This window comes from Streptomyces sp. SID13726, assembly GCF_010548375.1.
Lineage (GTDB): Bacteria > Actinomycetota > Actinomycetes > Streptomycetales > Streptomycetaceae > Streptomyces.
On the sequence record NZ_JAAGLY010000003.1, the window covers coordinates 856248 to 897077 of the forward strand.

The 40830-nt window shown below is 71.0% G+C and carries 34 protein-coding genes, 1 tRNA gene and 2 pseudogenes (1 of these 37 cut by a window edge); 11 read left to right on the forward strand and 26 right to left on the reverse strand.

The features are described 5' to 3' along the window. The 3 genes in view from G3I78_RS11110 to G3I78_RS11120 are tightly spaced (each overlapping or abutting the next) and all read right to left on the reverse strand, a layout consistent with a single transcriptional unit that may run on beyond the window. Window positions 1-427, reverse strand: partial view of a class I SAM-dependent methyltransferase gene (locus G3I78_RS11110; RefSeq protein WP_164422967.1) — the 5' portion only. Its footprint begins 383 nt before the window's first position; 427 of the gene's 810 nt are visible here — the first part of the coding sequence; it begins with the start codon at window positions 425-427; its stop codon lies beyond the left edge, outside the window. Then, window positions 424-1089 (reverse strand): DUF2064 domain-containing protein, encoded by a 666-nt coding sequence (locus G3I78_RS11115; protein ID WP_164422969.1) that lies wholly within the window; start codon window positions 1087-1089, stop codon window positions 424-426. Before G3I78_RS11115 ends, G3I78_RS11110 begins: the two co-directional genes overlap by 4 nt. Further along, window positions 1086-1805, reverse strand: a complete 720-nt coding sequence (locus tag G3I78_RS11120; protein WP_343243716.1) for a glycosyltransferase family 2 protein — start codon at window positions 1803-1805, stop codon at window positions 1086-1088. The genes G3I78_RS11115 and G3I78_RS11120 overlap by 4 nt, the downstream gene beginning before the upstream one ends. A gap of 154 nt (window positions 1806-1959) precedes the next feature. On the opposite strand from G3I78_RS11120, the gene G3I78_RS11125 reads away from it, so the two are divergent. Beyond that, window positions 1960-2685: a response regulator transcription factor gene (locus G3I78_RS11125; protein ID WP_164422971.1), complete on the forward strand. Its 726-nt coding sequence runs from the start codon at window positions 1960-1962 to the stop codon at window positions 2683-2685. Continuing rightward, window positions 2675-3787, forward strand: a complete 1113-nt coding sequence (locus G3I78_RS11130) for a HAMP domain-containing sensor histidine kinase (protein ID WP_164422973.1) — start codon at window positions 2675-2677, stop codon at window positions 3785-3787. Before G3I78_RS11125 ends, G3I78_RS11130 begins: the two co-directional genes overlap by 11 nt. 114 nt (window positions 3788-3901) lie before the next feature. Here the strand turns inward: G3I78_RS11130 and G3I78_RS11135 are convergent, their stop codons facing one another. The 6 genes from G3I78_RS11135 to G3I78_RS11160 form a co-directional block, all read right to left on the reverse strand. Then, a complete protein-coding gene (locus G3I78_RS11135) occupies window positions 3902-4954 on the reverse strand; it encodes an NAD-dependent epimerase/dehydratase family protein (RefSeq protein WP_164422975.1) in 1053 nt (350 codons plus the stop codon). 53 nt (window positions 4955-5007) lie between these two features. Continuing rightward, window positions 5008-5610, reverse strand: a complete 603-nt coding sequence (locus G3I78_RS11140) for a hypothetical protein (protein ID WP_164422977.1) — start codon at window positions 5608-5610, stop codon at window positions 5008-5010. An 82-nt stretch (window positions 5611-5692) separates the two neighbouring features. Then, window positions 5693-6097, reverse strand: coding sequence for a hypothetical protein (locus tag G3I78_RS11145; RefSeq protein WP_164422979.1), 405 nt, complete (start codon window positions 6095-6097; stop codon window positions 5693-5695). Then, window positions 6094-7230: a molybdopterin-dependent oxidoreductase gene (locus G3I78_RS11150; protein WP_164422981.1), complete on the reverse strand. Its 1137-nt coding sequence runs from the start codon at window positions 7228-7230 to the stop codon at window positions 6094-6096. The genes G3I78_RS11145 and G3I78_RS11150 overlap by 4 nt, the downstream gene beginning before the upstream one ends. Before the next feature lie 123 nt (window positions 7231-7353). Continuing rightward, window positions 7354-8550: a beta-propeller fold lactonase family protein gene (locus tag G3I78_RS11155; RefSeq protein WP_239157722.1), complete on the reverse strand. Its 1197-nt coding sequence runs from the start codon at window positions 8548-8550 to the stop codon at window positions 7354-7356. A gap of 441 nt (window positions 8551-8991) precedes the next feature. After that, window positions 8992-10101: an extracellular solute-binding protein gene (locus G3I78_RS11160; RefSeq protein WP_164422983.1), complete on the reverse strand. Its 1110-nt coding sequence runs from the start codon at window positions 10099-10101 to the stop codon at window positions 8992-8994. Between the two features lie 147 nt (window positions 10102-10248). Between G3I78_RS11160 and G3I78_RS11165 the strand changes: the two genes are divergently transcribed. The 3 genes from G3I78_RS11165 to G3I78_RS11175 all read left to right on the forward strand — a co-directional run bounded on the left by G3I78_RS11165 (window position 10249) and on the right by G3I78_RS11175 (window position 13679). Next, window positions 10249-10725: a MarR family transcriptional regulator gene (locus G3I78_RS11165; RefSeq protein WP_164422985.1), complete on the forward strand. Its 477-nt coding sequence runs from the start codon at window positions 10249-10251 to the stop codon at window positions 10723-10725. Window positions 10726-11248: 523 nt separating this feature from the next. Continuing rightward, complete coding sequence (locus G3I78_RS11170; protein ID WP_164422987.1) at window positions 11249-11824, forward strand: PadR family transcriptional regulator; 576 nt, start codon at window positions 11249-11251, stop codon at window positions 11822-11824. Window positions 11825-11954: 130 nt separating this feature from the next. Beyond that, entirely contained in the window at window positions 11955-13679 is a 1725-nt protein-coding gene (locus G3I78_RS11175) for an acyl-CoA dehydrogenase family protein (RefSeq protein WP_164422989.1), read from the forward strand. Between the two features lie 92 nt (window positions 13680-13771). On the opposite strand, the pseudogene G3I78_RS11180 reads toward G3I78_RS11175, so the two are convergent. Further along, a pseudogene (locus G3I78_RS11180) lies at window positions 13772-13930 on the reverse strand (ANTAR domain-containing protein); the annotation flags it as partial. 44 nt (window positions 13931-13974) lie between these two features. Then, entirely contained in the window at window positions 13975-14544 is a 570-nt protein-coding gene (locus G3I78_RS11185) for a TetR/AcrR family transcriptional regulator (protein WP_164422991.1), read from the reverse strand. Between the two features lie 132 nt (window positions 14545-14676). Here G3I78_RS11185 and G3I78_RS11190 point away from each other — a divergent pair, with 132 nt between their 5' ends. Further along, entirely contained in the window at window positions 14677-15384 is a 708-nt protein-coding gene (locus tag G3I78_RS11190; protein WP_164422993.1) for an alpha/beta hydrolase, read from the forward strand. A 74-nt stretch (window positions 15385-15458) separates the two neighbouring features. Here the strand turns inward: G3I78_RS11190 and G3I78_RS11195 are convergent. From G3I78_RS11195 to sucC, 4 genes are all read right to left on the reverse strand, one after another. Next, window positions 15459-15543: transfer RNA gene (locus G3I78_RS11195), tRNA-Leu, on the reverse strand. Between the two features lie 248 nt (window positions 15544-15791). Continuing rightward, complete coding sequence (locus G3I78_RS11200; RefSeq protein WP_164422995.1) at window positions 15792-17354, reverse strand: aldehyde dehydrogenase family protein; 1563 nt, start codon at window positions 17352-17354, stop codon at window positions 15792-15794. Between the two features lie 124 nt (window positions 17355-17478). Further along, window positions 17479-18375, reverse strand: a complete 897-nt coding sequence (gene sucD / locus G3I78_RS11205) for a succinate--CoA ligase subunit alpha (protein ID WP_164422997.1) — start codon at window positions 18373-18375, stop codon at window positions 17479-17481. 13 nt (window positions 18376-18388) lie between these two features. Next, the gene (gene sucC / locus G3I78_RS11210) at window positions 18389-19519 is read right to left on the reverse strand and encodes an ADP-forming succinate--CoA ligase subunit beta (protein WP_164422999.1); all 1131 of its coding nucleotides are present in this window, start codon (window positions 19517-19519) and stop codon (window positions 18389-18391) included. 144 nt (window positions 19520-19663) lie between these two features. Between sucC and G3I78_RS11215 the strand changes: the two genes are divergently transcribed. The 5 genes from G3I78_RS11215 (at window position 19664) to G3I78_RS11235 (ending at window position 27648) form a co-directional block, all read left to right on the forward strand. Next, a complete protein-coding gene (locus G3I78_RS11215; protein ID WP_164423001.1) occupies window positions 19664-21346 on the forward strand; it encodes a thiamine pyrophosphate-binding protein in 1683 nt (560 codons plus the stop codon). 11 nt (window positions 21347-21357) lie between these two features. Further along, on the forward strand, window positions 21358-22590 hold the full coding sequence (gene frc, locus G3I78_RS11220) for a formyl-CoA transferase (RefSeq protein WP_164423003.1): 1233 nt from the start codon (window positions 21358-21360) through the stop codon (window positions 22588-22590). A 4-nt stretch (window positions 22591-22594) separates the two neighbouring features. Further along, window positions 22595-24739 (forward strand): acetate--CoA ligase family protein, encoded by a 2145-nt coding sequence (locus G3I78_RS11225; protein WP_164423121.1) that lies wholly within the window; start codon window positions 22595-22597, stop codon window positions 24737-24739. Between the two features lie 121 nt (window positions 24740-24860). Continuing rightward, entirely contained in the window at window positions 24861-26249 is a 1389-nt protein-coding gene (locus G3I78_RS11230) for an OFA family MFS transporter (RefSeq protein ID WP_164423005.1), read from the forward strand. Between the two features lies 1 nt (window position 26250). Further along, a complete protein-coding gene (locus G3I78_RS11235) occupies window positions 26251-27648 on the forward strand; it encodes an OFA family MFS transporter (protein ID WP_164423007.1) in 1398 nt (465 codons plus the stop codon). An 84-nt stretch (window positions 27649-27732) separates the two neighbouring features. Here the strand turns inward: G3I78_RS11235 and G3I78_RS11240 are convergent, their stop codons facing one another. From G3I78_RS11240 to G3I78_RS11290, 11 genes and pseudogenes are all read right to left on the reverse strand, one after another. Next, window positions 27733-28761 (reverse strand): sugar phosphate isomerase/epimerase, encoded by a 1029-nt coding sequence (locus G3I78_RS11240; protein WP_164423009.1) that lies wholly within the window; start codon window positions 28759-28761, stop codon window positions 27733-27735. 60 nt (window positions 28762-28821) lie between these two features. Beyond that, window positions 28822-30219 carry a nucleotide pyrophosphatase/phosphodiesterase family protein gene (locus tag G3I78_RS11245; protein ID WP_164423012.1) on the reverse strand — a complete coding sequence of 466 codons (1398 nt, stop codon included), beginning with the start codon at window positions 30217-30219 and terminating at the stop codon, window positions 28822-28824. After that, complete coding sequence (eboE, locus tag G3I78_RS11250) at window positions 30216-31385, reverse strand: metabolite traffic protein EboE (RefSeq protein WP_164423014.1); 1170 nt, start codon at window positions 31383-31385, stop codon at window positions 30216-30218. The genes G3I78_RS11245 and eboE overlap by 4 nt, the downstream gene beginning before the upstream one ends. 3 nt (window positions 31386-31388) lie before the next feature. Further along, complete coding sequence (locus tag G3I78_RS11255) at window positions 31389-32249, reverse strand: TatD family hydrolase (RefSeq protein WP_164423016.1); 861 nt, start codon at window positions 32247-32249, stop codon at window positions 31389-31391. Further along, window positions 32249-32992, reverse strand: coding sequence for an EboA domain-containing protein (locus tag G3I78_RS11260; RefSeq protein ID WP_164423018.1), 744 nt, complete (start codon window positions 32990-32992; stop codon window positions 32249-32251). The genes G3I78_RS11255 and G3I78_RS11260 overlap by 1 nt, the downstream gene beginning before the upstream one ends. Next, window positions 32989-33993, reverse strand: coding sequence for a sugar phosphate isomerase/epimerase family protein (locus tag G3I78_RS11265; protein ID WP_164423020.1), 1005 nt, complete (start codon window positions 33991-33993; stop codon window positions 32989-32991). The genes G3I78_RS11260 and G3I78_RS11265 overlap by 4 nt, the downstream gene beginning before the upstream one ends. Beyond that, window positions 33990-35279 carry an SCO3242 family prenyltransferase gene (locus G3I78_RS11270; RefSeq protein WP_343243717.1) on the reverse strand — a complete coding sequence of 430 codons (1290 nt, stop codon included), beginning with the start codon at window positions 35277-35279 and terminating at the stop codon, window positions 33990-33992. Before G3I78_RS11270 ends, G3I78_RS11265 begins: the two co-directional genes overlap by 4 nt. Then, window positions 35276-36553: an inositol-3-phosphate synthase gene (locus G3I78_RS11275; RefSeq protein ID WP_164423022.1), complete on the reverse strand. Its 1278-nt coding sequence runs from the start codon at window positions 36551-36553 to the stop codon at window positions 35276-35278. Before G3I78_RS11275 ends, G3I78_RS11270 begins: the two co-directional genes overlap by 4 nt. Window positions 36554-36695: 142 nt before the next feature. Next, window positions 36696-38081: a ThuA domain-containing protein gene (locus tag G3I78_RS11280; RefSeq protein WP_164423024.1), complete on the reverse strand. Its 1386-nt coding sequence runs from the start codon at window positions 38079-38081 to the stop codon at window positions 36696-36698. 14 nt (window positions 38082-38095) lie between these two features. Then, window positions 38096-40606 (reverse strand): PQQ-dependent sugar dehydrogenase, encoded by a 2511-nt coding sequence (locus G3I78_RS11285; RefSeq protein ID WP_164423026.1) that lies wholly within the window; start codon window positions 40604-40606, stop codon window positions 38096-38098. 81 nt (window positions 40607-40687) lie between these two features. Next, a pseudogene (locus G3I78_RS11290) lies at window positions 40688-40830 on the reverse strand (sugar phosphate isomerase/epimerase); the annotation flags it as partial.

Consider the following 40830-nt stretch of genomic DNA (forward strand, 5'->3'; position numbering starts at 1 on the left):
GGGCCGTGGTCCAGCGGCCCTCCCTGGGCAGCCGGTCGAAGACGGACCGGCGCAGAGCGGTTCCGCCGTGCCGGCGGGTGCGCGCGACGGCGGCCGGGCTGACGTCCACGCCGAGTGCCGGTACGCCCACGGCGGCGAGCGCGGCCACCAGGCGTCCCGGGCCGCAGCCGACGTCCAGGACGGGTCCCCGGCAGCGGTGCAGTACGGCCATGTCGGCGGCGTCGGGTGCGGCGCAGAAGCGCTCCACGTCCAGGGGCAGCAGTGCGGTCGCCGCGTCGGGACCCGGTGTGACGCGGCGCAGGAACAGCGGGCCACGGCCGGTGTGCAGTGCGCGACCGTAGAGGTCGTCCGACCAGGGCTCCCCTGGTTCGGCGTGCCCCAGAGGGTACGGACCGGCCACGGCCGTCCCCGCAGCCGTAGCGCTCATCGGACCGTCTCCGCCGGCAGGGCGAGGGAAGCGAGTGCGGCGGCGAAGCGGGAGCCGGGCGCACAGGAGGTGACGACCGAGGCCGCGTCGGCGGCGGTGTCCACGTCACGGAGCGTCGGCAGGTCACCGACGGTCAGTCCCGCCGCCACGAGCCTGCGGCGCTGAACGGCTCCGGTGCGCTCGGTGGACATCGGGACGCCCCGGACGAGGGCGCCGCCGCGGACCGGGTCGGCGAAGCCCAGGGCCCAGAACCCGCCGTCGGCCGCCGGGCCGAACCACGCGTCGTGCCCGTCGCGGCCGACGCCGGCCAGCAGGTCCGGGCTGAGCTGCGGGGTGTCCATGCCGACCAGGAGCGCCGGGCCGCTGTCGCACTGTTCGAAGGCGGCGGCGAGGCGTTCGTCGAGGCCGCCGTCCGTCTGAGGCACGACCTCGAATCCGGGCGGGAGCCAGTGGCCGGGCGCTCCGTCGAGGACGAGAACCCGGCGCCGCGCGGGGACTTGGAGGATCGTGTGGAGCGTGTCGGTCAGCGCGGCCTCGGCCAGGACGGCCGCCTCCTCGGGGCTGTAGGGAGGGGTGAGACGGGTCTTGACCCGTCCCGGCACCGGCTCCTTCGCGATGACCAGCAAGGTGGCCGAACCTCCGGCCCTCGAAAGGGAGTTCATCGGACGGCTCCCGTAACTCGCGTGCCCGACGCCGGAGTCGGGGTGGCGGCCGGCCGCTCGGCGAGAACCGCCCGCATGTCGCGTACGGCCTGCCAGGTGCCGCGCCAGGTGCCGGTGACCTTCGAGCGGCCCGTACGCGGGTGGTAGGGCGTGTCGGTCTCCGTCACCCGCCAGCCGGCGTCGGCGGCGCGGACGACCATCTGGAGCGGGTAGCCGGAGCGCCGGTCGGTCAGCCCGAGGCCCAGCAGCGCCTCCCTGCGGGCCGCGCGCATCGGGCCCAGGTCGTGCAGGCGCAGTCCGGTGCGGCGGCGGACCAGTCGGGCGAGTTCCAGGTTGGCCAGGCGGGCATGCAGGGGCCAGGCGCCCAGGGCTGTGGGCCTGCGGCGGCCGAGGACCAGGTCGGCGGTTCCGTCGAGGACGGGGGCGGCGACGGCGGGCAGCAGGGCGGGGTCAAGGGAGGCGTCGCAGTCGCAGAAGCAGACCGTGTCGGCGGTGGCGGCGGCCAGGCCCGCGTGGCAGGCGGCGCCGAAGCCGCGCCGGGGTTCGTGGACGACGTACGCGCCCAACTGCCGTGCGATGTCGGGCGATCCGTCGGTGGAACCGTTGTCGACGACGATGGCCCGCCAGCCGGGCGGGATGCGTTCCAGTACCCAGGGCAGGGCCTCGGCCTCGTCGAGGCAGGGCAGCACGACGTCCACGGAAAAAGGGGGCGTCACGAGGGAAGGGGGAGTTTCGAGGGAAGGGGAAGTCTCGATCACGCAACTCACCCTACGGACGCAAAATGGGCATAAGGGATTCAGCGTCCTTACGGAACTCTGACGTCGACCCCGGCCTCCGCCTGCGGCGCTCTCCCGGTGTGAGACTCGTGGGGTGAAACACGTACTCGTCGTGGACGACGACCCCACGGTCTCCGAGGTCGTCGCCGGATATCTGGGCCGGGCGGGATTCGCCGTCGACGTGGCCGACGACGGCCCCGCCGCCGTGGCCCGGGCCGCGGTCCGGACGCCGGATCTCGTGGTGCTGGATCTGATGCTGCCCGGTATGGACGGGCTGGAGGTCTGCCGTCGTATCCGCGCGACCGGACCCGTGCCGGTGATCATGCTGACCGCGCGCGGCGACGAGGAGGACCGTGTCCTCGGCCTGGAGGTCGGCGCGGACGACTACGTCACCAAGCCGTTCAGCCCCCGGGAGCTGGTGTTGCGCGTGGAGTCCGTGCTCCGCCGGGCCGGTGCGCCGCCGACTCCTCGCCCCGGGGCGTCGGAGCCCTGGTTGCGGGCCGGCCCGCTCGCGCTGGACCCCACCGCCCGGCGCGCCACCCGGTACGGCGTCGAACTGGCCCTCACCATCAGGGAGTTCGACCTGCTGGAGTACTTCCTGCGGCACCCGGGACAGGCCACCAGCAGGGAGCAGCTGATGCAGCGGGTCTGGGGCTGGGAGTTCGGCGATCTGTCGACTGTCACCGTGCATGTGCGGCGACTGCGCGAGAAGATCGAGGAGGACCCGGCAGGCCCCCTGCTGATCAGCACGGTGTGGGGGATCGGCTACCGGTTCGACGCTCCCCGCGCGCAGGAGGACGAGGTGGGTCGTGCTCGGTGACACGCTGCTCATAGCGCTCTACGCGGCGATCGGCGCGGCAGGTGCCGGACTCGTCGGAGTGGCCGCCCTGCGGGTGCTGCGGCACCGGTCCGTGGCCGCGTCGCTGGCCGTGGTCGCCGCCGTCACCGTGGCGGCGATGCTCGCCGGGACCATGCTCGTGTCGTGGGCGATGTTCCTGTCCGACCACGACCTGTGGGTGGTGACCATGGTGTGCGCCATGGCCACGGTCGTCTCGCTCGTCGTGGCCCTCCTGCTGGGGCGCAGTGTGGTGCGCGGCAGCCGGGAGCTGACCGAGGCCACCCGCGCCCTGGGCGACGACGGCAGTTTCACCCCGCCCGTCGCCGCACCCACCGCCGAACTCGCCGATCTGAGCCGCCAGTTGGCCGCCACCAGCGCCAGACTCGCCGCGTCCAGGGAACGCGAGCGGACCCTGGAGGCATCCCGGCGCGAGCTGGTCGCCTGGATCTCCCACGATCTGCGCACTCCGCTGGCGGGCCTCCAGGCGATGACGGAGGCCCTGGAGGACGGCATGGTCGACGACCCGCGCGTCTACCACACCCGTATCCGCACGGAGGTGGGCCGCATGACCTCCATGGTCAGCGACCTGTTCGAACTCTCCCGCATCCAGGCGGGCGTGCTCACCCTCACCCCGGCCCGGATGTCGGTCTACGACCTGGTCGGCGACGCCATCGCCGGCGTCGACGCGCTGGCCAGGGAGCACGGGGTACGGCTCGTGGGCCACGGCGTCGAACCCGTACCGGTGGAGGTCGACGGCCGTGAGATGTCCCGCGTCCTCGCCAACCTGCTGGTCAACGCGATCCGCCGGACTCCGGCCGACGGCACGGTCGCGGTCGCGGCCCACCGGGAGGCGGACCGGGTGGTGCTCTCGGTGACCGACGGCTGCGGCGGCATCCGCCCCGAGGATCTCCCCCGCGTCTTCGACACCGGCTGGCGCGGAACCGACGCCCGCACCCCGCCGGCCGGGGCGGGGCTCGGGCTGGCCATCGTGCGGGGCATCGTGGAGGCCCATCAGGGACGGGCGGCCGTGAGCAATGTGCCGGGCGGGTGCCGGTTCGAGGTGCATCTGCCGGCGGCGGGGTGAGGTGGGGGTGCTCTGAGGTGGGGGTGCTGTGAGGTGGGGGTCAGGAGGAGTGCGAGGCGCTGCGGGGCGAGACAGGGCGGGCCGAGGATGAGCCCCCTGCGGAACCCCTCCGCCTCACCCGGCCCGCAGCTCCGCCGTAGCGAACTCCCCCATGCCGTCCTCGAATTCGACCCGCGGCTTCCAGCCGAGTTCGTCGCGCAGCCGTTGCGAGGAGGCGGTGATGTGGCGGACGTCGCCGAGCCGGTACTCCCCCGTCACGACCGGTTCGGGGCCGCCGTACGCCAGGGCCAGCGCGGCTGCCATCTCGCCCACGGTGTGGGGTAGTCCGCTGCCCGCGTTGTAGGCCCGCAGCGCGCCCTCGGGAAGTCCGCGGGTTCCGTCCAGCGCCGCGAGGTTGGCGCCCGCGATGTCCCGTACGTGGACGAAGTCCCGCCGCTGCCCGCCGTCCTCGAAGACGCGCGGTGCCGCACCGCGGGCGAGCGCGGACCGGAACAGGGAGGCGACACCGGCGTAGGGGGTGTCGCGCGGCATGCCCGGGCCGTACACGTTGTGGTAGCGAAGGGCGGCGACCCGGCCGCCGGTGGCCCGCGCCCACGCGGCGGCGAGGTGCTCCTGGGCCAGCTTGGTGGCCGCGTACACGTTGCGCGGATCGGCCGGGGCGTCCTCCCCCACCAGGCCGGAGGCCAGCGCCTCACCGCAGTGCGGGCACGGCGGCTCGAAGTCGCCGGCCTCCAGAGCGGCGGGCCGGCGCGGACCGGGCCGTACGACTCCGTGCCGCACGCAGACGTAGCGCCCCTCGCCGTAGACCACCATCGAACTCGCCAGCACCAGACGCCGTACGCCGGCCCCGGCCATGCCCGCCAGGAGCACGGCGGTACCGAGGTCGTTGCAGCTCACGTAGTCGGGCGCGTCGGCGAAGTCCTTGCCGAGACCGACCATGGCGGCCTGGTGGCAGACGGCGTCCACGCCTCGCAGGGCGTCGGCAACCGCCCCCTTGTCCCGGACGTCGGCGTGCCGCCAGTCCACCTCTTCGGGGATCGCCGGGGGCGTGCGGTGGGCGGTGGGCAGGAGGGCGTCGAGGACCCTCACCTCGTGCCCGGCGTCGACAAGAGCGGTGACGATGTGCGAGCCGATGAAGCCCGCACCTCCGGTGACCAGGATCAACATGGCTACGACGGTAGGACCTTACAGCCAGTCGCGGACCGTACGAGCCGGGAACGTCAGGGGTTCGTAAGGCTTATGGTCGGCCGGAAAGCGACCGTCGTCAGCAGAGCGAACGCCACGGCGAAGCCGATCATCGTCATCACTCCCCTGGGCCAGAAGATGTGGCTGTCCACGAACGACCAGCACGCGACGGCCAGAACGGAGGCGCCCGGCAACACCCGCGCACCGTGCCGTCGCCACAGCACCACACACGTGGCGAGCGAGGCGACAGCCAGTCCGTACACCCCGGCCCGCCCCAACTGGTCCCCCATGGCGAAGAGTTGACCTGCGGCCCCATGGACACCGTGATCCACGACGGCGCCCGCGGAGATGCCCGCCACCGCGTCCAGGCCGGAGTAGTAGGCGGCGAAGAAGAGACATCCCGCCCAGGACACCACCGTCAACGCCCCGTCGACGTCGCGGCGCGGCCTGCCCCACACGGGGACCAGCAGTCCGAGGACGAGGAGCGGGAAGACCGGGAGCAGGACGACGTGCAGCCCGGCCCACCGGCCCGCCGTGGTCGTCGTCAGATGCAGTGGATGCACTACACCGGCGGCGGCCAGGAGGAGCGGTGGGGCGGTCACGAGAAGCAGCACACACACGGTGCGGAAGGGGCGCATGTCGTGACGCTAGGCCGCGGCCCGCCGCCCCGACCCGGCTTGCCCCCGCGCCGTAAGGCACCCGTAAGACGCCCGGCCGGGATCAGCCATCAGGGCGGCCACGCCCCCGCGCGAGCCTCCGCCCCAGCCTCCACAGGGCGGTCACCGCAGCCACCACCCCCAGCGCGATCAGCCAGTTGCGCGGATAGTCCAGCGGCAGCACCGACGGGTTCGCCGGCCGCCCCGGCCGCAGCAGCACCGGCAGGGCCACCGCCGTCAGCGCGCCCGCGACCAGCAGGCTGCCGCGGACCGGCCCTCGCGCGCCTCCGCGCACCAGCAGCAGCCCGGCCAGCAGCACCAAGGGGGCGATCACCGCGTCGTGGAGGAGTACCGCCCCGGCCAGCCACACGAGTACGTCCGGGACGTCACCGGCCTCGACCAGCAGGAGCGCCCCGACTCCCATGAGCGCCACGCCCACCGCGCCCACGGCCACGCGCGGCGCGCTCATGCCACCACCTCCAGGCGGCCGACCCACTTGGTCTGGAGCACACCCGGCCGGTCGGGCGCGATGAGCCGCGCGGGATAGCCGTGGTCGGGGTCGAGTTCCTCGCCGTTCAGCCGCAGCGCGAGCAGCGTCAGCGGGTCCCGAGCATGCCGGTGCCCCATCTCCGACACCCGGTAGCCACCCCTCAGCTGCAACGACACCACCCGTACCCGCGCCTGTTCGGGTACGCCCGCGCGCTCCAGGAGATCCGCGACGCGTACGCCGGTCCAGCGCGCCGACCTGCTCCAGCCCTCCACGCAGGCGATCGGCAGCTCCACCTCGTGCTGGGGCAGCGCGCGCAGTTCGTCCAGCGTCAGGGTGTACGGCCGCGGGCCGGCCACCGTCAGGCGGTACTCCTCGTGGGCGATCCGGCCGACTCCGGCCGCGGCGGCGGTGCGGTTGACGGGCAGGGTCTGTGGACCTTTGTCCGGGTGCCGGGGAGCGAAGAGGATGAAGCCCTTCAGAGGCGTGAACGACTGGCCGACGGTCGTGAGCGTGACGGCTCCGACCGCCGCGGTCAGCGCGGCCAGCAGCGAGCGCCGGTCGGGTTCGTCCACGGCCGGCAGGGCGAGGGTGCCCGGTGAACGGCGGGTCCAATGGGCCCTGATTTCCGGGGACTTCACCGCGATGTGCAGCAGCAGCGCCCCGACGACCAGCCACCCCACCGCGTAGTGCACCGGCACGAACGAGAACGGCCACGGGTACCACTGCGCCGTGTTGAGCAGCCCGGTCGCGAGCTCGAAGACGGCACCGGCGACGAGTACGGCGACCGACAGTCGCTCCAGGGCGTGCCGGACCGAGCGCAGCGCGGGCCACTCGAACAACCGCGGGTACACGGTCCACAACTTCGCGAGCAGCAGCGGGATCGCCGCGATGCCGGAGGCGACGTGCAGGCCCTGAGTGAGCCGGTATCCCCAGACGGGTCGGCTCGGGAGGTCGTCGGCGAGCCATCCTGGCGGGTGCTGCATGAAGTGGCTGACGAGACCGGTGAGGAAGCAGACGGCGAAGGCCGGGCCCAGCCATCGGCCGATCACCGTCGCGGTCCGGGCGTCGTGCAGTCCGCCCTTGAACACCGGTGGAGTGACGCGTGGTTTCATGCCTCCCATCCCACCGGCCGCACGGCCTTTCCGGAACAAAGGAACTCTTACGGAACAAGGACGCATAACGGCGCCCCGGAGGAAGTCCCCTCCGGGGCGCCGTGTGTCGCGGCGGCCGCTTTCTTACACCGCGACGATGCCCTCCATGCCGGACTCGGCGAAGGGGGGCAGTCCTGTGAGGGTGGTGACCTTGGTGAGCGAGCCGTTCCTGCCGACCCTGAACCCGTCGACCGTGCCCGAGGTGGCGTTCTGCACGTACAGGAACCTCTCGTCCCGTGTCACCGCCAGGTCGATGACACCCTGCGACTTCCCGGAGGGCGGCGTGGCGATGCCGACGCGGTCGGTGAGGGCCAGCTTCCCGTGCCGGTCGGTGCGGTAGCCAGTGACCGTGGAGTTGCCGGTGTTCCCGCCGAAGAAGAAGTCACCCGCGCGCTCCAGCCAGCAGAGCGTCTCCTGGCCGTTGGGCAGGGGCTTCTGGAGGACCTTGAGGGTGCCGTCGCGGCGCACGGCGTACGTGGTCACGGTGGACTTCTCCGCCTCGGCCACCAGCATGCGGCCCGACTTGTCGAAGGTGATCGCGAACGGCACACCGCCGGCCGACTTGTTGACCACAGCGCGGGGTGCGGGCCGCCCGTCGCGCCCTATCGGGAAGACCTCGACGGTGTTGGCGGACTTGGTGGTGACCACCAGGTCCCGCCCGTCCGGCGTGAACGCGACCTGACCGGGCGAACTGCTGAACAACGGGACCTTCTTGTTGTGCAGCCCCAGCGAACGGTACGAGCCGCCGAGCGGCTTCAGTCCCCCGGCAGTGACACGGAACCCCTGGACGCTTCCGCTGCCGCCCGCGTTCATCACGTACGCGAGGTCGCCGGACACGGCGATCGACGACGGGAAGTCCCCGCCGGAGCGCACCACTTGACGGTCCGTCAACTCACTTCCCCGCACCCGGAACGAAGTCACCGTGCCACTGCCCGCGTTGACCGCCAGGAGCCGCTGGGACCGGTCGTCGTAGACGAGCGAACCCTGTGAGGCGAGGGAGTCGGTGGGCGCGTCCACCTGGTCACCGCCCTTGCCTCCGGTCGCGTAGGTGCCCGCGGCGGACAGTACGCCGTCGTCGCCCCGCGCGAAGACGTGGACGGTGTTGCCGGCCAGCTCGTTGCCCTGCACGAACACGGCGTGGTCGGCGCCGTTCCGGTGTGCGGGCTCGTTCGCCGAGGCGATGGTCACCGCCCCCACCACGGCGGCCGCCCCGAGGATCCCGGCTCCGGCGACGCCCAACCGGACCTTCATCGGCGACCTGCGCCTGGTGTGCCTGCTCATGCGGTAGTCCTCCTGTACTCACCAGCCACCCGCTGCGGCTGACCGACGGAGCCAGAGTGGTCCGTGGGACGGGAAGACATCAGGGGTTCGGCCGCCACGTCACCGTCTCGTAAGAACCTCCCGCTCCCCGTCGCCGCGCCTACTGCGCCCGCAGTAGGCGCGAGGGACTGCGACCGCCCGACGACGAGAGATCGGCCTCGGCGCCGGGGTCGGCGCGGCCGACAGCGCCTTCAGCAACAGCTCGACCTCACAGGACACCGACTCCACGAAGACGACGGCCCTGTTCCAGGGGGCACCGCGGGCGCGACCGGCGCGGTGGTGCGCTTCTCGGCACCCACTCACCTCGCACCCACTCACCCCGCACGTCGCACCCCGCACCCCGCACCCCGCACGTCGCACGCCGCACGCCGCACCGAGCCTGCCGACGAACCGCCGCCTCGCCTAACGACCTCCGGGATGCAGCCCCAGCCACCCCGGAGACGGCGCCCCCGCGACCTCTCCGACGTACAGCGTCAGCTGCTGCCGGAAGCGCTCGGCCAGGGCCCGGTCATCCATGAACTCGGCGAAGCCGTTCAGGTGGGCGTTGGGGTAGTCCCAGATGGGCCGGTAGCCGGAGTGCGGGGCGACGTCGGTGCGGACGGACCACATGTAGAAGTCGGACTGGGTCTGCTTCGACAGCCACCAGTTCAGGTAGAGCTTGGCGGCGGCCGGGTGCCGTGCGTCCTTGAAGATGGCGGCGCGCTGGGCCCAGGCCATGAAGGGATCGTGCTTCGGGACGACGAAGCGGGTCTTCACCCCGGCGACCGGGGTGAGCATGCCGTCCGTACCGAGGGCGACGGCCGCGGTGCCCGCCTCGACCCGGTCAGCCGGTTCCTGCGTACCCCGTACCCATGCCACGTCCTGGGCGACGAACCGCCGCAGCCAGTCCCAGCCGTACTTGTCGACGAGGGTCTTGTAGAGGTACAGGACCGCGTCGTCGTCGTTCGGATACGTCGAGACGATCCTCCCCTTCCAACGCGGGTCGAGCAGGTCCTGTGCGCCGCGGGGCGGGGTGGAGCCGGCCTTGTCGACGTTGTAGATGGTGGAGAAGGCGTCGACGAAGATGCCGGTCCAGGCGCCGTCGGGGTCCTTGAAGGCGGGGTGCACACGGGAGAAGCCGGCCGGCTTGTAGCGCAGCAGCGCACCTTCGCGCTTCCACCGGGGGAAGTCCTGAAGGGTCTGCAACTGCACCACGTCCGGCACCAGGGTGCCCGTGGCCAGCTGGTTGTCGATGCGGGCGTCGTGGAACTTGCTGTAGTCCACGACGATGTTCAGCGTGATCCCGGGGAAGGCCTTCTCGAACGCGGCCTTGTTGCCGTCCTGCTGGTTCGCGGTGTCACCCCCCGCGTACACGGTGAGGGTGCCGCCCTCCGCCTTCGCCTCGCGGTACAGCTGCCGCAGGCTCTTCGTCTCCTCTCCGCGCGTCACGGCGTGTCCCGTTCCGGTGCCCAGCGCGGCTCCGGCGGCCGTGAGCGAACCCGCGACGAGGACCTGACGTCGTCCCACAGGCATGGGCCATCCCTTCGGTTCGGTGCGATGTCTGCCGTCAAAACTAGCTTCCACAGAAGCTTTATTTCAAACTTCAAGCTAACCAACAGGCTTGACATCAGGCACCCAGCCAATCGAAAGGCCGATGAACATTGCTGTAGCGTCAGCTTTATGAGTGATCTGCTGAACGATGAGGCGGTCGTCCTCTACGGCGACGTCCTGCGCCTGACGGACGCGATCGGAGGCCGCGCCGACCGCACGATCCGCGAGGCCTCCGGACTCGGCGGCTCCGAGTTCGAGGTCCTCCTGCGCCTGGCCCGGCACCCCGAGCGCCGGACCACCGGCGCCCGCCTCGCCGAGGACCTCTCGTTCACCTCGGGCGGACTCACCCGCCTGATCACGCGGATGGAGGAGGCCGGACTGATCACCCGCCGACCTCACCCGGAAGACCGCAGAGCCACACTCCTCGAAGCAACGCCCCAGGGCTACGAAGCCCTGGAGCGCGCCCTCGCGGCCCATGTCCCGCAGATGACAGCCGACCTCATGGAGCCGCTCACCCCGGTCGAGCGACTGATCCTGCGCGAACTGGTGACCAAGCTGCTCGTCCACTCCGCGCGGGGCCCGGTACGCGTACCGGTCGAGCCGTGACGCGCCCGCCTGACCGGCCCCTCAGCCGGGCGTCGCAGTCCTGGTACCGGCCTCCCGTGCAGACGATGGCCTGCACGGTCCGTCCGGTACGGGCATCCCTGACCAGGAGACCCGGGAACCACTGACGGTTGCCGATGGTGTGCCAGTTCGGCCACTGCTGCATGTCGTGCGGCGCAGGCTGCTCGTTGGCCTGACTTCCCGACACGGTCGACGGCGGGTCGTTGTTGATCGGATTGGGACCGACGGCGGGATGAGCTGAGCCATGGCCACGCCCGAGCTACCTGAGCAGGCAAATCGACATGACACCGATCAATCGCCGTATGCCTTGCGGTACGGGGCGTGGCCCATTGCGGGCGTGTGGAAGGACTCGTTGGCCACAGTCTCCGCGACCAGCGGGGGGCAGGCTCAGGGAAACACCGTGCAGCTCTCCCTCACCACCAAGAGGCCGGTACCCGCGTGAGCCACGTCGCACAGCCCTGGATCAGACTTGCTATGCAACGAGTTGCATAGCACGATCGCCGTCATGGCGCTCGAACACGCGATCCTGGTGTCGCTCTTGGAGAAGCCGGGCTCCGGCTATGAGCTGGCCCGGCGTTTCGAACGGTCCATCGGCTACTTCTGGACCGCGACCCACCAGCAGATCTATCGCGTGCTCAAGCGCATGGAGAACGACGGCTGGGTGGCCGCCCAGGACATCCCGCAGCAAGGGCGTCCGGACAAGAAGGAGTACTCCGTCGCCGACCTCGGCCGGGCCGCGCTGTCCTCCTGGTTGCATGATCCGATCGAGCCGGACAGCGTCCGCCACGACCTGGCGGTGAAGATCCGGGGTGCCGCCTTCGACGACCCGACCGCCCTGATCCGCGAGGTGGAACGACACCGGCAGGCGCACCGGGACCGACTCGCGCACTATCTGGCGGGCGAGGAAAGGGACTTCACCGGGCCCGAAGAGGGGGATGACACCCCGCTACAAGAGCCCCTGGACGCGGAGCGCGAGCTCCAGCACGCCGTCCTGCGCGGCGGCATCGCGTACGAGCGGATGATGATCGGCTGGCTGGACGACGTACTCGCCACGCTGGCCCGGTTCGGCCCGCGCACCTGACCGCACTCCACCGCACTCCACCGCACCGCCCACGACCACTGCGCCCGTCCGACCGCCACACCTCCCGAATCCCGATTCCCGAATCCCGATTCCCACCCCTTCCGTCGACCAGCCGAAAGAGGCCCTCACCATGGCTGACCAGCTCCTCTTCAACCCGCGCACCTACGACCCCGCACACTTCGACCCCGAGACGCGCCGCCTGCTGCGCGCCACCGTCGACTGGTTCGAGGCGCGCGGAAAGCGGCAGCTGATCGAGGACTACCGGACCCGCGCCTGGCTCAGTGACTTCCTCGCCTTCGCCGCGAAGGAGGGCCTGTTCGCCACCTTCCTGACGCCGTCGTCCAGTGCGGGGGAAGACGAGCCGGACAAGCGGTGGGACACCGCCCGTATCGCCGCGCTCAACGAGATCCTCGGCTTCTACGGCCTGGACTACTGGTACGCCTGGCAGGTCACCATCCTCGGCCTCGGCCCGGTCTGGCAGAGCGACAACGCCGCCGCCCGCGCCCGCGCCGCCGAACTCCTCGCCCAGGGTGAGGTGTTCGCGTTCGGCCTGTCCGAGAAGGCCCACGGCGCCGACATCTACTCCACCGACATGCTGCTCGAACCCGACGGCGACGGCGGCTTCCGCGCCACCGGCTCCAAGTACTACATCGGCAACGGCAACGCGGCCGGACTCGTCTCCGTCTTCGGCCGCCGTACCGACGTCGAAGGCCCCGACGGCTACGTGTTCTTCGCCGCCGACAGCCGCCACCCGGCCTACCACCTGGTCAAGAACGTCGTCGACTCCTCCAAGTTCGTCAGCGAGTTCCGCCTGGACGACTATCCCGTCACGTCCGACGACGTCCTGCACACCGGCCGCGCCGCCTTCGACGCCGCCCTCAACACGGTCAACGTCGGCAAGTTCAACCTGTGCACCGCCTCGATCGGCATCTGCGAGCACGCGATGTACGAGGCCGTCACCCACGCCCACAACCGCGTCCTCTACGGCCGTCCCGTCACCGCCTTCCCGCATGTGCGGCGGGAGTTGACCGACGCGTACGTCCGGCTCGTCGGCATGAAGCTGTTCAGTGACCGCGCCGTCGACTACTTCCGCTCCGCCGGCCCGGACGACCGCCGCTACCTGCTCTTCAACCCGATGACGAAGATGAAGGTGACCACGGAGGGCGAGAAGGTCATCGACCTGATGTGGGACGTCGTCGCCGCCAAGGGCTTCGAGAAGGACAACTACTTCAGCCAGGCGGCCGTCGAGATCCGCGGCCTGCCGAAGCTGGAGGGCACGGTCCACGTCAACCTCGCGCTGATCCTCAAGTTCATGCGCAACCACCTCCTCGACCCGGCCGAGTACCCGAGCGTGCCGACCCGTCTCGACGCGGCCGACGACGACTTCCTGTTCCGGCAGGGACCGGCCCGGGGCCTGGGCTCGGTGCGCTTCCACGACTGGCGCCCGGCTTTCGAGTCGTACGCCCATCTGCCCAACGTCGCCCGTCTGCGCGAACAGGCCGACGCGCTCTGCGAGTTCGTCACCACGTCCGCCCCCGACGCGGAACAGAGCCGCGATCTCGACCTCGTCCTCTCGATCGGCCAGCTCTTCGCCCTCGTCGTGCACGGACAGCTCGTCCTGGAGCAGGCCGCTCTGACCGGCCTCGACGAGGACGTGCTCGACGAGCTCTTCGCCGTCCTCGTAAGGGACTTCTCCGGCCACGCCGTCGAACTCCACGGCAAGGACTCGGCGACCGAGCGGCAGCAGGAGTGGGCACTGTCCTCGGTCCGGCGTCCGGTCGTGGACGAGACGCGCACGGAGCGAGTCTGGCAGCGGGTCGAGGCGCTGTCCGGCACGTACGAGATGGCCCAGTAGCCGCTCAGCGCCCGCCACCGGTGGCCGAGCCTCGCGGGGCCAGGCCACCGGTCGACCGAGTGCTCGCCCTGGGCGAGCGCCAGGACGTGCTCGGCGACGGTGTGGACCTTGGTGTCGGTGCGCTGTGAGACGTCCCGCAGGACCCGCCACGCCTCCTCCGGAGGGATCCGCCCCAGGACGACGACCGCGCCGATCGCCTGGTCGATGGTGGCGTGCGAGGTGACGGCGCGCTGGAGCTGGCCGCACTCCACTCACACACGCTCGTGACAGACCCCGCTCACGCGTGGGCGCTCCGTCAGTCGCCCTCCGCGGGGAACACTTGGTCGACCGCCCGGCGGAGCGTTTCGCGGACGGCCGTAGCGTCGTCGAGTTCCGCGGACTGGAACGCGCCGTCGTGGAGCATGACGAGGACGCGGGCGGCGTGATCGGGCTCGGGGTGCCCGATGGCGGCGGAGAGGTCGCGCAGCACGCCGAACAGCCAGGTGCGCTGGTCGTCGATGACGGCGCGCACCGGGTGGGTGCGGTCGGGGTATTCGGCGGCGGCGTTGAGGAACTGGCAGCCGCGGAAGCCGTCTTCGAGGGTCGCGTCACCGAGTACGGCCATGACCGCGCGGACCGCCTCGCGCGGCGGCTTGCCTTCCCGTGCCTGAGCCACAGCGGCACGGATGTCCTCGGCGGTGGCGGTGAGGTAGGCCGAGACGAGGTCGTCCTTGCTGGGGTAGTGCCGGTAGAAGGTGGCACGCGTGACCTTCGCCTCGGTGACCAGGCGGTCGATGCCCACGGCCTGGATGCCCTCCGCGTAGAAGAGGCGGGACGCGGTGCGAAGGAGCCGGTCCTTGGGGTGCGGCTCAGAGGCAGTCGTCATTCCCCCATCGTAAAGAAAGACCAGTCGTTCTGCTGACCGCCCCCGATTGCACCACCAAGGGAGAACGACTAGTCTCTCTCGCAGAAAGACCGATCGTTCTTCCTAACACTCACCCCGAGAGGCAAGAACCCCATGAGCACCACCCCCACCGTCATCCTCGTCCACGGCGCCTTCGGCGACTCCGGCATGTGGAAGGGGGCCGTCGCCAAGCTCCAGGCCCAGGGCTACACCACCCTCGCCGTGGCGAACCCGCTGCGCGGCCTGGAGTCCGACGCCCGCTACGTCGCCACCGTCGCCCAGGCCGTGGACGGCCCGGTCGTCCTGGTCGGCCACTCCTACGCGGGCGCGATCATCACCCGGGCCGCCCGCGACGCGTCCAACGTCCAGGCCCTGGTCTACGTGGCCGCCTTCCAGCCCGACGAGGGCGAGAGCGCCCTGGAGAACGCCTCGCGCTTCCCCGGCGCCAAGATGGGCCCGGACACCACCGTCGCCACCGAGTACGACGGTGAACCGGAACTGCGCATCCTGCCCGAGCACTACCAGGACGTCATCGCCGGCGACCTCCCCACCGAGACCGCCGACGCCCTCGCGGTCACCCAGCGCCCGGTACGCGTACAGGCACTCACCGCCGAACTCTCCGGCACCCCCGCCTGGCGCACGCTCCCTTCCTGGGCCGTGATCGCCACCCAGGACAACGCCATCCCCGCCCAGGCCCAGCAGTTCATGGCCGAACGCGCCGGATCACACATCACACGCGTGGACGCCTCCCACGCGGTGGCAATCTCCCAGCCCGACGTGGTGGCCGACGTGATCGTCGAAGCCGCGGAGTCGACCCGCTGAACTCTCGTTCACCCAAGGCACGAAACAGGAAAAGTGCTGACCGGGTGGCCAGCACTTTCCGTGGATAACTTCTGTGTCCGAGGGGGGACTTGAACCCCCACGCCCGATAAAGGGCACTAGCACCTCAAGCTAGCGCGTCTGCCATTCCGCCACCCGGACCAGGTGTCTGCCGCCTTGCCGGGGGTATTCCCCGCGGCGACATGGACAACAATACCAAGCTTTCGGAGCGCCCTTCACCTGCATATCCGTCCCTTGGGAGGCGGTGCGGGGGCGGTGTCTCCGCGGGCCTGGGAGGCTCACCCGGAGTGACCGGGAAGGTACGTGCCGGGTACGAAGGGCGGGGCGGGGTGATCGCCGGGTGGTCCCCGCCGTCGTGGCACGGCATGGGGCCACCCGGCGATCGGGCGTCACGGCATCAGCTGGTACTCCGGGAAGTTGCCCGGCAGCCGCTCCCCCACCGGCCCCAGCGTCACGGCACGGACGAGGAGTTCCCCTCCGACGAACGCGCCGCGCCAGGACGCGCCGAAGCCGCCGAAGAGTTCGTCCCGGTCGCCCCTGGAGCGAGGCTTTCCGTGGCCGACCTTGAACGCGCGGATCTGCGGGGCGAGCCGGCCGAAGGTCGCCTCGTCGTCCGTGGACAGGGTGGCCACCAGGGCGCCGTTGGACGCGTTCATCGCGGCCAGCAGCTCCGCCTCCGTGTCGACCAGGACGATGGTGTCGACCGGGCCGAAAGGCTCCGCGTGGTGGAGCGGTGAGGACGGCGGCGGGCCGAGGAGCGTGACGGGTTGGACGTACGCCGAGGTGTCCTGGCCGGGCAGGAAGCGGGCGTCGGCCTCCTTGCCGCGGTGCAGCGGCACGGCGCCGCGGTCGACGGCCTCGGCGATCTGGTCGTGGAGTTCCTTCGCCTTGGCCGCGTTGATCACCGGGCCGAAGTCCAGCGACGGATACGGGTCGCCGCAGGCGTCGACGGCGAGCGGGTGCCCGACGCGCAGGGTGCGCACCGCCGGGAGGTAGGCCGCCAGGAAGTCGTCGAACAGCTCGCGTTGGACGACGAAGCGCGGGTACGCCGTGCAGCGCTGCTTGCCGTAGTCGAAGAGCTTGGGGACGACGGCCGTGAGTGTGTCCCAGTCCGAGTAGTTCCAGATGCCCCAGGTGTTGAGCCCCTCCTGTTCCAGTACGTGTCGCTTGCCGAGGTCGGCGACGGCCGTGGCGACGGCGGCGCCGGTGTCGCGGCCGCCGACGAAGGAGACGCAGCCGATCTCGGGCGCCCGCACCAGCGCCTGGGACAGCTCGCGTCCGCTGCCGCTGACGAGGGTGACGGGAATCCCCTCGCGGGCGGCGAGCGCCGAGGCCAGGGTCAGACAGGCGACGCCGCCGTCGGTCGGGGTCTTGGCGATGACCGCGTTCCCTGCCAGTGCCTGGACCAGCATTGCGTGAACGAGCACGCTCATCGGATAGTTCCAGCTCGCGATGTTGGAGACCGGGCCGTCCAGCGGGGCCCGGCCGGCGAGCATCGGCTCGATGCCGTCGACGTACCAGCGCACACCGTCGATGGCCCGGTCGACGTCCGCCTGCGCGAGCCGCCAGGGTTTGCCGATCTCCCAGACGAGGAGCAGAGCGAGGAGTTCACGGTGCTGGGTGAGCGCGTCGAGGGTGGCCGCGACGCGGGCCCGGCGCTCGTCGAGCGGGACGTGCCGCCAGGCGCGGTGCTGGTCGAGCGACGCGCGGACGGCCTGGTGGGCGGTGGCCCGGTCCAGGCGGGGCGGGCCGGCGATCGGGCTGCCGTCGACGGGGCTGGTGGCGGGCAGGGCCCGGCCGTCCGCCTGCCAGGTGGAGTCCCAGAGGTTGAGGACACGGTCGTCCCGGAACGCCTCCGGCGCCACGGCGAGGCAGCGCCGCCAGGCGTCCGTCCAGGTCGTACCGGATTTCAGGGTGAGGGTTCGGCTGCTCGGAGTGAGGGTGGTTGCCATCGGGTCGCTCCGCTCTCGGTGCACAGTCGGGGGCGGGATTGCATGGCTCGGGGGGGGAGTTGTTCAGGTCGATACGGCAACTTCCCGCACGCACACGGGAGTTGCGCGGCTCGCATCCGAAGGACTACGGCGTCCCTGCCCGCAGCGCTTCGAGCCGGGCCAGCACCAGCCTCGCCGTCTCCGTCGGCGTGCTCCCCACGCTCACGCCCACCGCCTCCAGCGCCTGCTTCTTCGCCTGGGCGGTGCCGGAGGAGCCGGAGACGATGGCGCCCGCGTGCCCCATGGTCTTGCCCTCGGGCGCGGTGAACCCGGCGATGTAGCCGACGACCGGCTTGGTGACGTTCTCCTTGATGTACGCGGCCGCCCGCTCCTCGGCGTCGCCGCCGATCTCCCCTATGAGGACGACGAGTTCGGTGTCGGGGTCGTCCTCGAACGCGGCGAGGCAGTCGATGTGGGTCGTCCCGATCACCGGGTCGCCGCCGATGCCCACGCAGGTGGAGAAGCCGATGTCGCGGAGTTCGTACATGAGTTGGTAGGTGAGCGTGCCGGACTTGGACACCAGGCCGATCCGGCCCGGCTTGGTGATGTCGGCGGGGATGATGCCCGCGTTGGCCTGCCCGGGTGTGATCAGGCCCGGGCAGTTGGGGCCGATGACGCGGGTGCCACGGGACGTGGCGTATGTCGTGAAGGCGACGGAGTCGTGCACCGGGATGCCCTCGGTGATGACGACCGCGAGGCCGATCCCGGCGTCGGCGGCCTCGGTGACGGCCGCCTCGGCGAAGGCGGGCGGCACGAAGACGACACTGACGTCGGCGCCGGTGGCCGCGATGCCCTCACGCACCGAGCCGAAGACGGGGACGGCCCGGTCGTCGAAGTCGACGCTCTGGCCGGCCTTGCGCGGGTTGACGCCGCCGACGACGTTCGTGCCGGCGGCGAGCATCCGCCGGGTGTGCTTCATGCCCTCGCCGCCGGTCATGCCCTGGACGAGGACCTTGCTCTCCTTGGTCACGTAGATGGCCATGTCGTCCCTCTTCTCAGGCTGTGGTGGCGAGTTGGGCGGCACGGCGGGCGGCGCCGTCCATGGTGGTGGCCTGCTGGACGAGTGGATGGGCGCGTTCGTCGAGGATGGCGCGGCCGCGGACGGCGTTGTTGCCGTCGAGCCGGACGACCAGCGGCCTGGTCAACTGCACGGTGTCCAGGGCCTGCACGATGCCGTCGGCGACCGCGTCGCAGGCGGTGATCCCGCCGAAGACGTTGACGAAGACGGACTTGACGGCCGGGTCGGAGAGGATGACGGACAGGCCGTCGGCCATGATCTGGGCGGAGGCCCCGCCGCCGATGTCGAGGAAGTTGGCGGGGCGGGCGCCGCAGCCGGCGACCACGTCGAGGGTCGACATGACCAGTCCCGCGCCGTTGCCGATGATGCCGACCTCGCCGTCGAGCTTGACGTAGTTGAGCCCCTTGGCGGCGGCCGCGGCCTCCAGCGGGTCGTCGTGAGCGGCGCCGTCGGCTCCCCAACGCTCCTGGCGGAAGCGGGCGTTGTCGTCGAGGGTGACCTTGCCGTCGAGGGCGAGGATCTGGCCCTGTTCGGTGCGCACGAGGGGGTTGACCTCGACGAGGACGGCGTCCTCGCGGACCAGGACCTCCCACAGCCGTACGAGCGCGTCGACGGTCTGCGGCGGGAGTCCGGCCGCCTCGGCGATCTCGCTCGCCTTCGCCGAGGTGACGCCCTCCACGGGGTCGATGTGGATACGGGCGACGGCTTCCGGCCGACTCGCGGCGACCTCCTCGATGTCCATGCCGCCCTCGGCGGAGGCGATTGCGAGGAAGCGGCCCGCCGCCCGGTCGAGGACGTAGGAGACGTAGAACTCGCTCTGAATGTCGACTGGTTGGGCCAGCATGACCTTGCCGACGGTGTGTCCCTTGATGTCCATGCCCAGGATCTGGCGGGCGGTGATCTCGGCGGCGGCCGGGTCGGCGGCAAGCCTCACTCCGCCCGCCTTGCCACGGCCACCTGTCTTGACCTGGGCCTTCACCACCACTCGCCCGCCGAGCCGACGGGCGATCTCGCGTGCCTCCTTGGACGAGTCGGTGACCTCGGCCCTCGGCACCAACATGCCGTGTTCCTCGAAGAGTTCCCTTGCCTGGTGTTCGTACAGGTCCATTCCGGCTCCTGACTCAAAAGTGCCGCACGCCCCCTGGACACCACCCACCGGATGCGGGATAACAAGGTTCATACAGTATTCGTCGACTGTATGCAATGTACCGCGAGAGCGTTCCAACCCCCTACGAAGGGACAGGACTTCGCCATGCCCGACGACACCCAGGACGTGATTTCCGGTGGCCACCTCGTTGCCAAGGCGCTGAAGGCCGAAGGGGTCGACCGCATCTACACGTTGTGTGGCGGCCACATCATCGACATCTACGACGGCTGCGTGGACGAGGGCATCGAGGTCGTCGACGTACGCCACGAACAGGTCGCCGCCCACGCCGCCGACGGCTACGCGCGCATCACCGGCAAGCCGGGCTGCGCGGTCGTGACCGCCGGTCCCGGCACGACCGACGCCGTCACCGGGGTCGCCAACGCCTTCCGCGCGGAGTCCCCGATGCTGCTGATCGGCGGCCAGGGGGCGCTCACCCAGCACAAGATGGGGTCACTCCAGGACCTGCCGCACGTCGACATGATGACGCCGATCACCAAGTTCGCGGCGGCCGTGCCGGACACGGCGCGCGCTGCGGACATGGTCTCCATGGCGTTCCGCGAGTGCTACCACGGCGCCCCCGGGCCCTCCTTCCTGGAGATCCCCCGGGACGTCCTCGACGCCAAGGTGCCGGTGGCCAAGGCGCGGGTGCCCAAGGAGGGCGCCTACCGTGCCTCCACCCGCTCGGCCGGCGACCCCGAGGCGATCGAGAAGCTCGCCGACCTCCTCGTGCACGCCGAGAAGCCGGCCATCCTGCTGGGCAGCCAGGTGTGGACGACCCGGGGCACCGAGGCGGCCGTCGAGCTCGTACGGACCCTCAACATCCCGGCGTACATGAACGGCGCCGGGCGCGGCACCCTCCCCCCGGGCGACCCGCACCACTACCAGCTGTCCCGCCGCTACGCCTTCTCCAACGCCGACGTCATCGTCATCGTCGGCACACCCTTCGACTTCCGCATGGGCTACGGCAAGCGGCTCTCGCCGGACGCGACCGTCGTCCAGATCGACCTCGACTACCGGACCGTCGGCAAGAACCGCGACATCGACCTCGGGATCGTCGGCGACGCCGGGCTGGTCCTCAAGTCGGTGACCGAGGCGGCCTCCGGGCGCCTCAACGGAGGCGCGTCGAAGCGCAAGGAGTGGCTCGACGAGCTGCGCGCCGCCGAGCAGACCGCGCTCGAGAAGCGGCTGCCCAGCCTGAGGTCGGACGCATCGCCGATCCACCCGTACCGACTGGTCAGCGAGATCAACGACTTCCTCACCGAGGACTCGATCTACATCGGCGACGGCGGCGACATCGTCACCTTCTCCGGGCAGGTCGTGCAGCCCAAGTCGCCGGGGCACTGGATGGACCCGGGCCCGCTCGGCACGCTCGGCGTCGGCGTCCCGTTCGTGCTCGCGGCCAAGCAGGCCCGGCCCGACAAGGAGGTCGTCGCGCTCTTCGGGGACGGCGCGTTCTCCCTCACCGGCTGGGACTTCGAGACCCTGGTCCGCTACGACCTCCCCTTCGTCGGCATCGTCGGCAACAACTCCTCCATGAACCAGATCCGTTACGGCCAGAAGGCCAAGTACGGCGAGGAGCGCGAGCGGATCGGCAACACCCTCGGCGACGTCCACTACGACAAGTTCGCCCAGATGCTGGGCGGTCACGGCGAGGAGGTCCGCGACCCCGCCGACATCGGTCCGGCGCTGCGGCGCGCCCGCGAGTCGGGCAAGCCGTCACTCATCAACGTCTGGGTCGACCCGGACGCGTACGCCCCCGGAACCATGAACCAGACGATGTACAAGTGAGGTGAACGCCCATGACCGCCAGGGCACTTGAGGGCATCCGTGTCCTCGACATGACTCACGTCCAGTCGGGTCCGTCCGCCACCCAGCTGCTCGCCTGGCTCGGCGCCGACGTCGTCAAACTGGAGGCGCCGACCGGTGACATCACGCGCAAGCAGCTGCGCGACCTCCCGGACGTCGACTCCCTCTACTTCACGATGCTCAACTGCAACAAGCGGAGCATCACCCTCAACACCAAGACCGAGCGCGGCAAGGAGATCCTCACCGAGCTGATCCGGCGCTCGGACGTCATGGTCGAGAACTTCGGGCCGGGCGCGGTGGACCGGATGGGATTCACCTGGGACCGCATCCAGGAGATCAATCCGGGGATCATCTATGCCTCCATCAAGGGGTTCGGGGACGGGCCGTACACCAACTTCAAGGCGTACGAGGTCGTCGCTCAGGCCATGGGCGGGTCGATGTCGACCACCGGCTTCGAGGACGGGCCGCCGCTGGCGACGGGGGCCCAGATCGGGGACTCGGGCACGGGAGTCCACGCCGTGGCCGGCATCCTCGCGGCGCTGTTCCAGCGCGAGCGGACCGGGCGCGGCCAGCGGGTCAACGTGGCCATGCAGCACGCTGTCCTCAACCTCTGCCGGGTGAAGCTGAGGGACCAGCAGCGCCTGGCCCATGGCCCGCTCCGTGAATATCCCAACGACGACTTCGGCACCGAAGTTCCCCGCTCCGGAAACGCGTCCGGCGGCGGCCAGCCCGGCTGGGCGGTCAAGTGCGCGCCGGGCGGCCCCAACGACTACGTGTACGTGATCGTGCAGCCCGTCGGCTGGCAGCCGATCAGCGAGCTCGTCGGCCGGCCCGAACTGGCGGAGGACCCCGAGTGGGCCACCCCGGAGGCCCGGCTGCCCAAGCTCAACAAGATGTTCCAGCTGATCGAGGAGTGGTCCTCGACCCTGCCCAAGTGGGAGGTGCTGGAGAAGCTCAACGCCCACAACATCCCGTGCGGGCCGATCCTGTCGACCCGGGAGATCATCGAGGACTCCTCGCTGGTCGCCAACGAGATGGTCGTCACCGTGCCGCACCCTCAGCGGGGTGACTTCGTGACCGTGGGCAGTCCGCTGAAGCTGTCCGACTCCCCCGTCGAGGTGACCAGTTCACCGCTGCTCGGCGAGCACAACGAAGAGGTCTACGTCGGCGAGCTCGGCCTCGGCGACGAGGAGCTGCGCCTGCTCAAGTCGAACGGAGTGATCTGACGTGATGGCGGAAGACCGGGTGCTGAGGGTGCGTGCGCTCCTCGACTCCGTGCGGGCCGGGGGACGCACCGCGCTGACCGCGCCCGAGGGCAAGGTGATCGCCGACGCGTACGGGATCGCCGTACCGGGCGAGGAGCTGGCGACCGACGTCGAGGAGGCCGTGGCGTACGCGGCACGCTTCGGCGGGCCCGTGGTGATGAAGATCGTCTCCCCGGACATCCTGCACAAGACCGACGCCGGCGGAGTGATCGTCGGCGTCGAGGGCGCGGCGGACGTACGGGCCGCGTTCCACGAGATCGTCGACAACGCGCGCGCGTACAGCGCGCAAGCGCGTATCGAGGGCGTACAGGTGCAGGAACTGCTTCCCAAGGGGCAGGAGGTCATCGTCGGCGCGGTGACCGATCCGACGTTCGGGAAGGTCGTGGCGTTCGGGCTCGGCGGGGTGCTCGTCGAGGTCCTCAAGGACGTCACGTTCCGGCTGGCGCCGGTCGACGCGGACGAGGCGCTGTCCATGCTGGACTCGATCCGCGCGGCGGAGATCCTGCGCGGGGTGCGCGGCCAGGCGGCCGTGGACCGGTGGGCGATCGCCGAGCAGATCCGGCGGGTGTCCCAACTGGTCGCGGACTTCCCGGACATCGCGGAGGTGGACCTCAACCCGGTGATCGCGACCCCGGAGGGCGCGGTCGCCGCCGACATCCGCGTCATCCTGTCGGACGCGCCCGTGAAGGAGCGCCGCCGCTACTCGCGCGAGGAGATCCTCACCTCGATGCGCCGGCTGATGCAGCCCTCCTCGGTCGCCGTGATCGGCGCCTCCAACGAGCAGGGCAAGATCGGCAACTCGGTGATGCGCAACCTCGTCGACGGCGGCTTCGCCGGGGAGATCCATCCGGTGAACCCCAGGGCCGATGACATTCTGGGCCGCAAGGCGTACAAGAGTGTCACGGACGTTCCCGGTGAGGTGGATGTGGCGATCTTCGCGATCCCCGCCAAGTTCGTGGCCTCGGCCCTGGAGGAGGTGGGGCGCAAGAACATCCCCAACGCCGTGCTGATCCCCTCCGGGTTCGCGGAGACCGGCGAGCACGAACTCCAGGAGGAGATCGTCGCCATCGCCGAACGGCACGGCGTCCGGCTGCTCGGACCGAACATCTACGGCTACTACTCGACGTGGCAGGACCTGTGCGCCACGTTCTGCACGCCGTACGACGTCAAGGGCGGCGTGGCGCTGACCTCGCAGTCCGGCGGCATCGGGATGGCCATCCTGGGCTTCGCGCGAACCACGAAGACGGGCGTGTCGGCGATCGTGGGCCTGGGCAACAAGTCGGACCTCGACGAGGACGACCTGCTGTCCTGGTTCGGCGAGGACCCGCACACCGAGTGCATCGCGATGCACCTGGAGGACCTCAAGGACGGGCGGGCCTTCGTCGAGGCCGCGCGGGCGACCGTACCGAAGAAGCCTGTCGTCGTCCTCAAGGCGGGGCGTACGGCCGCCGGTGCCAAGGCGGCCGGTTCGCACACGGGGGCTCTCGCGGGCGACGACGCCGTGTACGACGACATCCTGAAGCAGGCCGGGGTCATCCGGGCTCCCGGGCTGAACGAGATGCTGGAGTACGCGCGCGCGTTGCCGGTGCTTCCCGCTCCCCAGGGCGACAACATCGTGATCATCACCGGGGCCGGCGGCAGCGGTGTGCTGCTCTCGGACGCGGTGACCGACAACGGCCTGTCGCTGATGGAGATACCGGCGGACCTGGACGAGGCCTTCCGGAAGTTCATCCCGCCCTTCGGGGCCGCGGGCAACCCGGTGGACATCACCGGGGGCGAGCCGCCGTCGACGTACGAGGCGACGATCCGGCTCGGCATGGAGGACCCGCGCATCCACGCGCTGGTCCTCGGCTACTGGCACACGATCGTCACTCCCCCGATGGTCTTCGCGGAGCTCACCGCGCGCGTGGTGGCCGAGTTCCGGGAGCGCGGCATAAAGAAGCCCGTCGTCGCGTCGCTCGCGGGGGACGTCGAGGTCGAGGAGGCCTGCCAGTACCTGTACGAGCGAGGGGTCGTGGCGTACCCGTACACGACTGAGGAGCCGGTGGCCGTGCTCGGCGCGAAGTACCGCTGGGCGCGCGCGGCGGGGCTGTTGGGGGGCGGTTCATGAGGTGAGTGAGCACGGGGTCGGCCGACGGTGCGCGTCGGCCGACCCCGGGACCCGTGCGCACACGAAAGGCATTGGACAGGGGGCGCTGGCCAGAACTTTCGACGCAAGGGGTGCAGACAACGTGACCACTACCGACGTTTCACAGGTCGCCGCCTACCGGGAGGTGACCGACCGGAACGGACGCGTCTATCGCGTCGGCGAGTCCGACATCGACATCATGGGGCGCAAACGCAAGTGGATGGTGATCCTGCCCTGGATCGGCATGATGGGCATCTCCTCCGCCGAGTACGCGTTCGCGTCCGCCGAGGACACCCTGCACACGGCGCATCACTGGAACAGCATGCACATCTTCTGGATGATGACCGTCTGGGTCTTCTTCCAGGCCGCGGTGGCCTTCCCCGCGGGCAAGTTGCGTGAGAGCGGAAAGCTGCCGGCCCGCTGGGCGATGATGTGCGGCGCGGCCGGCACCCTGCTCGGCTATCTGTCGCTGGCGTTCGCACCGCATGTCGTCTTCGCCTACATCGGCTTCAGCATGTTCAGCGGTATGGGCGCGGGCATGGTGTACGCGACCTGCGTCAACATGGTGGGCAAGTGGTATCCGGAGCGCAAGGGCGGCAAGACCGGGTTCGTCAACGGCGGTTTCGCCTACGGCTCGGTGCCCTTCGTCTTCCTCTTCAACGGCTACATGGACCTGACCAACTTCCGCTGGGTGCTGGTCTCGGCGGGTGTGTTCCTGGCCGGGATCGTCGCGTGCTCCGGCATCTTCTTCAAGGACCCGCCGAAGAACTGGTGGCCCGCCGCGATCGACCCGCTCAACCCGCCCGCCGACCCGCGCGCGGCCCGTTCGCTGCGCATGAACCCGCCGGCGGTCCGCCAGTACTCCCCCAAGGAGGCGTGGAAGACGGGCCGGGTGGCCCTGATGTGGTTCTGTCTCGCTTGCACGTCCGGAGTGAACATCTTCGGCATCGCCTTCCAGGTGGACATCGGTGAGGAAGCCGGTTTCGCGGGCGGGATCGTGGCCACGGCCATGTCCCTGAAGGCGGTCGTCAACGGCACCGGCCGCGGGGTCATCGGCTGGCTCTCCGACCTCTACGGCCGCAAGCGGTGCCTGCTCTTCGTCTGCCTCATCCTGGGGCTCGCCCAGTACGGCATCCTCTGGGCGGCCGAGAGCAAGAACCTGACGATGTTCCTGGTCTTCTCCGCGATCTCCGGATTCGGCGGCGGCGCCATCTTCCCGATGTTCGCGGCGCTCACCGCCGACTACTTCGGCGAGAACAACAACGCGTCCAACTACGGCATGGTCTACAGCGCCAAGCTCGTCTCCGGTCTGGGAGCGGGCATGGGCGCCGTGGTCGTCGGCGCCTGGGGGCACTCCGGTGCCTTCGTCCTGGCCGGCTCCATCTCGCTCTTCGCCGGCTGCGTGGCGCTCTTCCTGAGCCCACCGGGACGCGACAAGGAAACGCGCCGTATCGCCCCCAACCCGCAACCGCTCGGCGAGGACATGGTCTGAGATGACGGCAGATCCGTACGCAGCAAGCAGCTCGTCCACACAATCCGACGCCGCACACCGTCCCTACCGCGAGGCGACCGACGCGCACGGCCGCGTCTACCGCATCGGCGAGACCGATCGCGACATCCTCGGTCACTCCCGCAAGCTCATGGTGTATCTCCCGTGGATCGCCATGATGGCCATCAGCGTCTTCGAATACGCGTACGGCTCGGCGGAGGACACCCTGTCCCACGCCCACGGCTGGACGCAGAGCAACACCTTCTGGATCCTCAGCGTCTGGGTGTTCTTCCAGGCCGGCGTCGCCTTCCCGGCGGGCTGGCTGCGCGAGAAGGGCGTCCTGACCGCCCGTACGGCGATGTACGCCGGCTCGGTCATGTGCCTCGCCGGGTTCCTCGCCCTGTCCCACCTGGGCAACGTATGGCTGGCGATCCTCGGATTCGGCGTCGTCGGCGGCCTCGGCGCCGGCCTGGTCTACGCGACCTGCATCAACATGGTCGGCAAGTGGTTCCCCGAACGCCGGGGCGCCCGGACGGGGTTCGTCAACGGCGGCTTCGCGTACGGGTCGCTGCCGTTCATCTTCATCTTCAACTACGGCTTCGACACCGCGAACTACCACCGGGTCCTCGACCTCATCGGCTGCTACATCGTGATCGTGGTCTTCGGGTGCGCGTTCTTCTTCAAGGACCCGCCGAAGAACTGGTGGCCCTCGGAGGTCGATCCGCTGACCTTCTCCGGCAGCGGGAAGAACGCGGCGAGCCTCGCCAAGAACCCTCCGGCGGTACGGCAGTTCACGCCGAAGGAGGCCATCAGGACCGGCATGCTGCCGCTGATGTGGCTGTCGATCGTCCTGACCGCCGGGGTGTCGATCTTCGGGATCTCCTTCCAGGTGGACTACGCCAAGGACGTCGGCTTCGGACCGCTCGTCGCGGCCTCGTCCATGGGCGTCATGGCGGTCATCAACGGCATCGGCCGCGGGGTCGTGGGCTGGCTGTCCGACAAGTGGGGCCGCAAGTCCACCCTGGTGTTCGTCATCGTCGTCCTGGGTCTCGCCCAGTTCGGCGTGATCTGGGCCGGTGACGTGAAGAGCGAGTGGCTGTTCCTGTTCTTCGCGTTCCTCTCCGGCTTCGGCGGCGGCGCGTTCTACCCGCTGTTCGCGGCGCTGACCCCGGACTACTTCGGGGAGAACTACAACGCCTCCAACTACGGGCTGGTGTACAGCGGCAAGCTGGTCAGCGGCCTGTTCGGGGGCGGCCTCGGCTCCATGGTGGTCGCGTCCTGGGGCTACGACGGGGCGTACGCCCTCGCGGGCGGCGTCTCGATGGTGGCGGCGGCGATCGCGCTGCTGCTGCGCCGGCCCGGGCATCCCGCGGGGGTGACCGAGCCGCAGCCCGCGAGCTGAACCCGCTCGCATGTGAGGAGGCCCTCCCCGGTCCGGTTCGCTCCCGGCATCGGAGAGGGCCTCCTCACGTGCGCCTGCCTGCCGTCAGCACTTCTCCTTCAGCGAGTGCAGGTACGCGCTCGAACGGCGGGCGAAGGTGAAGGACTCGGTGGGCTGGTCGTGCTCCACCTGCCAGTGGTGGGCGAGCCGCTCGCCCTTGAGCCGGGTGACGGCAGAGATGAACCGCTGGTAGTCGATGTCGCCGTCGCCGACGTCGACCATGCGGTAGCCGAACTCGTTCCCGGGGTCGCTGACACCGTCCTTGACGTGGAAGAGCGGGTAGCGGTCGGGCTGCCTGAGCACGTAGCGCAGCGGGTCGAAGGGCGCGGGCGTGCCGTCGGGCCGCCTGGAGAAGCGGAACTGGCCCGCGTACGCCCAGAAGATGTCCATCTCCAGGAACACCAGGTCGGGGTCGGTCTCGGCGAGCAGGACGTCGTAGAGCCGGACCTTGGGGTTGTCCTCGGCGAAGGCGAACTCGTCGGAGTGGTTGTGCTGGTAGAACTTCATGCCGCGTGCCCTGGCCGCCGCACCGTAGGTGTTGAACTCCTCGGCGGCGCGCTTCCACGCGTCGACGGTGGAGCCGTAGCGGAACGGCCCCGACGCGGTGCCGATGTGCTTGAGGCCGAGGGCCTGGGCGTCGTCGAGGACCTTGGTGAGGTTCTGGGCGAAGGTGTAGGCGTTCGGGTCGCCGGCGTAGTAACCGACGTGGCTGCCTATCGGGTTGAGGCCGTGGTCGCGCGCCAGCCGCTTGAGCTGGGCGAGGGTGATCGGACCGGCCGAACCCTGGGTGTAGCCGGCGAACTCGACCTCGTCGTAGCCGTACTTCTCCAGCTCGGCGAAGACGGGGGCGAAGCCGAGGGTGGAGACCTTGTCACGGAGGCTGTAGAGCTGGATGCCGAGGCGGCCGGGGGGAAGGACGGGACGGCCGCGGCCGTGGCCGGTCGCGGGGGCGGCCGTCGCCGGGGCGGCGGCGCCCAGCAGGCCCTCGGCGGTGGCGCCCGCCGCCACGCCGAGCATGCCGCGTCTGCTGAGCCGGTGGGTGAGTTCGGGGTCGGGCTGGGACATGCGGCTCATAGCTGGAACTCCTCGTGATCTCGGGCCGTTGTCAGTGGTGAGTGCTTCACTGGGAACCAGTCAGGAAAGACCGGCCAGTCGGAGCAGCAGTGCTTTCACGTCGGTGGCCGCGACGCGGTCTCCGACAGCGCGGGGGGTGGAGCAGATGAGGAGCGGACCGTCGTCGTCGCTCGCCGGAAGGCGGCCGTGGCTGCCGCGAATAGGTGACGGGTCGAGGGGCACGACCGCCATGCGATAGCGCAGGCCGAGTTTCTTGCGGGCCAGCGCGGTGGCCGCCTTGACCTTGACGTAGGGGTCGAGCGGATCCATGAACAGTTCGACCGGGTCGTAGCCGGGTTTGCGGTGGATCTCGACCAGCTGCGCGAAGTCGGGCGCGCGGTCGTCGTCGAGCCAGTAGTAGTACGTGAACCAGGCGTCCGGCTCCGCCACGGCGACGAGTTCGCCGGAGCGCGGATGGTCGAGGTGGTGGGCCTTCTTGCCCTCGTCGTCGAGGAGTTGCTCGATGCCGGGCAGGTCGGCGAGCGCCGCGCGGGTGGCGTCCAGGTCCTCGGGGCGACGCACATAGACATGGGCGATCTGGTGGTCGGCGACCGCGAAGGCGCGGGAGGCCATCGGGTCCAGGTACTCCATGCCGTCCTGGGTGTGCACCTCCAGCAGCCCGGCGCGGCGCAGGGCGCGGTTGATGTCCACGGGGCGGTCGGCGCGGGTGATGCCGTACTCGGACAGCGCGACGACGGTACGGCCTTCCGCGCGGGCGTCGCGCAGGAGCGGGGCCAGCGCCTTGTCCAGGTCGGCCGCCGCCTGGAGGGAGCGGGGGTCGTCGGGGCCGAAGCGTTGCAGGTCGTAGTCGAGATGAGGGAGGTAGCAGAGCGTCAGGTCTGGGTGGCGGGTGCCCATGATGTGGCGGGTCGCGTCGATGATCCAGCGGCTGGAGACCAGGTCCGCGCCGGGTCCCCAGAAGTGGAAGAGGGGGAAGGTGCCGAGTCTGTCGGTGAGTTCGTCGTGCAGGGCCGGGGGCCGGGTGTAGCAGTCGGGTTCCTTGCGGCCGTCGGCGTAGTAGACGGGACGGGGGGTGACGGTGAAGTCGGTGTCGGCGCCCATGGCGTACCACCAGCAGATGTTGGCGACGGTGTAGCCGGGGTGGGCGCGGCGGGCGGCGTCCCAGAGCTTGTCGCCTGCGACCAGGCCGTTGTGCTGACGCCACAGGAGTACGTCGCCGAGCTCGCGGAAGTACCAGCCGTTGCCGACGATGCCGTGCTCTGAGGGGTGGGTGCCGGTGAGGAAGGTGGACTGGGCGGCGCAGGTGACGGCGGGCAGGACGGTGCCGAGCGGGGCCTGGGAGCCGGACTGGGCGAGGGACTTGAGGTGGGGCATGTGGTGCAGGAGACGGGGGGTGAGACCGACGACGTCCAGGACGAGGAGCGGGGTGGGGCCCGGGTCGGAGGGCTGAGGGATCATGGCAGCTCCTTGAGGCCGAGGTCCGTCAACAGGTCGCGGGCGAGGGTCAGTTCGGCGGCGATGCCGTCGGCGAGCTGGGTGCGGCCGCGGGGGCGCAGTTCGGGAGGGAGGGCCTGCCAGGTGTAGGTCTCGACCTCCAGGTGGCGGGTGAGGGGGTGCGGGCCGCCGACCAGCCGGGTCAGGGCGGCCTTGAGGACGGGAAGGGTGGAGGTGAGGGGTGCGGCGGGGGCCGCGTGCAGGGGGACGTGGAAGTGGGCGCGCCAGGGGGCCGCGTCGGGCAGGGTGTCGCCGGCGAGGGCGGGGCCGAGGGCGTCGGTGCCGCGGAGCCCTGCGGCGGTGCGGGTGCGGGTCTGGTGCAGGAAGCGGGGTTCGTCGAAGGCGGCGAGTGCGTCGCGGACCTCGGGGAGGTGGGGGTGTTCGGCGTGCAGAGCGGCTGAGAGCTGGGACTTGACGACGGGGACGCGGGCTTCGGTGAGGGCGTCCAGGGCGGTGTGCGGGTCTTCGAAGGAGGTGGCGAGGTGGCAGGTGTCGACGCAGATGCCGATGCGGTCGTGGGCGATCGCGGTCAGCGGGGCGAGGGCGTCGGAGGTGGTCTCGACGACACAGCCGGGTTCGGGCTCAAGGCCGACGCGGACGGAGCGGCCGGTGAGTTCGTGGAGGGCGTCGAGGCGTTCGGCGAGGGTGAGCAGGGCCGTGCGGGCCTTGTCGGCGCTCGCGTCGTCATAGGCGGTGCGCCAGGCCAGCGGCAGGGTGGAGATGCTGCCCTCGGTGACGTCGTCGGGCAGGAGCCCGGTGAGGACGCGGGCGAGGGCGGTGGTGTGGTCGAGGCGTTCGGGATCGGCCCAGTCCGGCTTGTACACGCGGTACTTGACCTCTTCGGCGCCGAAGCCCTCGTAGGGGAAGCCGTTGAGGGTGACGACCTCCAGGCCCCGGCGGTCGAGTTCGGTGCGCAGGTCGCGCAGCGCGGAGGGGTCGCTGACCAGGGCGTGGGCGGCGTCGCGGGCGAGCCACAGGCCGATGCCGAGGCGGTCGCGGCCGAGGCGGCGGCGGACGGGTTCACAGTGGTCGCGGAGCTGGGCGAGGACACCGTCGAGGGTCTCGGCCGGGTGCACGTTGGTGCAGTAGGCGAGGTGGACGGTGGTGCCGTCGGGGTGGCGGAAGCGCATGGTTCAGGCCTCCGTCTTCGGGGCGCCGCGGAGGATGGAGTTGCCCTCGTGGGTGACGTCGGTCGGGGTGACGTCGAGGTTCAGGCGCCCGCTGAGTCCGTAGAAGGCGACGGGGTTGCGCCACAGCACCCGGTCGACGTCGTCCTCGGTGAAGCCCTCGGCCAGCATCAGGTCGGCGACCCTGCGGGTCTTGAGGGGGTCGCTGCGGCCCCAGTCGGCGGCGGAGTTGACCAGGACCTGCTCGGGGCCGTAGGCGCGCAGGATCGCGACCATCCGTTCCTCGTCCATCTTGGTGTCGGGATAGACGGAGAAGCCGAGCCAGCAGCCGCTGTCCTTGGCCTCCTTGACGGTGGTCTCGTTGAGGTGGTCGACCAGCACCCGGTCCGCGGGCAGGGCGGACTCGTGGACGGCGTCGAGGGTGCGGCGCAGGCCGGCGAGCTTGTCGCGGTGCGGGGTGTGGACGAGGGCGGGCAGCCCGTGGTCGGCGGCGAGCTGGAGCTGGGCGGCGAGGGCGGTGTCCTCGGCCGGGGTCATGGAGTCGTAGCCGATCTCGCCGACGGCGACAACCTGGTCCTTGACGAGATAGCGGGGCAGTTCGTCGAGGACGGGTGTGCAGCGCGGGTCGTTCGCCTCCTTGGGGTTGAGGGCGAGCGTGCAGTGGTGGGCGATGCCGTACTGGGCGGCGCGGAAGGGCTCCCAGCCCAGCAGGGAGTCGAAGTAGTCGAGGAAGGAGGCGGGCGAGGTGCGGGGCTGGCCCAGCCAGAAGGCCGGTTCGACCACGGCACGCACTCCGGCGGTGTGCATCGCCTGGTAGTCGTCGGTGGTCCGGGACGTCATGTGGATGTGGGGGTCGAAGAGACGCATCAGGACTCCTTGCCGTGGGTGCCGTCCGCGCTGCCGGGGACGTTCGGGCCGTGGTCGGCGGCCGGTGCGGGCGGGGTGGCCGTGGGGTCGGTCAGGGTCAGGACGCGGCGCAGATCCGGGGGCACGGGACGGCCTGCGGCGGTGCGTTCGGCGGCGTAGTCGGCGAGCATGCGGGCCAGTTCGGTGTCCGCGTGGGCCCGCCGGTCCAGGTCGGCCACCTCGGCGACGGACACGCCGGTGAACAGGCACTTCAGGACGGCGTGGCGCCAGTGGTGGGCGGTGAGGTGGCGGGCGGCGTAGGGGCCGACGGCGGCCGCGAGGAGCCGGGTGTCGTTGGTGCGCAGGGCGTCCTCGACCAGCGGGAGGGCGTCCGGGCCCGGCACCAGGTGGGGCAGGGCGTGCAGGACGGCTCGGCGTTCGGCGGCGGTGCCCTGGGTGTAGACCCGGGTGAGGGCGTCGGGGTCGGCGTGGGCCGCGTGCAGGATCAACACGCGGGCGGCGTCGGCGTGTTCGGGTCCGCAGCGGCGTCCGGCCTCGGCGAGGCGCAGTTCCCACACGGAGATGGGGCCGTGTGTGCCGGGGTGGGTGGCGGCCTCGGCGAGGGCCTGGTCGAGCCAGGCGCGGGCGGCTCCGGTGAGGCGCGCGTCGAGGTGGGCGCGCAGGTCGTCCAGCGGGGTCCGGGCGAGGGTGGTGCCCTGGGGGTCCGCTGCGGTGGTCGCCTGGTGGGCCGGTGAGTGGGTCATGGGGTGCTTCCTTGTGAGAGCGCCACTGCCTGTCGGAGGAACGGGAGGGAGAGTTCGGCGTGGTGGGGGCCCGCGTGGGAGTGGCGGGGCAGTTCGACGACGGTCAGGCCCTGGTAGCCGGTGTCGGCCAGGGCCGCGAGGACCGGCGGGAAGTCGATGTCGCCGTCACCGAAGGGGAGGTGTTCGTGGACGCCCCGCCGCATGTCCTCGATCTGGACGTGGCGCAGCCAGGGGCCCGCGGCGCGGACGCAGTCGGCCGGGGAGAGCGGTTCCAGGCACTGGCAGTGGCCGATGTCCAGGGTGAGGCCGAGACAGGGCGGGTCGCCGAGGGCGTCACGGAGGTGGTGGAAGTCGGCGAGGGTGGCGAGGAGGTGGCCCGGTTCGGGCTCGACTGCGAGCGGGATGCCGGCGGTGGTGGCGGCGTCCAGGACGGGGGCGAGCGTCTCGGCCAGGCGTTTCCACGCGGTGTCCGGGTCCGTGCCGGGCGGGGTGATACCGCTGAAGCAGTGCACGGCGTGGGCGCCGTCGTCGGCGGCGATCCGGACGGCCCGGATCAGCAGGTCCACGCGGCGGGCGCGGTCGTCCGGGTCGGGGTCCAACAGGGAGGGACCGTGCTTGCGGCGCGGGTCGAGGACGTAGCGGGCGCCCGTCTCGATCGTCACGGCCAGGCCGAGCGCGTCCAGCCGCTGTGCGAGGCGGCGGGTGCGGGTGGGCAGGTCCGGGGCGAGGGGGTCCAGGTGCATGTGGTCGAGGGTCAGGCCTACGCCGTCGTAGCCGAGGTCGGCGAGGACGGCCAGGGCGTCGTCGAGGCGGAGGTCCGCGAGGCCGTTGGTGCCGTAGCCGAAGTTGAGGTGGTGGGGGGTGGTTGTGTCGGTGCCGGGGGCGGGGACGGGGCTGTGCCGCGGTGACGTCACGGCCGCGGTCGTGTCGGCGCCGGGGGTCGGTGTGGGCCGTCCCTGGGAGGTCGGTGTGGGTCGTCCCTGGGAGAGGGGGTCGGTCATGTGACGCTCACCTTCCTCGCGAAACGGCGGGCCAGAGGGGCGAATGCGGTGGTGAGCAGGGCGGTGGCCGCGTCGGTCCTCGTGGCCGAGCGGGTGGTGAGGGCGGCCTGGAGGGGGATCGTGGCTCGGATCCCGGCGGTGACGGCTTGTTGGGTGAGTGGGGGTGAGGGGTTGAGGGCGGCGTGGAGGTAGGGGCGGGCGGTGGTGGTCGCGTAGGCGGTGGCCAGGGCGAGGCGCAGGGTTGCGGTTGCCTGGTTCGCGGGGCGGTGCGATCCGGTACCCCCTCGGCTGCCGTCCGTCGCGTCCGCTGTGGGCGGGCGTTGCCGGGTCAGGAGGTGGGTCAGCACGGCCGTCGCTGCGAGGGCCGCGCAGGGGGCGAGGTGGGAGCCGCCCTGGGTTTCTCTGCGGGACACCGTCGTGACGGCGAGGGTGTGGAGGCCGAGGAGGGCGGCGGAGGGGAGGGCTCGGCGGATGTCGAGGCGTGGGAGCTGGTCGGCATCGCGAAGGCGGGGTGAAGGCAGCGCCCGGCTGAGGCCGAGACCGGCGCCGGAGCGCACGAGTGGGACGGCGCCGCGCAGGTCGGTGCTGAGCCCAGGTGCCGGGGCTCGTCTCTCGGCTGCTGCGGCTGCCGCCGACCCGCTGACCGACCCGAGCGTCCCGCGCCCCGCGCTACCCGCTCCCGTTGCCGCCGCCGCGCCCAGCAACAGGTCCAGCCCCCGTGCCGTCGCCATCGCCAACGGGCCCGCCGGAGTGTTCTTCAGGGCCAGGTCGTACGCCCAGATCGTGGTCGCGAGGGGCACCGCGACGGTGAGGGCGGGGCGGCCCGCGCAGGCCGCCAGGGTGAGGCCCGCTCCGGTGAAGGCGCAGGCCGCGGTGAAGGCCGCTGCGGGGTGGACGCGGCCGGAGGGCAGGGGGCGGTGGGGGCGTTCCACGGCGTCCACATCGCGGTCGGCCCAGTCGTTGAGGGCCATGCCGGCTTCGTAGAGGCAGAGGGAGGAGGCGATGGCGAGGAGGGTGCGGGGCGTGGGGCGGGCGGAGACCGCGGCGGCTCCGGCGAGGGCGTCGCCGGGGACGGTGAACAGGGCGGGCAGGCGCAGGAGTTCGGCCCAGGCGCGGGGTCGGCTGGGGTGAGTGCTGTGCCTACGGCTCAGTGGCTCTTCTGAAGCCGGGGGAGCCAGGGGAGCCGGGGAAGCCATGCGGGCCGGGGACTCGATGGGGCTCGCCATCGCCTTGCCGGCGGCGGCCTCGGCGGAACCGTTCAGCGCGGCCGCTCTGCTCGCCCTCACCACTGCTCCCCCGAACGAACCGCAGAAGCAGCGGCAGAGGCAACGGCACTGGCACTGGCACTGGCACTGGCACTGGCACTGGCAGCACCGCTACCGCCGACATCCCCGGCACCTCCGTCCCCCTCACCCGACCCCAGCGAACCAGCACCCCCGCTCCCCCCTCCCCGCAACCGCCCCCCGAACCCCACCAACTCCCCGTACTGCTCCCCCAGCCCCGAAGCCCCCTCCCCCACCGGATCCTTGAAATAGAAGCCCAGCGCGCTCAACGGCCCGGACAGCCCCCGTTCCGCGGCTCGCGCGGTCAGACGGGCCAGGTCGAGGATCAGCGGCGCGGCCAGTGCGGAGTCGCAGCCCTGCCACGTGGTCTGGAGGACCATCCGCGTGCCGAGGAAGCCGTCGAAGGCGATGTGGTCCCAGGCGGTCTTCCAGTCGCCGAGCGCGGGGACGTCGTCGATGTGGACCTCGCCCTCCGGGGTCGTGCCGAGGGTGTCGGCCAGGACGCGTTCCTTGCCCGCGTTCTTGGCGGCGGCCGCCGCCGGGTTGGCGAGGGCCGCTCCGTCGCCGCCGCCCAGGAGGTTCGTGCCGGACCAGGCCCGGACGGAGAGGGCGCGTTGGGTGAACATGGGACCGAGGACGGACCGGAGCAGGGTCTGGCCGGTCTTGCCGTCGCGGCCCGCGTAGGGGAGGCCCGCCGACTCGGCCTGTCCGGCGAGGGCAGGGTGGTGCAGGCCGGTCGAGGGCGTGAAGTTCACGTAGGCGCAGCCCGCGCGGAGGGCCGCCGCCGCGTACAGGGAACTCGGGGGCAGGGCGTCGCCGGTGGGCGCGGGCTCGGTGGAGGCCACGTTCACCACGACCGCACGGGCCAGCCGGCACCGTCGTACGAAGGACCGTATGTCCGCGGCGAACGCGGTGATCAGCTCGTCCTCGGTGCGGGTGTCGCCGGGGAGGGGGCCGCCGGGCCTGATCTCCCGTTCCGTGGCGGTGAGTTCGGCGGCGACGGCGGCCGGCAGGCCGTGCGGCAGGACGCCGCCCGCCGCCAGGGCCTCCGCGCGTTTGGGCAGGGGGCAGTCCACGGTGTCGTGGCCGCCGAAGACCAGGGAGGACAGGGCGGGCAGGCCGCTGTCGGCGAAGGGCGGGGTCTCGGTGATCAGGCCGGTCGGCGGTTGCAGGCCCGCGGTGACGGCGGCACAGCCCGCGACGACCGTCGTGGCGACGGAACCGCGGGCCCCGATCAGCCAGACGCCGACTCGCGGTACGGAAACGGAAGCGGGCATGGGCAGCCTCCCTGTCGAACGTTGAATGCCGGACGTCGAACACCGAACGCAGAACGCAGAACGCGCGCGGTACGTGAACCCCCCGGTGACCAGGGGGAAGAAGACGGTGGGCGGGGGTCCGGCGTCCCCCGCCCACCGCCGCTCAGTCGCCCTTGGCGGGCTGGCCGGACGGGCCGGGCTTGCCGGGCTTGCCGGGCAGTTCCTTGATCCGGATGTCACGGAAGGACACCTGGTCGTCGGCTCCGTGGTTCTGGATGCCGACCTGCCCGTCACGCAGGCTCCGGGCCGGATCGGTGTTGGTGAAATCGTTGATCCTCACGCCGTTGAGAAAGACCCGCAGGTGTTCGCCCTCCACGCGGATCTCGTACGTGTTCCACTCCCCCGGCGGGTTCAGCGCACGGTCGCGCTTCTTCAGGTCGGCGGAGCGGAAGCCGTAGACGGAGCCGGTCGTCTTCTCCGGTACGTCGGTGGCGTCGATCTGGATCTCGTAGCCGTTGTCCACGGCGGACCACGGGTCGTCCGAGGGCGGGAAGCCCACGAACACACCGGAGTTGTCGTCCCCCGAGGCGCCCGCCATCCTCCAGTCGAGCTTCAGGGAGTACGACCCGAAGCCCTGGCCGGAACCGGCGTACCAGAGCATCCCCATGCCGCCCGACGACGTGAGCGTGCCGTCGTCGGACAGGGTGAAGGAGCCCGGGCCCGCCTGCTTCCAGTCGGCCAGCGACCCGGCCGTGCCGTCGAACAGCTGCCGATAGCCGTTCTCCGGGCGGCAGTCGGCCCGCACGTCGCCGATCGCGTACCGGAGGCCGCCCAGCAGGTGTCCCCGGAACGCCGGATCGGCGTACGACTCCTTGGTGTGGCCGAAGCCGGTGTAGAAGGCCCGGCCGCCCCGGTACTCCTGGCACCAGGCGATCGGGTGGTCGCCGTTCATCGTGCCGCCGGTGTACGACGACTCGTCGAGGGAGGCCAGGACGTGCACCCGGTCCCGGGGGTTGGAGCGGTAGTTGTACCACTCGTCGGTCCGGTTCCAGATGCCCGGCAGCCCGGCGGTGGCCGGGTGGGCGCCGTCCTCGACCACCACGTCGGCCGGCTGGATCGCCGGGTGCGACTGGAAGTAGGCGCCGGCGAGGCCGCCGTAGAACGCCCAGTCGTACTCGGTGTCGGCCGCCGCGTGGACGCCGACGTATCCGCCGCCGCCCCGGATGTAGCCCTCGAACGCGCGCTGTTGGGCGGGGTCGAGGACGTCTCCCGTGGTCGACAGGAAGACGACGGCGTCGTAGCGGCGCAGGTTGCGTGCCGTGAACGCGGCGGCGTCCTCCGTGGCGTCGACCGTGAAGCCGGCGCTCTCGCCCAACTCCCTTACGGCCGCCACCCCTTCGGGGATCGAGTCGTGCCGGAAGCCTGCCGTCTTGGAGAAGACCAGCACCCGTTCGGTGTCCGAGGGGTGCGACACGGCGGGTTGGGACACACAGCCGAGGAGCAGCGCGGCTCCCACAACGGCAGTCGTCCATCGTCCAGTTGTGCGCATACGAGTCTCTCCTCTCAGCCGGTCGTGAAGGTGAAGTCGTCCACGTCGAACAGCGCCCCGGTGCCGCTCCCCTTGAAGACGAGGTAGAGCGTGGTGGTGCCCTTGGGGGCGCGGGACAGGGTGGCGGTGACGTCCTGGAAGGTCTCCCAGCCGCCGGTCACCGGGACGGTCGCCTTGCCGAGCAGGGTGCCCGTCGAGGACCCCGCACGGACCTCGAGCGTGCCGCCGGTCCCACCGGACGACACCCGTGCGGACACCGACTCGGCGTTGCTCAGCACGTACGGCGTGAAGGCGATCCAGTCGCCGTTGTTGATGTCGCCGACCGTCCTGCCGCCGTGTGCCGCGGCCTTGTCGATGACGGAGACGCCCGAGCTGGTGCCGAAGTGCTCGGCCTGGCGGTGCCTGGGCTGGAGGACGCCCTGGTCGTGGGTGGTCAGCGCGGCCTGGCCGCCGCCACCGTTGTCGGTGTACTCGGCGTCCATCACGCCGAAGATGTTGGCGTCCTCGTCGTGGCCGCCGTCGGCGCTGGTCCGGAGGGTGCCGGTGCAGCCGTTGGCGGAGGTCACCGGGTGGCCGTGGCTGTCGTGGCCGAGGACGAAGGTGACCTTGACCTTGGCGCAGTCGATGGGCCGGCCGTCCTCGGGGTCGCTCACCCGGACCTTGAACGGGATCGCGTCACCGAAGCTGAACAGCTGCCCTTCACGCGGGAGTTCGAGGGTCACCTTCGGCGCGGTGTTGCCGACCACGATCTGCACGCTCGCGCCGCCGGTGCGGCCCGAGGGGTCCTTCGCGGTCAGGGTCGCGGTGTAGGTGCCGTTCTTCTTGTACTTGTACGTCGGGTTCGCCGCCGTGGACTTGCCTCCGTCGCCGAAGTCCCAGCTGTAGGTGAGGGCGTCGCCGTCCTGGTCGCTGGTGCCCGCGGAGGAGAACCTCACCTTCAGCGGCTTCTGCCCGGAGGTACGGTCGGCCGCCGCCTGTGCGACCGGCGAGTGGCCGTCGGTGGCGTTCTCGATGCGGTACAGGGCCGAGTTCTCGTCGCCGCCGAACCAGGAGAGGCCGTAGTCGAGGACGTACAGCGCGCCGTCCGGGCCGAAGGCCATGTCCATCACCTGGGTGCCGGTCCACGGCACGTCGTTGATCGACTGGACCGTGCCGTCGGCGTCGCTGCTGATCCGCTTGATCCAGCGGCGGCCGAACTCCCCGGCGAAGAAGTCGCCGTCGTAGGCCTCGGGGAACTTCACGGGCGAGTCGAGCGAGGCGTCGTAGTGGTAGACCGGGCCGCCCATCGGGGACTCGGAGCCGGTGCCGAACTCCGGTACGGAGCCGCCGTCGTAGGGGACCCAGGCGGCCTGCACCGGGGGCAGGTCGGTGAGGCCGGTGTTGTGCGGGGAGTTGTTCTTCGGAGCGGCGCAGTCGAAGGAGGCGCCCGAGGTGCCGGTCGCGAAGTCGTAGTCGACGTAGGCATCGTTGTCGCCGGTGCAGTACGGCCAGCCGAAGTTGCCGGGTCCTGTCACGCGGGCGAACTCGACCTGCCCTGCGGGGCCTCGGGCCGGGTCGGCGGCGCCCGCGTCGGGGCCGTAGTCGCCGACGTAGACGATCCCGGTGGCCTTGTCGACGCTGAAGCGGAACGGGTTGCGGAAGCCCATGGCGTAGATCTCGGGCCGGGTCCTGTCCGTGCCGGGCGCGAAGAGGTTGCCGTCGGGGACGGTGTACGAGCCGTCGGCATTGACCTTGATGCGCAGGATCTTGCCGCGCAGGTCGTTGGTGTTGCCGGCGGTGCGCTGGGCGTCGAAGGCCGGGTTGCGGTCGGCGCGTTCGTCGATGGGCGTGAAGCCGTCGGACTGGAAGGGGTTGGAGTCGTCGCCGGTCGACAGGTACAGGTTGCCGGCCGCGTCGAAGTCGATGTCGCCGCCGACGTGGCAGCAGATGCCGCGGGTCGCCGGGATGTCGATGACCTTCGTCTCGCTGGCCGCGTCGAGGGTGCCGTCGGTGTTCAGGACGAAGCGGGAGAGCCGGTTGACGCCGTCGAAGGGCGCGAAGTCGGCCGCGGTGCCGGTCTCGGGGGCGTCGCCCGCCGGGGTGTTCAACGGGGGTGCGTAGTACAGGTAGATGAAGCGGTTCGCCGTGAACTGCGGGTCCACGCCGACGCCTTGGAGGCCCTCTTCGTCGTGGGAGTAGACGTCGAGCTTGCCCGCGAGGCGGGTGTTCCCGGCCGCGTCGGTGATGCGCAGTTCGCCGTCGCGCGAGGTGTGCAGGACCGAACGGTCCGGGAGGACGGCGAGCGACATGGGCTCGCCGACCTCGGGTTCGCCCTTGGCGAGGGTGACCTGCTGGAAGTCCTCAGCGACGGCGGAGGCGGGGGCGGGGGCGGCTCCCTCGCCGGCGACGGCTGCGCCGGCCTGGGGAGCGGTGAGCGTCAGGGTCGTTCCGGCCAGCAGCGCGCCGCTGAACAGGGCGAGGGTCTTGCGGAAGGTGAGGCGTGTTCTGTGGCTCTCGGATCTGGTGGTGCTGGTTTTCCCGTGCACGGATGCCTCCAGAATGGGGCCGGTTGTACGGGCGGGTGCGTACGCCGGGATGCGCCGTCATCCCGGAGAGACGGATGAGGCTCAGTTGCCGAAGGCCGCGTCGAAGGAGGCCGTCGGTGGCTCGAAGTCGTACTTCTTCAGGCTCTTCAACGCCTCGGGCGCGCCCTGGAGGCGGTCCATGCCGGCGTCCTCCCACTCCACCGAGACCGGGCCCCGGTAGTCGA

What these genes read in the sequence shown, in the direction of transcription:
- eboE (WP_164423014.1), bottom strand. Translation starts at nt 31,385, where the DNA reads ATGCGCTTCCGCCACCCCGACGGCACCACCGTCCACCTCGCCTACTGC.
- G3I78_RS11175 (WP_164422989.1), top strand. Translation starts at nt 11,955, where the DNA reads ATGGCTGACCAGCTCCTCTTCAACCCGCGCACCTACGACCCCGCACAC.
- G3I78_RS11245 (WP_164423012.1), bottom strand. Translation starts at nt 30,219, where the DNA reads ATGATCCCTCAGCCCTCCGACCCGGGCCCCACCCCGCTCCTCGTCCTG.
- frc (WP_164423003.1), top strand. Translation starts at nt 21,358, where the DNA reads ATGACCGCCAGGGCACTTGAGGGCATCCGTGTCCTCGACATGACTCAC.
- G3I78_RS11140 (WP_164422977.1), bottom strand. Translation starts at nt 5,610, where the DNA reads ATGCGCCCCTTCCGCACCGTGTGTGTGCTGCTTCTCGTGACCGCCCCA.
- G3I78_RS11240 (WP_164423009.1), bottom strand. Translation starts at nt 28,761, where the DNA reads ATGAGCCGCATGTCCCAGCCCGACCCCGAACTCACCCACCGGCTCAGC.
- G3I78_RS11150 (WP_164422981.1), bottom strand. Translation starts at nt 7,230, where the DNA reads ATGAAACCACGCGTCACTCCACCGGTGTTCAAGGGCGGACTGCACGAC.
- G3I78_RS11200 (WP_164422995.1), bottom strand. Translation starts at nt 17,354, where the DNA reads ATGGCAACCACCCTCACTCCGAGCAGCCGAACCCTCACCCTGAAATCC.
- G3I78_RS11280 (WP_164423024.1), bottom strand. Translation starts at nt 38,081, where the DNA reads ATGCGCACAACTGGACGATGGACGACTGCCGTTGTGGGAGCCGCGCTG.
- G3I78_RS11225 (WP_164423121.1), top strand. Translation starts at nt 22,595, where the DNA reads ATGGCGGAAGACCGGGTGCTGAGGGTGCGTGCGCTCCTCGACTCCGTG.
- G3I78_RS11185 (WP_164422991.1), bottom strand. Translation starts at nt 14,544, where the DNA reads ATGACGACTGCCTCTGAGCCGCACCCCAAGGACCGGCTCCTTCGCACC.
- G3I78_RS11235 (WP_164423007.1), top strand. Translation starts at nt 26,251, where the DNA reads ATGACGGCAGATCCGTACGCAGCAAGCAGCTCGTCCACACAATCCGAC.
- G3I78_RS11265 (WP_164423020.1), bottom strand. Translation starts at nt 33,993, where the DNA reads ATGACCGACCCCCTCTCCCAGGGACGACCCACACCGACCTCCCAGGGA.
- G3I78_RS11275 (WP_164423022.1), bottom strand. Translation starts at nt 36,553, where the DNA reads ATGCCCGCTTCCGTTTCCGTACCGCGAGTCGGCGTCTGGCTGATCGGG.
- G3I78_RS11190 (WP_164422993.1), top strand. Translation starts at nt 14,677, where the DNA reads ATGAGCACCACCCCCACCGTCATCCTCGTCCACGGCGCCTTCGGCGAC.
- G3I78_RS11145 (WP_164422979.1), bottom strand. Translation starts at nt 6,097, where the DNA reads ATGAGCGCGCCGCGCGTGGCCGTGGGCGCGGTGGGCGTGGCGCTCATG.
- sucC (WP_164422999.1), bottom strand. Translation starts at nt 19,519, where the DNA reads ATGGACCTGTACGAACACCAGGCAAGGGAACTCTTCGAGGAACACGGC.
- G3I78_RS11260 (WP_164423018.1), bottom strand. Translation starts at nt 32,992, where the DNA reads ATGACCCACTCACCGGCCCACCAGGCGACCACCGCAGCGGACCCCCAG.
- G3I78_RS11155 (WP_239157722.1), bottom strand. Translation starts at nt 8,550, where the DNA reads ATGAGCAGGCACACCAGGCGCAGGTCGCCGATGAAGGTCCGGTTGGGC.
- G3I78_RS11160 (WP_164422983.1), bottom strand. Translation starts at nt 10,101, where the DNA reads ATGCCTGTGGGACGACGTCAGGTCCTCGTCGCGGGTTCGCTCACGGCC.
- sucD (WP_164422997.1), bottom strand. Translation starts at nt 18,375, where the DNA reads ATGGCCATCTACGTGACCAAGGAGAGCAAGGTCCTCGTCCAGGGCATG.
- G3I78_RS11170 (WP_164422987.1), top strand. Translation starts at nt 11,249, where the DNA reads ATGGCGCTCGAACACGCGATCCTGGTGTCGCTCTTGGAGAAGCCGGGC.
- G3I78_RS11115 (WP_164422969.1), bottom strand. Translation starts at nt 1,089, where the DNA reads ATGAACTCCCTTTCGAGGGCCGGAGGTTCGGCCACCTTGCTGGTCATC.
- G3I78_RS11165 (WP_164422985.1), top strand. Translation starts at nt 10,249, where the DNA reads ATGAGTGATCTGCTGAACGATGAGGCGGTCGTCCTCTACGGCGACGTC.
- G3I78_RS11215 (WP_164423001.1), top strand. Translation starts at nt 19,664, where the DNA reads ATGCCCGACGACACCCAGGACGTGATTTCCGGTGGCCACCTCGTTGCC.
- G3I78_RS11135 (WP_164422975.1), bottom strand. Translation starts at nt 4,954, where the DNA reads ATGTTGATCCTGGTCACCGGAGGTGCGGGCTTCATCGGCTCGCACATC.
- G3I78_RS11255 (WP_164423016.1), bottom strand. Translation starts at nt 32,249, where the DNA reads ATGCGTCTCTTCGACCCCCACATCCACATGACGTCCCGGACCACCGAC.